The sequence below is a fragment of the Salipiger pentaromativorans genome (assembly GCF_024721115.1).
In the GTDB taxonomy this organism is placed as follows: Bacteria; Pseudomonadota; Alphaproteobacteria; order Rhodobacterales; family Rhodobacteraceae; genus Salipiger; species Salipiger pentaromativorans.
Window position 1 is genome coordinate 78,274 of record NZ_JAMDHK010000008.1, and the last position, 42,642, is coordinate 120,915.

Annotated in this window: 36 protein-coding genes; 9 read left to right on the forward strand and 27 right to left on the reverse strand. The window is 66.2% G+C overall.

Going from position 1 to position 42,642, the window contains the following annotated elements:
• Both M4578_RS13805 and M4578_RS13810 read right to left on the reverse strand, forming a co-directional pair.
• Positions 1-300: hypothetical protein (locus M4578_RS13805; protein ID WP_258093866.1), on the reverse strand; the 300-nt coding region annotated here is incomplete at its 3' end.
• 167 nt (positions 301-467) lie between these two features.
• The gene (locus M4578_RS13810) at positions 468-791 is read right to left on the reverse strand and encodes a PepSY domain-containing protein (RefSeq protein WP_258093867.1); all 324 of its coding nucleotides are present in this window, start codon (positions 789-791) and stop codon (positions 468-470) included.
• Positions 792-941: 150 nt separating this feature from the next.
• On the opposite strand from M4578_RS13810, the gene M4578_RS13815 reads away from it, so the two are divergent.
• Both M4578_RS13815 and M4578_RS13820 read left to right on the forward strand, forming a co-directional pair.
• A complete protein-coding gene (locus M4578_RS13815) occupies positions 942-1,601 on the forward strand; it encodes a response regulator transcription factor (protein WP_258093868.1) in 660 nt (219 codons plus the stop codon).
• A complete protein-coding gene (locus M4578_RS13820) occupies positions 1,598-2,959 on the forward strand; it encodes an ATP-binding protein (protein ID WP_258093869.1) in 1,362 nt (453 codons plus the stop codon). The genes M4578_RS13815 and M4578_RS13820 overlap by 4 nt, the downstream gene beginning before the upstream one ends.
• Here the strand turns inward: M4578_RS13820 and M4578_RS13825 are convergent.
• Positions 2,956-3,357 (reverse strand): ArsR/SmtB family transcription factor, encoded by a 402-nt coding sequence (locus M4578_RS13825; protein WP_258093870.1) that lies wholly within the window; start codon positions 3,355-3,357, stop codon positions 2,956-2,958. The genes M4578_RS13820 and M4578_RS13825 overlap by 4 nt on opposite strands.
• Here M4578_RS13825 and M4578_RS13830 point away from each other — a divergent pair.
• Together M4578_RS13830 and M4578_RS13835 are read left to right on the forward strand one after the other, a co-directional pair.
• Positions 3,329-4,144, forward strand: a complete 816-nt coding sequence (locus tag M4578_RS13830) for an alpha/beta fold hydrolase (RefSeq protein ID WP_258093871.1) — start codon at positions 3,329-3,331, stop codon at positions 4,142-4,144. The two genes, M4578_RS13825 and M4578_RS13830, sit on opposite strands and share 29 nt — an antisense overlap.
• Positions 4,145-4,357: 213 nt before the next feature.
• Positions 4,358-5,704: a ferredoxin reductase family protein gene (locus M4578_RS13835; protein ID WP_258093872.1), complete on the forward strand. Its 1,347-nt coding sequence runs from the start codon at positions 4,358-4,360 to the stop codon at positions 5,702-5,704.
• A gap of 63 nt (positions 5,705-5,767) precedes the next feature.
• Here M4578_RS13835 and M4578_RS13840 read toward each other — a convergent pair whose 3' ends face one another.
• From M4578_RS13840 to M4578_RS13900, 13 genes are all read right to left on the reverse strand, one after another.
• Positions 5,768-6,811: a heme-dependent oxidative N-demethylase family protein gene (locus M4578_RS13840; protein WP_258093873.1), complete on the reverse strand. Its 1,044-nt coding sequence runs from the start codon at positions 6,809-6,811 to the stop codon at positions 5,768-5,770.
• Positions 6,812-6,822: 11 nt separating this feature from the next.
• On the reverse strand, positions 6,823-7,770 hold the full coding sequence (locus M4578_RS13845; RefSeq protein WP_258093874.1) for a PDR/VanB family oxidoreductase: 948 nt from the start codon (positions 7,768-7,770) through the stop codon (positions 6,823-6,825).
• Positions 7,767-8,369: a dimethylamine monooxygenase subunit DmmA family protein gene (locus tag M4578_RS13850; RefSeq protein WP_258093875.1), complete on the reverse strand. Its 603-nt coding sequence runs from the start codon at positions 8,367-8,369 to the stop codon at positions 7,767-7,769. Before M4578_RS13850 ends, M4578_RS13845 begins: the two co-directional genes overlap by 4 nt.
• Positions 8,370-8,459: 90 nt before the next feature.
• A complete protein-coding gene (locus M4578_RS13855) occupies positions 8,460-9,593 on the reverse strand; it encodes an aminomethyl transferase family protein (protein ID WP_258093876.1) in 1,134 nt (377 codons plus the stop codon).
• Between the two features lie 82 nt (positions 9,594-9,675).
• Positions 9,676-9,849: a hypothetical protein gene (locus tag M4578_RS13860; protein ID WP_258093877.1), complete on the reverse strand. Its 174-nt coding sequence runs from the start codon at positions 9,847-9,849 to the stop codon at positions 9,676-9,678.
• A gap of 24 nt (positions 9,850-9,873) precedes the next feature.
• Positions 9,874-11,253: an ammonium transporter gene (locus tag M4578_RS13865; protein WP_258093878.1), complete on the reverse strand. Its 1,380-nt coding sequence runs from the start codon at positions 11,251-11,253 to the stop codon at positions 9,874-9,876.
• Positions 11,254-11,617: 364 nt separating this feature from the next.
• Positions 11,618-12,331, reverse strand: coding sequence for a FadR/GntR family transcriptional regulator (locus tag M4578_RS13870; RefSeq protein WP_258093879.1), 714 nt, complete (start codon positions 12,329-12,331; stop codon positions 11,618-11,620).
• Positions 12,332-12,690: 359 nt separating this feature from the next.
• Positions 12,691-13,575: a formyltetrahydrofolate deformylase gene (gene purU / locus M4578_RS13875; protein WP_258093880.1), complete on the reverse strand. Its 885-nt coding sequence runs from the start codon at positions 13,573-13,575 to the stop codon at positions 12,691-12,693.
• A gap of 86 nt (positions 13,576-13,661) precedes the next feature.
• A complete protein-coding gene (gene folD, locus M4578_RS13880; RefSeq protein WP_258093881.1) occupies positions 13,662-14,564 on the reverse strand; it encodes a bifunctional methylenetetrahydrofolate dehydrogenase/methenyltetrahydrofolate cyclohydrolase FolD in 903 nt (300 codons plus the stop codon).
• 2 nt (positions 14,565-14,566) lie between these two features.
• Positions 14,567-15,124: a sarcosine oxidase subunit gamma gene (locus M4578_RS13885; protein WP_258093882.1), complete on the reverse strand. Its 558-nt coding sequence runs from the start codon at positions 15,122-15,124 to the stop codon at positions 14,567-14,569.
• On the reverse strand, positions 15,117-18,062 hold the full coding sequence (locus M4578_RS13890) for a sarcosine oxidase subunit alpha family protein (RefSeq protein WP_258093883.1): 2,946 nt from the start codon (positions 18,060-18,062) through the stop codon (positions 15,117-15,119). Before M4578_RS13890 ends, M4578_RS13885 begins: the two co-directional genes overlap by 8 nt.
• Complete coding sequence (locus M4578_RS13895; protein ID WP_258093884.1) at positions 18,059-18,340, reverse strand: sarcosine oxidase subunit delta; 282 nt, start codon at positions 18,338-18,340, stop codon at positions 18,059-18,061. The genes M4578_RS13890 and M4578_RS13895 overlap by 4 nt, the downstream gene beginning before the upstream one ends.
• 10 nt (positions 18,341-18,350) lie before the next feature.
• On the reverse strand, positions 18,351-19,601 hold the full coding sequence (locus tag M4578_RS13900) for a sarcosine oxidase subunit beta family protein (RefSeq protein WP_258093885.1): 1,251 nt from the start codon (positions 19,599-19,601) through the stop codon (positions 18,351-18,353).
• 118 nt (positions 19,602-19,719) lie between these two features.
• On the opposite strand from M4578_RS13900, the gene M4578_RS13905 reads away from it, so the two are divergent.
• The gene (locus M4578_RS13905; protein WP_258093886.1) at positions 19,720-20,676 is read left to right on the forward strand and encodes a GlxA family transcriptional regulator; all 957 of its coding nucleotides are present in this window, start codon (positions 19,720-19,722) and stop codon (positions 20,674-20,676) included.
• 113 nt (positions 20,677-20,789) lie between these two features.
• Here M4578_RS13905 and glnT read toward each other — a convergent pair whose 3' ends face one another.
• The 6 genes from glnT to M4578_RS13935 form a co-directional block, all read right to left on the reverse strand.
• Entirely contained in the window at positions 20,790-22,106 is a 1,317-nt protein-coding gene (gene glnT / locus M4578_RS13910) for a type III glutamate--ammonia ligase (protein ID WP_258093887.1), read from the reverse strand.
• Positions 22,107-22,172: 66 nt separating this feature from the next.
• Positions 22,173-23,498, reverse strand: coding sequence for an FMN-binding glutamate synthase family protein (locus M4578_RS13915; RefSeq protein WP_258093888.1), 1,326 nt, complete (start codon positions 23,496-23,498; stop codon positions 22,173-22,175).
• Positions 23,499-23,508: 10 nt separating this feature from the next.
• Complete coding sequence (locus M4578_RS13920) at positions 23,509-24,195, reverse strand: GltB/FmdC/FwdC-like GXGXG domain-containing protein (RefSeq protein WP_258093889.1); 687 nt, start codon at positions 24,193-24,195, stop codon at positions 23,509-23,511.
• Positions 24,196-24,198: 3 nt separating this feature from the next.
• Entirely contained in the window at positions 24,199-25,089 is an 891-nt protein-coding gene (locus M4578_RS13925) for a class II glutamine amidotransferase (RefSeq protein ID WP_258093890.1), read from the reverse strand.
• 196 nt (positions 25,090-25,285) lie between these two features.
• A complete protein-coding gene (locus tag M4578_RS13930; protein WP_258093891.1) occupies positions 25,286-25,957 on the reverse strand; it encodes a helix-turn-helix domain-containing protein in 672 nt (223 codons plus the stop codon).
• Entirely contained in the window at positions 25,932-27,224 is a 1,293-nt protein-coding gene (locus M4578_RS13935; protein ID WP_258093892.1) for an ABC transporter substrate-binding protein, read from the reverse strand. Before M4578_RS13935 ends, M4578_RS13930 begins: the two co-directional genes overlap by 26 nt.
• Before the next feature lie 176 nt (positions 27,225-27,400).
• Between M4578_RS13935 and M4578_RS13940 the strand changes: the two genes are divergently transcribed.
• Both M4578_RS13940 and M4578_RS13945 read left to right on the forward strand, forming a co-directional pair.
• Positions 27,401-28,744: an NAD(P)-binding domain-containing protein gene (locus M4578_RS13940; RefSeq protein ID WP_258093893.1), complete on the forward strand. Its 1,344-nt coding sequence runs from the start codon at positions 27,401-27,403 to the stop codon at positions 28,742-28,744.
• 74 nt (positions 28,745-28,818) lie between these two features.
• Entirely contained in the window at positions 28,819-31,185 is a 2,367-nt protein-coding gene (locus M4578_RS13945; protein WP_274705632.1) for a trimethylamine N-oxide demethylase, read from the forward strand.
• Between the two features lie 69 nt (positions 31,186-31,254).
• Here M4578_RS13945 and M4578_RS13950 read toward each other — a convergent pair whose 3' ends face one another.
• The 5 genes from M4578_RS13950 to M4578_RS13970 all read right to left on the reverse strand — a co-directional run bounded on the left by M4578_RS13950 (position 31,255) and on the right by M4578_RS13970 (position 37,863).
• Positions 31,255-32,724, reverse strand: coding sequence for an aminotransferase-like domain-containing protein (locus M4578_RS13950; RefSeq protein ID WP_258093894.1), 1,470 nt, complete (start codon positions 32,722-32,724; stop codon positions 31,255-31,257).
• Between the two features lie 165 nt (positions 32,725-32,889).
• Positions 32,890-33,918 (reverse strand): ABC transporter permease, encoded by a 1,029-nt coding sequence (locus M4578_RS13955; protein ID WP_258093895.1) that lies wholly within the window; start codon positions 33,916-33,918, stop codon positions 32,890-32,892.
• Entirely contained in the window at positions 33,918-35,567 is a 1,650-nt protein-coding gene (locus tag M4578_RS13960; protein ID WP_258093896.1) for a sugar ABC transporter ATP-binding protein, read from the reverse strand. Before M4578_RS13960 ends, M4578_RS13955 begins: the two co-directional genes overlap by 1 nt.
• 2 nt (positions 35,568-35,569) lie before the next feature.
• On the reverse strand, positions 35,570-36,751 hold the full coding sequence (gene torT, locus M4578_RS13965; RefSeq protein ID WP_258093897.1) for a TMAO reductase system periplasmic protein TorT: 1,182 nt from the start codon (positions 36,749-36,751) through the stop codon (positions 35,570-35,572).
• A complete protein-coding gene (locus tag M4578_RS13970; RefSeq protein ID WP_258093898.1) occupies positions 36,748-37,863 on the reverse strand; it encodes a glycine cleavage T C-terminal barrel domain-containing protein in 1,116 nt (371 codons plus the stop codon). Before M4578_RS13970 ends, torT begins: the two co-directional genes overlap by 4 nt.
• 822 nt (positions 37,864-38,685) lie before the next feature.
• On the opposite strand from M4578_RS13970, the gene M4578_RS13975 reads away from it, so the two are divergent.
• Both M4578_RS13975 and M4578_RS13980 read left to right on the forward strand, forming a co-directional pair.
• Positions 38,686-39,081 carry a cupin domain-containing protein gene (locus M4578_RS13975; protein ID WP_258093899.1) on the forward strand — a complete coding sequence of 132 codons (396 nt, stop codon included), beginning with the start codon at positions 38,686-38,688 and terminating at the stop codon, positions 39,079-39,081.
• Between the two features lie 114 nt (positions 39,082-39,195).
• A complete protein-coding gene (locus tag M4578_RS13980) occupies positions 39,196-42,603 on the forward strand; it encodes a molybdopterin-dependent oxidoreductase (RefSeq protein ID WP_258093900.1) in 3,408 nt (1,135 codons plus the stop codon).
• Positions 42,604-42,642: the final 39 nt, after the last annotated feature.

Here is a 42,642-nt window from a genome sequence, read left to right on the forward strand (position 1 = left end):
GGGGGCCGGGTTCATCTGGTCGCCGCGCCGGCCGTAATCGTCATCGTCGTCGTCATCATCGTCGTCGTCGTAATCATCATCGTCATCATCGTGCTCCCCGCGATACTTGCGGGCGTATTTGCCGTGATCGTCGTCATCGTCATCGACGAACCACAGCCGCATCGGGCTGCGCTCGGGCTTGAACTCGGCCGAGAACACGGTGTCTCCGGTCCGGTCGTCTTGCATCGCGCTCCAGGCGGGCAGACCGATGGCAAGCCCCAGCGCGGTGGAGGCGGTCAGCAGGGCGAGGGTCTTTTTCATGGGGATCTCCTTGTCATCCGATGCCCCAGATCTGGACCCCGAGGCTGAGGCTTTCCTGACAGGCAGCAAGTTTGTGCTTCAGCTTGACGTCAGGAAGCGGCACGGCCCCGCAGCACATGAAAAAGCCCCGCCATCCGGCGGGGCTGGGGCAGCGCGCGGGGCAAGGCTCAATCGTCGCTGCGATGCGTTCGGTCGCGCTCGTAAAGCGGGTGGTCGTCGTCTTCGTATTCGACCTCGAGCACCGCCAGCGTGGCCGGATGTACCTTCACCTCGATCCGGCGTCCTTCGGCATCCTGGCCGCGAATCTCGTAGCAGCCGTCGTCGATCTTGATGCGACGCACCGTCCAGCCGTTTTCCTCGGCCAGCTTTGCGACCTCTGCGCGCGGCTGCCAGTCCGCCATGGGCACATAACAATCGTCATCATCGGCCAGCGCGGTGCCCGCCATCAGCGTGGTTGCGGCAAAAGCCAGAATTGCCAGCGTTTTCGTCATGGGCCAAACTCCGTCCTGCGGGGATCTCTGACCACCCTATGCGGCACGAAGCTGACGGTATCCTGAAGACGGCCCGCCGTCCGCGTCAGCCTTGTGTCAGGCGGCGGCGGAATAAGGAGCGCAGGACATGACACAGACGCCGGGGGACAGATGCGCATTCTGCTGATCGAGGACGACACCGTTCTGGGCGCCGCCGTGCGCGACCAGATCGCCAGCGACGGCCAGTCGGTGGACTGGGTGACGCGGCTCGACGCCGCCGGCGACGCGCTGCGCGGCGCGGGGTACGACCTGATCCTGCTCGACCTGATGCTGCCCGACGGGCGCGGCATTCCCTTTCTGAAAGCGCTGCGCACAAAGGGCGATGTCACCCCGGTGATCATCCTCACCGCGCTCGACCAGATCTCCGACCGGATCGAGGGGCTGAACGCCGGGGCTGACGATTATCTGGTCAAACCCTTCGATCTGGCCGAGCTGTCGGCGCGCATCGGCTCGGTGGCGCGGCGCTATGCCGGCAACCCCAACCCGCTCATCAGCCACGGCGCGCTCGAGGTCGATCTGGCGGCACGCTCGGTGCTGCGCGACGGTCGGCCGGTGGCGCTCACCGCGCGGGAATGGGCGCTGTTCGAGGCGTTCCTGCAACGGCCCGGGCAACTGCTCTCCAAGGCGCAGCTCGAGGACAAGCTCTATGCCTTCGGTGCCGAGGTCGAAAGCAACACCATCGAGGTGCATGTCAGCCGGCTGCGCAAAAAGCTGGGCGCCGGGGTGATCGAGACAGAGCGCGGGCTGGGCTACCGGCTGGGCGCGGGATGAGGGCGCCGCGCAGTCTTCAGGCGCGGCTGGCGCTTGGCATCGGCCTGCTGCTCACGCTGTTCTGGATCGCGGCGGCCTCGGTCACGGCGCTGGCGCTGCGCAGCGAGATCGGCGAGGTGTTCGATTCCACGCTGGAGGAAACCGCGCAGCGGCTGCTGCCGCTGGCGGTCTCCGAGATCGTCGCGCGCGAGGACGAGGGCGTGACCCAGCGCCTGGGCGCGATCCGGACGCATGAGGAGTTCTTCACCTATCTCGTCCGTGACGATCAGGGCCGGATCCTGCTGCAATCGCATACCGCCGACCCGGCGGTTTTTCCCGACTATGACGGGACGGGCTTTCGCCAGACCGCAAGTCACCGATTCTACAATGCCGATGCGCTGCAAGGCACGATCCGCATCACCGTGGCCGAACCGCTGGATCACCGGGCAGACGTGGCCTGGGATCTGATGATGGGGCTGGGGCTGCCGCTGCTGATTGCCATTCCCGCGGCGCTGCTTGCGGTCGCGGTGGCCGTGCGCGCCAGCCTCGGTCCGCTGCGGCGGTTCCGCGACACGCTGGCCTCGCGCGGGGCGCGCGATCTTTCGCCGGTGCCCGCGCCGGGGCTGCCGGCCGAGATCGCGCCGGTGGCCGAAACCCTGAACGAGCTGCTGATGCGCCTGAAGGCGGCCTTCGAGGCCGAACGCAGCTTTGCCTCGAACGCGGCGCATGAGCTGCGCACGCCGCTGGCGGGTGCCATCGCGCAGGCGCAGCGGCTGAAGGCGGAAACGGCCGATCCCGAGGCCCGCACCCGCGCCGGTGACATCGAGGCGACGCTGAAGCGACTGACCCGTGTCTCGGAACGGCTGATGCAGATGGCCCGCGCCGAGGGCGGCCGGCTGCGCGGCGACAGCGCGACGGATCTGCGCCCGCTTCTCGAGATCATCGTGCAGGATCTGGCCCGGCAGGCGCCCGAGGGGGCGCTGGCCCTGGACCTGCCGGAACGGCCGGTCCTCTCCGACCTCGACCCCGACGCGCTCGCCATCGTTCTGCGCAACCTCACCGACAATGCCCTGCGCCACGGGAGCCCCGGCACGCCGGTACGCATCGCGCTCGATGCCGCAGGCCGCCTGAGCGTCACCAACGACTCGCCGCTTGTGCCGCCCACCGTGCTCGCCCGTCTGACCCACCGCTTCGAGCGCGGCGCGGCGCATGCCGAAGGCAGCGGGCTGGGGCTCGCCATCGTGACGACCATCGCCGAGCGAACCGGGGGCAAGCTCGACCTTTGCTCGCCGGTGCCGGGCAGGCAAGACGGCTTCTGCGCCGGGCTGCAACTGCCAGTGGCGCCCGGGCCGGGCGCCGCGAAGGACGATGCGGTCTAGCCGGCGGCCCTGTTTGCGGAAAGCTCGCGGGCCAGCCAGTCGAGATACTCCGCGATGGCGGTTTCATCGCGTCTGCAATAGGACCATTTCAGGTGCCGCTGTACCGTGATGAAACCGGCCTGCCGCAGAATATCCAGATGCCGGCTCACCGTGGGCTGAGAGACCCCCAACGCCTCCGCGATCAACGTCATACACACACCGAAATCCGCCGGATCGGCAGACCATTGGTCGGCAAAATGCTTTTCCGGCTCTGCCAGCAGCTTGAGAACCTTCAGCCGCGGCGCGCTTGCCATCGCCTTGATTTGTGTTGATCGGTCCATGGTTCGATCATATCGTTGATTAGCTAAATGACAATATGGATTCGACATCATGCTGGAGCTGCCAAACACCTCGATCATCGACGGCAACGCGATCCGCTGGGGCAGGATCGGCAGCGGGCCGCCGCTTGTCGCGATCCACGGCACCCCTTTCTCCTCCCAGGTCTGGCGCAGGATCGTGCCGGAATTCGCCGACCGGCGAACGGTCTATTACTTCGATCTTGTCGGCTACGGCCTGTCCGAGATGCGCGAGGGGCAGGATGTGTCTCTTGCCGTGCAGAACACCGTTCTTGCCGCGTTGTTCGCGGAATGGGACCTCGAACGCCCCGACGTGCTGGCCCATGATTTCGGCGGAGCGACAGCGCTGCGGGCTTATTATCTCAACGGTCTTCGCTATGGTTCTCTGACGATCTTCGACGCGGTGGCCCTTGCGCCCTGGGGGTCGCCCTTCGTCCGCCATGTGCGCGAACATCAGGCGGCCTTTGCCGGGATGCCGGCATATATGCATGAGGCGCTGTTGCACGCCTATCTGCAAACGGCAGCTCACAAGCCGCTGTCGGATGACGTGCTCGAGATCTATGCCGCGCCCTGGACCGGGCCGGTCGGTCAGGCCGCGTTTTACCGGCAGATCGCCCAGATGGATCAGCGCTTTACCGACGAGATCGAGGGGCGCTACGCGCGGATGGACTGCCCCGTCACCGTTCTCTGGGGATTGAAGGACGACTGGATTCCCTATGCGAAAGGCGAGACGCTTGCCGCGCTGATCTCGGATCGCCCCGTTGTTCCGGTTGCCGATGCCGGACATCTGGTTCAGGAGGACCGCCCCGAAGCTCTGGTCGCAGCCGTTCTGAAAAGCCTTGCCGGCTGAGCCGTCGCGCCCCTGGGCCCGGGCTGCGGCAGAGGCCAACATCCTGCCGGAAGCCCGGTCGGCCCGCGCGTCGGCAGGGCGGAAAAAACCCGATGCGGCCCGACGGAATCCCCCAGCCCGCGCGTTTAGTGGGAAACGTCACACTGCAAGACCCCTTCTCGTGTGAAGCCATCGCCACACGAGCCCATAGGGCAATCGGGAAAGGAAAAGACCATGGCGCGCACAAATCTACGATTGTTTTGGGGATTCTGGATCGGGGCCGCCGCGCTCTGGCTGGTTCTGAACCTCGATCTCTTCTCCGCCACAAGCGTCTTCGCCCTGCGGGAATTCATGATGCAATGGTCCGGCACCCTGGCCATCGCGGCGATGAGCGTGGCGATGATCCTGTCGCTGCGCCCGCGCTGGCCCGAGGGGCGGCTGGACGGGCTCGACAAGATGTATCGTCTGCACAAATGGCTTGGCATCGGCGCGCTGGGGCTGGCGGTGTTCCACTGGCTCTGGTCCGAAGCGCCGAAATGGGCAATCGGCGCCGGGCTGCTGCCGCGTCCCGAACGCGGCCCGCGCCCCGAGATCACCGATCCGGTGCAATCCTATCTCATGTCCTTCCGCGGCACTGCCGAGAGCCTGGGCGAACTGGCCTTCTATGCCTCGGTCCTCCTCCTTGTCATTGCGCTGGTCAAGCTCGTCCCCTACCGCATCTTCCGCTACACCCACCGCATTCTGCCGTTGGCCTATCTGGCACTGGTGTTTCACTCGGTCATCCTGCTCGACTACGACATGTGGCTCACCCCGCTCGGCCCGGTTCTGGCGCTGCTGATGCTGGCGGGCAGCTATGCCGCCGTCGTCTCGCTGCTGGGCATGATCGGGCGTCGTCGGCGCGTCGCGGGCGAGATCACCGCCCTGCGCAGCTATCCCGGCGTCCGCTCGCTGGAAACCGAGATCAGGCTGGGCGACGGCTGGCCGGGACACGAGGCAGGACAATTCGCCTTTGTCACCTCGAACAAGATCGAGGGCGCGCATCCCTATACCATCGCCTCGGCCTGGAAGCCCGAGGATCCGACAATCGCCTTCGTGACCAAGGAACTGGGCGATCACACCTCGACCCTCGCCGAGAAGCTGAAAGTGGGCCAGCAGGTGACGGTCGAGGGCCCTTATGGCCGCTTCACCTTCGACGACGGGCGGCCGCGCCAGATCTGGATCGGCGCGGGCATCGGGATCACCCCGTTCCTCGCACGGCTGAAAGAGATGGCGCGCAGCGCGCCCGACACGCAGCGCCCCGAGATCGACCTCTTCCATTCGACGCGCGAAGTGGACGACGCTGCGCTCGAACGGATCGCGGCGGATGCCCAGGCCGCGAATGTCCGCCTGCATGTGCTCATCGACGAACGCGACGGGTTCCTCGGCGGCGAACGCATCCGCGAGCTGGTGCCCGGGTGGCGCGACGCCAGCCTGTGGTTCTGCGGGCCGAGCGGCTTCGGCAAGAGCCTGCGCGCCGATTTCGCCGCGCAGGGGCTGGATGTCGAAGAGCGCTTCCATCAGGAACTCTTCGAGATGAGATAAAAGAAGGCCCGGCCACCATCGCGGTGGCCGGGCCGTGTTCCTGCCGATACGCCGGGCGCGGCGTCAGTCTTCGGGGAAGATCCCCGGTGAGGTCGGGGCGCCATCGTCATACTGCGACAGGTACTCGACGATCATCTTCTGGTTCACCGCAAAGCCCTTGTACTCCGCCAGATCCGGGTCGATGTCGCGCAGCACCCGGTGCAGGCGGCGGCCCCATTTCGGCTGGGTCGCGATGTCTTCGAGATTGCACAGGTAGCAGCGGATCGGGAAGGCCAGCGCGTTGGAGCGCGGCAGCCGCCAGAAGGTTTGCAGCTCGACCCGCAGGAACTGTTTCGCGCCGACGTTCTCGGGCGTGATGGTGCGCTTTTCCGGGCCCCATTTGTGGTAGTTCTCGGGGCTGGTGTCGAGGCGCGGGTTCACCGTCATCGTCCAGTTGAGGCGGCGGTAGGATTGCTCCTGCGTGACCGCCAGCAGGAATTTCAGCGCCTTGTCGAAAACGCCCATCTTGCGCGCCTTGGGCACCGGGGCGTGCCATTCGAAGAAGTTCATGCCGACATCGAAATCGAGCGACCAGTCGGCCTGCGAGGTCACCATGCCCGCGTCGAGCCAGAGATTGCCCTCGCGCTCGTGCAGCAGCGCGAAATCGCCCTGTGCCTGACGGGTGATGTATTCCATCGGCCCGCAGGGCAACGTGGTGGGGTCGAGGAAGGTGAACTTCTTGTCGATGCCCAGCGGCTTGTTGATCCAGTGCCAGGCGTTGCCGTCGCGGGTCAGTTTGAAGAGCTCGGGATAGTCCCGCGCCTTCGACACCATGATCAGTTCCAGCAGATCCCAGCCCGCCAGTTCCATATGCGGCAGCGACTGGCAGCGCATCGGATCTTCGGCCAGCGTGATCTCGCGGTCCTTCATCTCGGCGACGTAATGCTCGTCCACGTCGAAGGCGAATTCGAAGGGGCTGCCCTTGGGCCCGCCGGGATGCTGTTCGATATTGACCGAATAGGCATAGCTGTCACGGTCGAAGGGGAAGGGAAAGCGGCGGACCGCGGCGGGTGAGTTGCGGAAGGTATAGTCGCCGCGAAAGGTCTCTTCGTTGAATTGCATGGTCATGGGTCTGCTCCTCAGAGGTCCAGTTCCAGCCGCGCGCCCTTGAAGCGCGACATGCAGGGCATGATGGTTTTCTGCTCGGCGCGCTCGGCCTCGCTCAGCCAGTGATCGTTGTGCAGGATGCGCCCATCGCAGGCGGTGACATGGGTCTGGCAACGGCCACAGGCGCCGCCCCGGCAGGAATAGTCGATCTCGACCTTCGCCGCCTCGAGCGCTTCGAGAAGGCTCTGGTCGGCTTTCACGGTCACGGTCTTGCCCGAGGATTTCACCACCACCTCGAAGGGCTCGCCCGGCGGCGGCGCGGTGAAGGCTTCGGAATGCACGGCGGTCCTGGGCCAGCCCAGCCGCGACGCCTGATCCGCCACCGCCTTGATCAGCCCGTCCGGCCCGCAGGTATAGACATGCGTGCCCAGCGGCTGGCCGTCGAGGATGGCGCCCAGATCCATGCGCGCGCCTTCTTCGGAGATGTGGATATGGATATGCGCCGCTTCCGGCAGCAGCTTCAGCCCCGCCGCCTCCTCGCGCGAGCGCGCGGCGTAATGCAGCTCATAGGGTTTCTGCTCCATGCCGAGCTGCCGCAGCTGCGACAGGAAGGGGGTGATGCCGATGCCGCCCGCGAGCAGCACATGTTTCCGCGCCCGCAGGTCGAGCTGGAACAGGTTCGCGGGCGAGGACACGGTGATCTCGTCGCCTTCGCGCACCTGCGTGTGCATGAAACGCGAGCCGCCCCGGCCGCGATCCTCGCGCCGCACCGCGATCTCGTAGCCCGACCCGTCATAGGGATCGGAAATCAGCGAATAGGAGTTGCGCCGGATCGTCTCGCCCTCGGGCATCTCGACGGTGATATGGGCGCCGCCCGAAAACACCGGCAGAGCGCCGCCCTTCGGATCCTCGAAACGGAAGCGTTTGACCAGCGGCGACAGGGTCTCGATCTCGGTGACCTTGAGTGCAAGTTTTCTCATGCCCGGATCTCCACGGTCTCGGGCACCTCGCCCGGCGTTTCGGCATCGACGCAGACGCCCTGGAACACCCCCAGACGGCGCGAGAAATGATCCCGCACGAACAGCGTCAGCCCGCAATGGGAACAGGTGAAGGGATCGGTCGTCACATCTTCGGTGATGCCCTTGCAATGCACGCATTGCATGCGCCGCGCGATGGAGCCGCGATGCTCCATCTGGATCGCCTCCAGCGGCAGCCCGGCGCCGGTGGCCAGCGCGCTGACATGGCCCATCAGCCCTTCGGACCCCGCCAGATAAAGCGCCGTGCCCATGCGCGCCTCGGAGAGCAGACGGTGGATGAGCGGCGTCGCGGCGGCGAGATCCGGCGCGCCATGCAGCCCCCTGGGGTTCAGCGTCTCGATGCGCCCGAAGGTCTCGGCGGCGGCGCCGACCAGCAGCACATGGGCGTGGTCCATCACCGAGGCATCGGAGCTGGCGAGATCGCAAAGTGCCTCGGCGCCGGCATCGTCGGCGACCATGATCCCGTGCGCGGCCCCTTGCGAGACCAGCCCGGCATAGGTCGGGCGCGAGTCGATCGACGGAGAGAATTCTGTATTGGGCATGGGTTTACCTGGGCTTCCTGTTGGCTCTCAGTAGGCGGGGGCCGGTCTGCCCCCGCCTCGCAAGGTTTCGGTGTGAGGAGATCGGGCCGCTTACCCCTTGGCGGTGCGGCGCTTCTTGTCCACGTCATAGAAGGGCATGGACTGCGCCACGGCGGGCACCTCCTTGTCCTCGAACTGAACGGTGAGTGCGGTGCCATCCACGGCGCAATCCACCGGCATCCGGGCGATGCCGACATTGTGGCCGTTCAGCTCGGAATACATGCCGATGGTGACCACACCGACCGGCGTGCCGTCCTTCAGCAGCGGCGCGCCCTCGGGGGCGGGCTCGGTGCCCTCCAGCTTCACGCCGTAGATCTTGAAGCGCTCCTTGCCCTTCAGGCGGTAATGCTCCTCGGCGCCGCGGAACCCGGTCTTGCCCGGCGAGACGGTGAAATCGAGCCCCAGCTCCCACAGCGTGTCGCCGTTGGCCTCGTCCTCGAACGGGTACATCTCGGAATTGTCATAAGGGAAGAACAGCAGATAGCTTTCCGCCCGCAGCCAGTCGAGCGTGGTGAAGCGGGTCGGGATGATGCCCATTCCGGCACCCTCGGCGACGATGGTGTCCCAGATCTCCACCGCGTCCTGACGGCGGCAGAAGATCTCGTAGCCGCGCTCGCCGGTGTAGCCGGTGCGCGAGATCATCACCGGCTTGCCGAACAGCGTGGTCTGGATATGGCTGAAATAGACCACGTCGCGGATGCCCGGCACGTGCTTTTCCAGATAATCCACCGCCAGCGGCCCCTGCAGCGAGATGTCGTGCAGGTCGTCGTCGAAGGTCATCACGACATTGCGGCCCGCCGCATACATCGCAAGCTGCTCATGCCCCGCGCCGGAGCCATGCACCACCATGAAGCTGTGCGGCCCCATGCGGTAGATCACGCAGTCGTCGACGAATTTGCCCGCGTCGTTCAGCATGGTCGCATAGGTCGAGCGGCCGGGCTTGAGTTTCTCGATATTGCGGGTCGTGGCCTTGTCGATCACGTATTGCGCGTGCGGCCCGCTGAGGTGAACCTTCTTCAGACCGGAGACATCCATCACGCCCGCCTTGGTGCGGATGGCCTCGTATTCCTCTTTCTGGTCCTTGTCATAGGTCCAGGCGGTGCCCATGCCGCTCCAGTCTTCGAGATTGGAGCCCATGGCGCGGTGCCGGTCCGCCAGTGCGGAAAATCTCCACGATGCGATCATGCCGTTTGTCCTTCCGGTCGGTCGTGTTCGTTGCAATGGGAACCCGGCGGCCCTTGCGCCGCCGGGTCATGGCCTTGTCGGCTTATTTTTTCCGGGTCGCCTTGTAGGCGTGTTCCTCGTGGCGCCAGCCAAAGACGATGGCGACGACGATCATCAGCAGGCAGAGCGCCAGCCAGAGCCCTTCGACGGTGCCGTAGCCCGCGTAGATGGCGCCGGTGATCCCGTCCCAGGAGGTTGCTTCAAAAGGGGCTTCCATGGATCTGTCCTTTCCTTGTCAGGATCATTCTGCGGGGCTGACCGAGGCGTGCAGCCCCTCGGGATAGGCGTTCGCGGGCACCTTGACCTTGTCGAGACCCATGATTTCCGCCTCTGCGGGCACCCGCAGCTGGCCGGTCACTTTCAGCAGGAACGACACGAGGTAACCGGGGACAAAACCCATCAGGCCCATGACAAGCGCGCCGACAAGCTGGCCGGTGAAGGAGATCGTGACCACGTCCTCGCCGAACAGCGCCGGATAGCCCTGTGCCGCGATGCCGACCGAGATGACGCCCCAGAGGCCTAGGAAACCGTGCACCGCAAAGGCCCCCACCGCGTCGTCGATGCCGCGCTTCTCGATGAAGCTGGCGACGAAGGGCATGGCACAGGCGCCCATGAAGCCGATCACGAAGGCCATCGGCGGATACCAGACATCAAGACCGGCGGCGCAGGAGATGATGCCGCCAAGCGCGCCGGACATCATCCAGAACGGATCGCGGGTGATCATCCAGGCCCCGATGATGCCACCGGCAAAGCCCATCAGCGTGTTGAAGGTCATGCCCGACAGGGTCATCGGCGTGCCGTAGATCGTCGCCTCGATGGCGTTGCCCCAGGACCAGGATTCACCCGGCACGATGACGCAGCCCATGAGGAAGCCCCAGAAGCCCGCGATGATCAGCATCAGACCGATCAGCGTCAGCGGCATGGAATGCCCGGCAATGTGGTTGGCGCTGCCATCGGCGTTGAACTTGCCGATGCGCGGCCCGAGGTTGATCAGCACGCCCAGCGTGAAGAAACCCGCGATCATGTGCACGACACCCGCGGCGCCGAAATCGTGATAGCCGAACTTGGTGACCAGCCAGCCGTCCGCGTGCCAGCCCCAGGCGGCAGCGAGGATCCACAGGAAGGCGCCCAGCACGATGGCCAGCACCACAAAGCCGGTGAGCTTGATCCGCTCGATCACGCCGCCCGACAGGATCGACGCGGTGGTCGCGGCAAAAAGCACGAAGGCCCCCCAGAACACGCCCGAGGCGCGGTCGTCGAGGTTCGGCCCCATGTATTCCTTCCAGGGCAGCGCCACGTCATTGGCGTAGGCGAGGCCGGAGATGCCCATGGCGCCTTCGCTCATCGAAAGACCCGTGGGGAAGGCCCAGTAGATCCACCAGCCGACGAAGTAGAAGAAGGGCACGATCATCGCGAAGGCGAGGATGTTCTTGATGCCCGAGGCCAGCGCGTTCTTGGAGCGCGACGCGCCCATCTCATAGGCAAGGAACCCGACATGGATCAGCACCATGAGAAGGATCGTCAGATAATAGAAAGTCTCGGAAAGCGTGCCGTTCGTCGCTGCGGCGTTTGCCTTCAGCTCCGCCACCGTGGCCGCCAAGGATGCCAGATCTTGTTCCAAGCCGTTCTCCCTGTTGTGAGGTTGACTCTCAACCCAGCCGCCATGGTTTGCTTCGTTTGGTTTGAACCAATTACGGCAACTGGATCATTCAGTGGCAACAGCTCATCGCAAATGCTCACCCTTGGTCAAACTTTTTTCCTCTCAAGAATTTTCTTGACGCTTAATTCCTGAACAAAATGCCCATGATTCCGATTGGGAGATGAAATTCTATGCGCCAGGAGAAGACAGACAGGCGTCGCAACGCCTGTGTCTTATGGGTTGGAGCGAGGTGCAGGGGTGATTCAGAAAAAGGATTCGCTGGCGGCGACGGACCGGAAGGTCAGCCGCAGAACACCCTCAGGTTGCGAAAAATTGGTTGGGCCAATTAGTCTTCCTGAAGCAGAATCCGCTGATCCTCGATCAGCGACAGCTTCATGAACTCGCTGGCCTCTTCAATGTCGCGCGCGGCGATGGCGTTGAAGAGCCCGTTATAGCCGCGCTGATAGATGGCGATGCGCGCGGGTGTCAGATGACGGCGGTACATGGCCGTGCGGAAAGACTGCCGCCGCGCGTCCAGCACGAGATTGTAACAGGCCAGCAGCAGCGGATTGCCTGTGCCCTCGGCGATCAGCCGGTGGAATTCCTCCTCCAGCCGCACAAAGGCGGTGGCATCGGCCTGCACCGCCTCCATCTTGGACAGCACCACCGAAAGTGCCTCGATCTGCCTCGGCGTCATGTTGATCACCGCCAGCCGCATCATCTCGGGCTCCAGAATGCCGCGCATCACCTGAAGCTGAAGCGGCCCGACATCGGCGGCCACCGGCGAGGTGGCACTGCTTTCGCCATCGGGATCGTAGGTCACGAAGGAGCCCGACCCGGCGCGGCGGCGGATCATGCCGCGCGCCTCCAACTGGTCTAGCGCCTCGCGCACGGTGTTGCGGGCAACGCCCAGATCCTGCGCTAGCTGGCGCTCCGAGGGCAGCCGTTCCTCGCTGGCATATTCCTGCGTGACGATCCGCGTCGAGAGCGTTTCGATCACATATTTGACGGTGGCGCCCGGAAGATAGGCGCCGGAGGACGGCAGGGAGGAATTGGCCAAGGCATGGTCCTTTGGAAACTATGCCAGTTAGACCAATTTCCGCGCTCTGGTCCAGTGCCCGAGCCCGGATGCAAAAAGAGGCGCGGGGGCGCGCCTCTTTTCCGAAGGTCTCGCGGGGTTGCGGACAAGGCCCGGACTGGCTGCCCTGGGCTCCGCCCGTTCGGCGCTGAGAAACCTCCACTGGAGGTTTCTCCGGGCAAAGCCCGGACCGGCTGCCCCGGCGCTCCGCGCGTGATCGCCTCAAACCCTCCCCCGGAGGGTTTGCCGGGCAAAGCCCGGACCGACTGCCCCGGCGCTCCGCGCGTGATCGCCTCAAACCCTCCCCCGGAGGGTTTGCCGGGCAGAGCCCGGACCGGCGATCACCCCATTTTTTCCGAGCTGTAGCTGCCGGGCGAGGCCTGGAAGACCACAGTCTTGTTGCCGTTCAGGAACACCCGATGGTTGGCATGGGCGTGGATCGCGCGGGCCAGCACCTGGCTTTCCACATCGCGGCCCAGCGAGACGTAATCGTCCGGCGACTGTGCGTGGGTGATGCGCACCGTGTCCTGCTCGATGATCGGGCCTTCGTCGAGATCGGCGGTCACGTAATGCGAGGTCGCGCCGATCAGCTTCACGCCACGGGCAAAGGCCTGCTTGTAGGGGTTGGCGCCCTTGAAGCTCGGCAGGAACGAGTGGTGGATGTTGATGATCCGGCCCGACATCTTTGTGCACATCTCGTCGGAGAGGATCTGCATGTAACGCGCCAGAACGATCAGCTCGGCACCGGATTCCTCGACCACCTTCATGATCGCGGCCTCGGCCTGCGGCTTGTTCTCCTTGGTCACGCGGATGCAGTGGAAGGGAATGTCGCTGTTCACCACGACCTTCTGGTAATCCATATGGTTCGAGATCACCGCGACAATCTCCACCGGCAGCGCGCCGATGCGCACACGATAAAGCAGGTCGTTCAGGCAGTGGCCGAAGCGCGAAACCATGATGACCACCTTCATCTTCACGCTTTCGTCGTGGAAGGCGAACTGCATCGCGAAATCCTCGGCGATCTTGGCGAAATCCGCCTCGAGCGCCTCAAGTTCGGCACCCTCCTGCGAGTCGAAACTCACCCGCATGAAGAACTGGCCGGTTTCGGCATCGTCGAACTGCGAGCTGTCGGTGATGTTGCAGCCGTGATCGGCCAGGAAGGTGGCGATGGCCGCAACGATCCCGCGTGTGGTGGCGCAGGTCACGGTCAGACAGTATTTCGTCATGGTCTTGGTCTCCAGAGGCCGGGCGCCCCCCTGACAGGCGCCGGTACAGTGTTGGTTTTGCGTTTGTTATGGATCGTTGAGCCGCCTCAGGCGGTGAGCCCTTCGGGCTCGGGAAGGCCGTTGGCGCGGCAGCAGGCCGTCACCGTATTGGCGAGCAGGCAGGCGATGGTCATCGGGCCGACCCCACCGGGAACGGGCGTGATGGCCCCCGCCACCTCGGCGCAGCTCTCGTAGTCGCAATCCCCGACAAGCCGGGTCTTGCCGTCGCCCTTCTCGGGCGCGTCGATGCGGTTGATGCCTACGTCGATCACCGTGGCACCGGGCTTCACCCAGTCGCCCTTGATCATCTGCGGACGCCCCACGGCAGCGACGAGAATATCCGCGCGGCGGCAGACCTCCTCGATGTCGCGGGTGCGCGAATGCGCGATGGTCACCGTGCAGCTTTCGCCCAGCAGAAGCTGCGCCATCGGCTTGCCGACGATATTGCTGCGGCCCACCACCACGGCGTTCAGCCCCGAGAGGTTGCCGAGATGGTCGCGCAGCATCATCAGACAGCCGAGCGGGGTACAGGGCACCATGCTTTTCTGCCCGGTCCCCAGCAGACCCACGTTCGAGATGTGGAACCCGTCCACATCCTTGGCCGGATCAATGGCATTGATCACCGCATCGGCGTTCATGTGCCCCGGCAGCGGCAGCTGCACGAGGATGCCATGCACCGCGGGGTCGGCATTCAGCCGGTCGATCAGCGCCAGAAGATCGGCCTCGGGCGTCTCGGCGGGCAGCTTGTGCTCAAAGCTCTGCATGCCGCATTCCACGGTCTGCTTGCCCTTGTTGCGCACATAGACCTGAGACGCGGGATCCTCGCCCACCAGCACCACGGCCAGACCGGGGGTGATGCCGCGATCGGCTTTCAGCCGCACCACATGGGAGGCCACCTTTTCGCGGACAGTCGCGGCAAAGGCTTTGCCGTCGATGATCTTTGCAGACATGGTCAGTTCTCCAATCGGCGAGCCGCTTGCGACAGGGCATGCCACAGCGATCCCGCAAGGCTGCGCATTCCGATCACCGCCAGCCGGGTTTCGGACCGGCGGACCAGGAACACGGTCATATGCTCAAGCCCCGTCCGGGTACAGCATCCGGGGCCCAGCGTTTTCGGGTCGATATTCACGAGTTTGGACATCAGCGCCTCCAGCCGGGCGGCACCTGCCTCCGAGACCACCTCGAAGGCGACAAACCCGTCGGTCTGTTCGGTGACCGAGCAGCCCGGCGCCTCGGCCTCGAGCGCGGCGGCGAAATCGCTTTCGGCCTTGCCCCCAGCCTCGATCATCCACTGGCCGCGCCCGGTCCAGAAAGCACCCAGCGCGCCCGAGGTGACGGCCCGCGCCACATCCGGCAGCGCCAGCCCGAAGGGCGCAGGCGCCGCCTGCCCCCGGCGCAGCGCCAGCGAGGCCAGCGCCAGACCGGCATTCTCGGACAGGCTCAGCGGGCCAAAGGTTTCGCTGCGCGGCGCGCTGTCGCCCAGAGCGGTGACGGGAAGCAAATCAGTCACGGAGACGTCCTCCTTCGGGATCCACGAAATGCGCCGAGACCACTTCGGCGCGCAGCTCGCGGCCCTCCAGCGGGTTGGCGGCAGTGACGATCTCGCCCAGGCGTTTGTCGCCGTCTTCGAGATAGGCCAGCGCGATATAGCTTTGCAGATGCGGCGACCAGCAGGAGGAGGTGACCCAGCCCTGATCGGTCGACATGTTTTGCGCCGCGCCTTGCGTGAAAAGATGCGACCCGGCGGCCACCTGTTCCTGTGGCGAGACGGATTTCAGCCCGACAAGGCGGCGGCGCTCGGCGGCCAGCCCCTCGCGACGCGACATCACCGCGCCGATGCTGTCTTTCTTCTGCGAGACCATTCGGCCCAGCCCCAGCATCTGCGCCGTGGTCTGGCCGTTCAGCTCGGCCCCGGCGGCATGGCCCTTTTCGATGCGCAGCACACCCAGCGTTTCGGTGCCATAGGGTGTCACACCCAGATCCTTGCCCTGCTCCATCAGCCGCGCCATCAGCGCATGACCGTAGCGCGCGGGCACCGCGATCTCATAAGCCAGCTCGCCCGAGAACGAGATGCGGAAGAGCCGCGCCCTCAGCCCGTTGCAGATGGTGAGCGGCGCGCAGGCCATGAAGGGAAACGCCTCGTTCGACAGGTCGAACCCGTCGACGATCCGGCTCAGCAGCGCGCGCGACTTCGGCCCCGCCACGGCGATCTGCGCCCAGGCGTCGGTGGTCGAGATCAGTTGCACATCCAGCTCGGGCCAGAGGCATTGCCGCGCGAATTCCATGCGCTGATAGACCAGCCCGGCATTGGCGGTGGTGGTTGTGACCACATAGTGGTCCTCCGCCAGCCGCGCGCAGGTGCCGTCGTCATAGGCATGCCCGTCCTCGCGCAGCATCAGCCCGTAGCGCACCATGCCGACCTTCAGCGTGCCCATCATATTGGCGTAGAGCCGGTTGAGGAATTCGCCCGCATCGGCACCCTGCACATCGACCTTGCCCAGCGTGGTCACATCGCAAAGCCCCACGCCCGACCGCACCGCCAGCGCCTCGCGATCGACACTTTGCCGCCAATGGGTCTCACCCGGCTGCGGGAAGTATTGCGCCCGCATCCACTGGCCGACCTCGACGAATTCCGCCCCCTGCGCCCTGGCCCAGTCATGGGTCGGGGTCAGCCGGAACGGGCGGAAATGTTTGCCGGTATCGCCGCCGCCCAGCACGCCGAGCGACACGGGCGTATAGGGCGGGCGAAAGATCGTGGTGCCGGTTTCGGGGATCGTCTTGCCGGTCAGCTCGGCCATGACCGCCAGCGCCGAGACGTTCGAGGTCTTGCCCTGATCGGTCGCCATGCCCAGCGTGGTCCAGCGCTTGAGATGCTCGACCGGGCGCATGTTCTCCTGATGCGCCAGCTTGACGTCCTTGACGGTCACGTCGTTCTGGAAATCCACCCAGGCGCGTTTCTTGCCGGGCACATGCCGGAAGGCCTCCTGTGCCGCAGCGGCATCCCTAGCCTCCGGCAGCAGGATCTCGGGCGCGGCAATCTCCAGATCGCTCAGCGCCGCCTGTGCCGCGCGTTTGCCATCTGCCAGCGCCTGCGCCGTGCCGCCCTTGCCCGCAGCGGCCCCCGCCGCGATCAGCCCTTGCGGCCCGCCCTGCCCCGGCACGAAGGCCAGCAGGGACTCGTCCCAATGCGGGCGGCCGCGATGATGCGAGGCCAGATGCAGGTTCGGGTTCCAGCCGCCCGCAACACCCAGCGCGCCCACCGCATGCCAGGAGGAGTGCCCCCCTTGCGTGATCTCGATCTGCGTCAGGCCCAGACGGCCCTTGCTGCCGGTGACCTGCGCCCCGGCGAACACCCGGTAATCGCCCTGCGCCACCGCGTCGGCGCGGGTGTCGATGACGCCCAAAACCTTCGCCCCCTTGGCCAGCAGATCGCAGGCGGTGCGGTGGCCGTCATCGCCATTGGTGAAGACCGCGATGGCATCGCCCGCAGCCGCCACCGGCGCCGCTGCCCAGCGGTTGGCATAGGCGCGCAGCGCCCCCGCGAGCATGATGCCGGGCCGGTCGTTGTCGGCAAAGGGGATGTGCCGCTCGGTCGCCCCCGCCGCCAGAACGGCGCGTTTCGCGGTGATCCGCCACAGCGTCTGGCGCACCTTGTCGCCGGGGGAAGCGAGATGATCCGCCACCCGCTCAACCGCGCCGTAGATGCCGTGATCGAAGACGCCGAACACCGTGGTGCGGGTCATGATCCGCACATTCGGCAGGCTGTCCAGCTCGGCCCGCACCGTCTCCACCCAGTCATGCGCCGGGGCGCCGTTCAGCAGGTCGCTTTCCATCAGCAGCCGCCCGCCAAGGCGGAAATCCTCATCCGCCAGCACCACCTGCGCCCCCGCACGTCCCGCCGTCAGCGCGGCGGCAAGCCCCGCCGCGCCGCCGCCGATCACCAGCAGGTCGCAATGCAGATAGCCCCGGTCATAGGCATCGGGATCGGGCAGCATCGACAGGCTCCCGAGCCCCGCCGCCTTGCGGATGGCCGGTTCGTAGAGCTTTTCCCAAAAGGCGCGCGGCCACATGAAGGTCTTGTAATAGAACCCCGCCGCAAAGAACGGCGACAGCAGATCGTTCACCGCCATAAAATCGCGATGCAGCGGGCCGACATGGTTCTGCGAGCGCGCGCTCAGCCCGTCGTAAAGTTCAGCCACCGTGGCACGGGTGTTGGGCTCGGCCCGCGCGCCCTCGCGCAGTTCCACCAGCGCGTTGGGCTCTTCGCTGCCCGCCGCGATCACCCCGCGCGGGCGGTGGTATTTGAAGCTGCGGCCCATGAGGCGCACGCCATTGGCCAGCAGCGCAGAGGCAAGCGTGTCTCCTTCGAACCCCTGATAGGCTTTGCTGTTGAAGGTGAAATTCAGCGGGCGGGTGCGGTCGATCAGACCGCCATTGAGACGGGTCATTGCGCGGCCCCCGCTTTCACGTCGGACGCCAGCTCGGCGCTCAGGATTTCATGGGTGAGGGTATTGCGGGTGACCACCAGCCACGAGCGGTCGCCCTGTTCGTGGAACCACAGCTCGCGATGCACGCCCGCCGGGTTGTCGCGCAGGAAAACGTAGTCGCAAAAGGCGGCCTCGGCGCCGGGGGTAGCCGGGTCGGGCCGGTTCAGCAGGGAGGCATCGCCCAGATAGGTGAATTCCTGCGCGTCGCGAAGGCCGAGAAGGGGATGAGGGATCAGCATGTCGTGGGCCTCAGTGCAGGTTGGGTTGGGCGCCGACGCCCTTTTCGTCGATGACGTAGCCCCGGTTGAACCGGTCGAAGCGGAAGGCGGTCGCGGTCTCGTGCGGGGTGTCGGTGGCCAGCAGATGCGCGAATGTCAGCCCGGCGGCGGGCGTCGCCTTGAACCCACCGTAGTTCCAGGCGCCGTTGAAATAGAGCCCTGCGATATCGGTGCGGTCGATGATCGGCGAGCCGTCCATCGACATATCGACCAGCCCGCCCCAGGCGCGCAGCAGCCGCGCCCGCCCGATCATCGGCATCAGCGCCATGCCGCCTTCGAGCACGTCCTCGATCACCGGCAGCCCGCCACGCTGCGCATAGGAGTTGTAGCCGTCGATGTCGCCGCCGAAGACCAGCCCGCCCTTGTCGGACTGGCTGACATAGAAATGCCCCGCGCCAAAGGTGATCACCCCCGGAATGACGGGCTTCAGCCCCTCGGAGACAAAGGCCTGAAGCGCGTGGCTTTCGATGGGCAGGCGGCGGCCCGCATAGCCCATCACGCGGCCCGAGCTGCCCGCGACCGACACGCCGACCTTGCCCGCGCCGATAAACCCGCGCGTCGTCTCGACCCCTTGCACCGCACCGTTCTCGATGCGGAAGCCGGTGACCTCGCAATTCTGGATAATATCGACGCCGCGCCGGTCGGCGCCGCGCGCATAGCCCCAGACGACGCCGTCGTGGCGGGCCGTGCCCGCGCGTTCCTGCATCAGCCCGCCCTTGATCGGGAAGCGCGCATTGTCGAAATTCAGGAAGGGCACCATCTGGCGCAGCTCGTCGCGGCCCAAAAGCCGCGCCCCGGCGCCCGAGATCATCATGGAATTGCCGCGCCGGCGATAGGCATCGCGCTGACCGTCGGAATGGATCAGGTTGATGATCCCGCGCTGGCTGACCATCGAGTTGAAATTGGTGTCCTGTTCGAGAGTTTCCCAGAGCTTCATCGACAGCTCATAGAACGGCTGGTTGCCCGGCAGCAGATAGTTGGAGCGGATGATTGTGGTGTTGCGCCCGGCATTGCCCGAGCCGATCCAGCCCTTTTCAAGCACCGCGACATTGGCTTGCCCATAGCGCTTGGCCAGGTAATAGGCGGTGGCCAGACCGTGCCCGCCGCCGCCGATGATCACGATGTCATATGAGGGTTTCGGAACCGGATTGCGCCACAGCGGGCCCCAGCCCTTGTAGCCGGTCAGGGCCTCTTTGATGACTTTGAAACCTGAGAATGTCATGCGGGTCGCTCCTTCGGTCTTTCCCTTCTAACGGTGAAATTTTCCCGTTTCCTCTTGTTTCAGGACAAATACTGTCTGATTAAGGACGTGATGTCGGATTTTCGGGGAAGGGCCACCCATGCGCAGAATCGCGTTCCTGCTGGTCGATGGATACGCGCTGCTCTCGACGGCGGCGGCGCTGGAACCGCTGCGCGCGGCCAACCAGTTCTCGCCCGATCTGGCCTATGACATCACCCTGCTCTCGACCACGGGAACCGGGGCGCTGTCCTCGGTCGGGGCGAAATTCGACGCGCGGTTCTACCGCGACGCCATCCCGCTTTACGACCTGATTTTTGTCGTCGCGGGGGGCGATCCGGCGCGCGTCACCGACCCGGCGGTGCTGGGCTGGCTGCGCCAGGCCGACCGCAACGGCGCGGCGCTTGGCGGCATCTCGGGCGGGGCGGTCATTCTGGCGCGCGCGGGGCTGCTGAAAGACCGCCGCTTTACCGTGCACTGGCATCATTATGACGATTTCGACAGGATGCCCGGCGACTGGCTGCTGGAACGGCGGCTCTTTGTCATCGACCGCGACCGCTATACCTGCGCGGGCGGTTCGGCGCCGCTCGACATGATGCATGCGATCATCGCGCGGGATTTCGGCAATCGCTTTGCACAGCGGATTTCCGACTGGTTCATCCAGACCGAGATCCGGGGCGCCGAGGCGCCGCAACGGCTGTCGATCGCCGCCCGCTACGGCGCGCTGCCGCAAGCTGTCGAGGGCGCGCTGGAGCTGATGGAAAGCCACATCGCCGACCCGCTCGATCAGGAGCAGATCGCCTCTCTTTCGGGACTGTCCTCGCGGCAGTTGCAGCGCCAGTTCCGCGCCGCGCTTGGGCGCTCGGTGATGGAGGAATACCGGCGGATTCGACTCGAGACCGGGCGCGAGCTGATCACCTCGACCCGGCTGTCGCTGTCGGAGATCGCGCAGATGACCGGGTTTTCCACGCCCTCGCATTTCTCCGACGCATTCCGGCGGCTCTACGGGCACGAACCATCGAAGCTGCGGCGGACGGAGACGCAAACGCCCCGGAGCTGATCCGGGGCGCGGGCAGTCTTGCGGCGCGGGCAAAAATTCTTCGTTCGAAGAATTTTGGCGCCGGAATGGATGGGGCGGACATGAAAAGTCTTCGGACGAAGACTTTTCGCCCCTCAGATGTCCAGCGTGTGCTGTTTTTCCCAGTTGGAGAAATGCGACACGAAGGAATTCCATTCCTGATGCTTCATCTTGATGTAGGAGGCCGAGAAATCGCTGCCCAGCATCGCCTTCAGCTCTTCGTCCGCGTCATAGGCGCGAATGGCATCCAGCATGTTGAGCGGCAGTTTCGGCGCATCCGTCACGGTGTGGCCTTCAGCATACATGTCGATGTCGTAGCGCTTGCCCGGATCGGCCTTGCTGCGGATGCCCGAAAGCCCTGCCGCGATGATCACCGCCTGCAGCAGATAAGGGTTCACCGCCCCGTCGGGCAGGCGCAGCTCGAACCGGCCCGGCCCCGGTACGCGCACCATGTGGGTGCGGTTGTTGCCGGTCCAGGTCACCGTGTTGGGCGCCCAGGTCGCGCCCGACATGGTGCGCGGCGCGTTGATGCGCTTGTAGCTGTTCACCGTCGGGTTGGTGATCGCCGCCAGCGCCTCGGCGTGCTTCATGATGCCGCCGAGGAAATAGCCCCCCTGTTCCGACAGGCCCACCTCGCCGATCTGGCCGCCGGCCTTGCCCGCAAAGGCGTTGGTCTTGCCGTCCAGATCCCAGACCGAGATATGCGCGTGGCAGCCATTGCCGGTCAGCCCCTCGATGGGCTTGGGCATGAAGGTGGCGCGCAGCCCGTGCTTTTCGGCGACCGATTTCACCATGAACTTGAAGAAGGAATGGCGGTCGGCGGTCACAAGCGCGTCGTCGAAATCCCAGTTCATCTCGAACTGGCCGTTGGCGTCCTCGTGGTCGTTCTGGTAGGGGCCCCAGCCCAGCTCCAGCATGTAATCGCAGATCTCGGCGATCACGTCATAGCGGCGCATCACCGCCTGCTGGTCGTAGCAGGGCTTCTCCGCCGTGTCGTAAGGGTCGGAGATCTTGTCGCCCTCGGGCGTCAGGATGAAGAATTCGGCCTCGATCCCGGTCTTGACGCGCAGCCCCTCGGCGGCGGCCTCCTTGATCAGCTTCTTCAGAACGTTGCGCGGTGCCTGTTCGACGGCGGCACCTTCCATGATGCAATCCGCCGCGACCCAGGCCACCTCGGGTTTCCACGGCAGCTGGATGACAGCTTCCGCATCCGGCACCGCCAACATGTCGGGATGCGCGGGCGTCATGTCGAACCAGGTGGCGAAGCCCGCAAAGCCCGCGCCGTCCTCCTCCATATCCGCGATCGCGGCGGCGGGCACGAGCTTTGCCCGCTGGCCGCCGAACAGATCGGTGTAGGAGATCATGAAATATTTGACGCCTTTTTCCTCGGCGAATTTGGCAAGTTTGCTCATCTTGGTGTTCCCTGTTGTATGTCCCGATGGAGAGAGAGGGGCCAGCGGCCCCTCTTTCGATCCGGCTCAGAAGCCGGGCTTGCCGGGGTACCAGTTGGTCCCCGCGAGCGGCACCTGGGCCATCGCGGCGGCCTCCATGGTGAGCGCGCAGAGATCCTCGGGTTCGAGATTGTGGACGTGGTTGTGGCCGCAGGCCCGCGCCAGCGTCTGGCATTCCAGCGTCAGCACGTTGAGGTAGTTGCGCAGGCGGCGGCCCGCCGCCACCGGATCGAGCCGCTGCATCAGCTCGGGATCCTGGGTGGTGATGCCCGCCGGGTCGCGCCCTTCGTGCCAGTCGTCATAGGCGCCGGTGGTCGAGCCCAGCTTCTGATACTCGGCTTCCCATTTCGGATCGTTGTCGCCCAGAGCGATCAGCGCCGCCGTGCCGATGGCCACCGCGTCGGCGCCAAGCGCCAGCGCCTTGGCCACATCGGCGCCGGTGCGGATGCCGCCCGAGACCACAAGCTGCACCTCGCGGTGCATGCCCAGATCCTGAAGCGCCTGCACGGCGGGGCGGATACAGGCCAGCGTCGGCTGGCCGACATGTTCGATGAACACGTCCTGCGTCGCCGCCGTGCCGCCCTGCATGCCGTCCAGCACCACCACATCGGCCCCGGCCTTCACCGCCAGCGCGACGTCGTAATAGGGGCGCGCACCGCCGACCTTGATGTAGATCGGCTTTTCCCAGTTGGTGATCTCGCGGATCTCGAGGATCTTGATCTCCAGATCGTCCGGCCCGGTCCAGTCCGGGTGACGGCAGGCCGACCGCTGGTCGATGCCCACCGGCAGGTCGCGCATGCCCGCGACGCGCTCGGTGATCTTCTGGCCCAGCAGCATGCCGCCGCCGCCCGGCTTGGCGCCCTGCCCCACCACGATCTCGATGGCATCAGCCCGGCGCAGGTCGTCGGGGTTCATCCCGTAACGGCTCGGCAGATATTGATAGACCAGCTTTTCCGAATGGCCGCGCTCTTCCTCGGTCATGCCGCCGTCGCCGGTGGTGGTCGAGGTGCCGGCCAGGGTGGCGCCGCGTCCCAGCGCCTCCTTGGCGTGGCCGGACAGCGCGCCAAAGGACATGCCCGCGATGGTGACCGGGATCTTCAGCTCGATGGGCTTCTTGGCGAAGCGCGTGCCGAGGGTCACCGAGGTCTCGCATTTCTCGCGGTAGCCTTCGAGCGGGTAACGCGACATCGACGCGCCAAGGAACAGCAGGTCGTCGAAATGCGGCACCCGGCGCTTCGCCCCGCCGCCGCGAATGTCGTAGATGCCCGTCGCCGCCGCCCGGCGGATTTCCGAGTTGATCGAGTTGGAGAAGGTCCAGCTCTGGCGCGGATCGGTTTGCGGTGTCTTTTCCATGTCGCGCTCCTCAGTATTCGTCGGCGTGGTCGATGTTGAAATTGTAGAGCTTGCGGGCCGAGCCGTAGCGCTTGAACTCTTCGGGCTTGGCATCGGCGCCCGCCTTCTCAAGCAGCACCTTCAGCGTCTCGATATGTTCGGGCCGCATCTCTTTTTCGATGCAGTCGGCGCCCAGCGATTTCACGCTGCCGCGCACAAAGAGCCGCGCCTCATAAAGCGAGTCTCCCAGCGCGTCGCCTGCGTCGCCCAGCACCACGAGGTTGCCCTTCTGCGCCATGAAGGCGGACATATGGCCGATATTGCCGTGCACGACGATGTCGATGCCCTTCATCGAGATGCCGCAGCGGCTCGATGCGTTGCCCTTGATGTTGAGCAGACCGCCATGGCCGGTGGCACCCGCATATTGCGAGGCATCGCCCTCGATGGTGACGATACCGGACATCATGTTCTCGGCCACGCCCGGCCCGGCAGAACCTTCGACGGTGACGGTGGCTTCCTTGTTCATGCCGGCGCAGTAATAGCCGGTCGACCCCTTGATGGTGACATTCAGCGGGCCGTCGAGCCCGCAGGCCATGGCATGGCTGCCGCGCGGGTTGGTGATGACATAGGCCTCGTTGGCCTGCGCCTTTGCGGCGGCTTGCAGCGTGGTGTTGACGGCGCGCAAATCGGTGGCGGTCATGTCGAGCGTGGTGGTCATGGCTCAGCGCTCCCAGAAATAGACGGTGGCGGGTTCGGGTTCCCAGACCTTGGCGGTCTCGATACCCGGAAGATCGGCAAAGGCGCGGTATTCGCTGGCGAAAGCCACGTAATCCTCGGTCTCGGCCATCACGGCGGGTTTGCAGGCAATGGGGTCGCGGACGACGCCAAAGCCGTTCTTGGTGCCGGTCACGAAGGTGAAGAACCCGTCGAGATCGTCGATCGTGCCTTCCAGAGCCTCGCCCAGCGTTGCGCCGTCGGCGATGCGCGAGGAGATATAGGCGGCGCCCACCTCGGTGTCGTTTTCCGACCGGGTGAAGACGCCCTTCTTCGCCAGCTTGCGGCGCATCTGGTTGTGGTTCGACAGCGAGCCGTTGTGCACCAGGCACTGATCCTCGGCGGTCGAGAACGGATGTGCGCCCATGGTGGTCACGGCGGATTCGGTCGCCATGCGGGTGTGGCCGATACCGTGGCTGCCGCCCATGGCGCGCAGGTTGAACCGCGCGGCCACGTCCTTGGGCAGACCCACTTCCTTGTAGATCTCCATCGAGGCGCCCGAGCCCATGATGCGCAGGCCCTTGTCTTCGAGAACGGCAATCGCCTCGGCGGCCTTGTCCTCGGGTACGACCAGCACCGCATGGGTATCGACAACCGTCACGGTCACCGGCGCGTCCAGCGCCGCGCTCAGCGCGGCCTCAAGCCCGTCGAACTCGGTTTCGGGTGCCTTCGACTGCACCGTGATCTTGGTGCTGCCCTCGGCCGCATCGCCATAGATCGCGATCCCGGCACTGTCCGGGCCGCGGTCGGTCATGGTGATGAGCATATCGGTCAGCATATCGCCCAGCTTGGGGCGCAGGTCATCCTTCTTCAGGAACAGCCCAACGATGCCACACATGGTGTTCTCCGCAATGAATCTATCCGGGGCGCGATTGCGCCGCTGTAACATCACTAAGGGGAAATCTATTTTCTCTTCAAGAAAGTTTTTGACCTCGGAGGAAGATTTCCAAGGTCAGCCGGAATTTGCCTGTTTCTTGGTCATATTCGTGGGATTTTCAGCATTTCCGCTCACAGCGTGAGCAAAATGCGCAATCTCAGCCCGCCTGCGGGTAGGTGATGACCGACAGATAGCGCAGCGGGAGGGCGAGAATTTCCTCCGGGCCGTGCGGTGCATCCGAATCGAAGAGCAGCGCGTCGCCGGGCTCCAGAAGATAGCTCTGGTCGCCGTGGCGATAGCTGACGCGGCCCTCCAGGATATAGAGGAACTCGATCCCCTCGTGCTGGAAGGTGGGAAACCGCTCCGACTCGTCGGTCAGCGTCAGCAGGTAGGGCTCCACCACGACACCGGAGTTGTTCGACCCGATATGGCCCAGAAGGTTATACTGATGCCCGGCCCGCGTACCGGCGCGCTCGATCTCGGCGCCCTGCCCCGCCTTCACATGCATCGCGCCGCGCGGCTCCTCGAAGCCGGAGAAAAGCTGCACCAGCGGCACGCCAAGCGCATTGGCCAGTGCCGACATGGTGTTCAGAGAGGGCGAGATGACCCCGTTCTCGATCTTCGACAGCATGCCCACGGACAGGCCGGTCTTGCCCGCCAGATCGCCGCCGGTCATGCGCTGGCGCTTGCGCAGTTCGCGCACCTGCCGGCCGATGGCCACTTCGAGGTTCTTTTCCCGCGCCTCCCCCACCGCATGGGGGTTCTGCGACAGCGGCGTGCTGCGTTTCTTCAAGGCCACACTCTCAATCTTCCTTGTCCGACATGGCATGTGCCAGGTCCGGTTTCACCCGCTGGTGCCAAAGCTGACCCTTGGCGCGCAGCTCTTCGATCAGCGTCGCGCCATGCGCCTCCAGCCAGTCGAGCACCGAGCCGAACTCCTGAATCCGCGCCTTGCCGTCGCGGATCGCCACCACCGGCCAGTCGCCCACCAGCGCATTGTCGATGCCATAGACCTCGGTGCCCCACCAGCGCGCCATGCCGAAGGTGTGCGGCATGCTGCGCCCGCGCTTGAGCGCGGCCAGCACCGACGGGCTGGCAAGGCTGTCGGCCATCTCCACCGCGTCGTGCCAGCGATCAAGAATCGCGGCATATTCCCAGCTCACCGCCGTCCACTCATCGGGGAAACGCTCGTTGAACGTGTCGAAGAAGGTCTTGGGACGGCGAAAGAAGAACTCCGCCCGCTCCAGCGCCGGATCGTCGAAATCCGGGAACTGGAAGGTAAAGCGCTCCATGAAGACGGGCGAGGTTTGCGCCACCAGCCGGTCGTAATGATCGCAGGTACAGGCGAGGATCTCGCCCTGAAACCCCGCCTTATAGGCGGCAATTGTCAGCGCCTCGATCATCGGCGGCGCCGAGGAACACCAGCAGAGCACATCCGGCTCCGCCGCGAGCATCGTCTTTAGAATGGCGCCGGCATCGCCGGTCTCGGCATCATACTGCACCTCTTCCACGATCTCGCGCCCCGCCACGCGGCAGGCGGCGCGGTAGGTGGCAAGCGAGGGCAACCCCATCTCGTCGGCCTGCGAACACAGCGCCACGCGCCGTGCCTCGGGCCGGTGCCGCGCCAGCCATTCGACGCCGGTCACATTGAAGAATGGGTGCACCTCGGCGGGGGCGATCAGGGTCGGGTGATCCGGCGACAGGTCCGAGGGCAGCAGCGTCGCGGTCAGCACCCGCCGGTCCATCAGATAGGCCAGCGCCAGCCCCATGTCGCGCCCGCCAAGCGTCAGCATCAGCCGCACCTTGCGGGTCTCGACCATCTGCCGCGCGGCCTCCAGCGCCGCCTCGGCGCCCTGTGCGCTGTCCGCCTCGACCAGCTCCACCAGATGCCGCCGCCCGCCGACCATCATGCCGCCGTGCTCGTTGATCCAGTCCACCCAGATCCGGCAGCCGTCGAGGCCCGGCCGCCCCCAGAATTCTTCCGAGCCGGTCAGCGGCACCAATGCGCCGATGCGGATGGGTGCGCGTTCCTGCACGCTGAGTCGGGGCAGACTCCCCGAAACGGCGAGGCGTTGGGCCAGTGACACTGCGCTCATATGGTCCCCTGTCGCTCAAAAAGAGGGCAAATCCTCACATTTCCCCTCCCCCGGATATTCCCCTAAAGAAAATTCATTGACCAGAGGAAAACTTTTGGACCAAACCAGAGTCAACCAATGGAACCAATTTATATGATTGGTTCATACCACAACAGAAGCCCAACGGGAGATCACGAATGACCAAACGAGTAGCCATCATCGGCGCCGGCCCCTCCGGCCTTGCCCAGCTTCGCGCCTTCCAGTCCGCCGCCGCCCAGGGGGCCGAGATCCCGGAAGTCGTCTGCTTCGAGAAACAGTCGAACTGGGGCGGGCTGTGGAACTACACCTGGCGCACCGGCGTGGACGAGAACGGCGAGCCGGTGCATTGCTCGATGTATCGCTACCTCTGGTCCAACGGCCCCAAGGAGGGCCTGGAATTCGCCGACTATTCCTTTGAGGAGCATTTCGGCAAACAGATCGCCTCCTACCCGCCGCGCGCCGTGCTTTTCGACTATATCGAAGGCCGCGTGATCAAGGCCGATGTGCGCAAGTGGATCCGCTTTTCCTCGGTCATCCGCTGGGTCGAATACGACGCCGCGTCCGGCATGTTCGATGTCACCGTGCACGACATGACCGAAGACCGCGTCTACAAGGAACGGTTCGATTACGTCATTTGCGCCTCGGGCCATTTCTCCTCGCCCAACGTGCCCGAATACCCCGGCTTCGACCAGTTCAACGGCCGCATCGTGCACGCCCACGATTTCCGCGACGCGCGCGAATTCGAAGGCAAGGACGTGCTGGTGATGGGCTCGTCCTACTCCGCCGAGGACATCGGCTCGCAATGCTGGAAATACGGCGCCAGGTCGATCACAAGCTGCTACCGCTCGGCGCCCATGGGCTTCAACTGGCCGGACAACTGGGAAGAAAAGCCCGCCATGGAGCGTGTCGAGGGCAAGACCGTCTATTTCAAGGACGGCAGCTCCAAGGATGTGGACGCGATCATCCTCTGCACCGGCTACAAGCACTATTTCCCGTTCCTGCCCGACGATCTGCGCCTGAAGACCGCCAACCGCCTCGCCACCGCCGATCTCTACAAGGGCGTGGTCTATGTGCATAACCCCAAGATGTTCTATCTGGGCATGCAGGACCAGTGGTTCACCTTCAACATGTTCGACGCCCAGGCCTGGTATGTCCGCGACATCATCATGGACCGCATCGCGGTGCCCGAGGACAAGGCGGTTCTGGAAGCCGACGTGAAAGAACGGGTGGAGCGCGAAGAGGCCTCCGACGATGTGAAATACGCCATCGAGTATCAGGCGGATTACATCAAGGAGCTGATCGCCGACACGGATTATCCGAGCTTCAACGTCGACGGCGCCACCGAAGCCTTCATGCAGTGGAAAAAGCACAAGGCCAAGGACATCATGGCCTTCCGCAACAACTGCTATGAATCGGTGATCACCGGCACCATGGCGCCCGTGCACCACACGCCGTGGAAAGACGCGCTCGACGACAGCATGGAAGCCTATCTTCAGAACTGAAGGCGGGCCTTCCCCCTCCCCCTGATCCGGGGGCCTTGCGTGCCCCCGGTCTTTTTCTTCGATGGAGACCGACCTTGCTCGACAAAATCGGCCAGCCCTTCCGACCCGGCGCGCCCAAAGCCTCCTGGCCCCGGCGCGCCGCGGCCTACACGCTCGCCCCGCGCGAGGAGCGCCACACCGTTCCCGGCGGCGGGGCGCTGCTGGTCGAGCTGCGGCAGGGCGACCGGATCTCCGTCACCAACACCGAGGGCGGCCAGCCCTGCGAGCTGCTGGCCGCCCGTTCCGACGGGCGCGTGGATGCGGGCCTGCTGGGCCTGAGCGCCGATGCCGCGGGCGACGGTCTGCGCGCGGTGCTGGAGAGCGGCGCGCCGGGCATCGTGCGGCTGCGGCAGGGTCTGGAAAAACGCGGCATCGACGCAAGCGCCCGGACCGTGGGCCTCTTCTCCGCCACCAGCCCCGCTGGCGACAGCGCCGAGGCCATTGCCCAGGCATCCGGCTGGCTGGTCATCGCCGCCCCCGCGCCTGCGCCCGATTTCGAAGCGCAGACCACCGCGACGCCTCTCACCGTCACCATCATCCGCGCCGAAGCGCGGCAGGCGGGGCAGTTCGCGCTGCCCGATCCGCTCGCCGATCCGGTGCTGGACCTGCGCGTCGCTTCGGCCACGGCGCGCGCCTATCGCGTCGCCAAGGGCGAATACATCCAGATCATGGATGTGGACGGGCGCCAGTGCACCGATTTCCAGTGTTTCGACGCGCGCAAGGTGGACAAGGGCATCTTTCACCCGCTCGACGTGACCACCACCCGCACCATTCAGGGCCACGATTACCCGATGCCCGGCCTGCACGGGAAATATTTCGACCACGACCTGACCCCGCTGGTCGAGGTGGTGCAGGACACCTGCGGGCGCCACGACGCCTTTGCCCTGGCCTGCAACGCGAAATATTACGATGACATCGGCTATCCCGGCCACGCCAACTGCTCGGACAATTTCAACGCCGAACTCTCCGCCTATGACATCCCCGGCCGCCCCGGCTGGATGGCGGCGAATTTCTTCTTCAACACCGCCATCGACGCCCATGGCGTGATGGTCGCCGACGAGCCGTGGAGCCGCCCCGGCGATTACGTGCTGCTGCGCGCGCTGACCGATCTGGTCTGCGTCTCCTCGGCCTGCCCCGACGACACTTCGGCGGCCAATGGCTGGCACCTGACCGACATCCATGTGCGCACCTATGGCGCCGAGGAACGCTTTTCCCGCGCCACCGCCTGGCGCCCGACCCCCGACGAGGACCCGATCATGACGCGTCAAAGCGCCTTTTACGACAGTTTCGCCGCGATGACGCGCGACTTTGCCGATTACAACGGGTTCTGGCTGCCGAACACGTTCCCGGACTGCGACACGGTGGAAAGCTACTGGGCCTGCCGCAACGACGTGGTGGTCACCGACCTCTCGGCGCTGCGCAAGTTCGAGGTCACCGGCCCCGACGCCGAGGCGCTGATGAACTGGGTGCTGACCCGCAACGTGGAAAAGCTGGGGATCGGCCAGGTGGTCTATTCCGCCATGTGCTACCCCCATGGCGGCATGATCGACGACGGCACGCTGTTCCGGTTGGGCGAGCATAATTTCCGCTGGATCGGCGGATCGGACGAGGGCGGCGTCTGGATGCGCGAGGAGGCGGCGCGGCTGGGTCTGAACGTGATGATCCGCTCCTCCACCGACCAGATGCACAATCTGGCCGTTCAGGGCCCGAAATCGCGCGAGCTGATTTCCGCGCTGTTCTGGACCGCCCCGCATCAGCCCGAACTGACCGGGATGGGCTGGTTCCGCTTCACGCCCGCGCGCCTCGGCGGCCCCGAAGGCGTGCCGGTGGTCGTCTCGCGCACCGGCTATACCGGCGAGCTGGGCTATGAGGTGTTCTGCCATCCCAAGCACGGCGCCGAGATTTTCAACGCGATCTGGGAGGCGGGCCAGCCGCTGGGGATGAAACCCATGGGGCTTGCCGCGCTGGATCTGGTGCGCATCGAGGCCGGGCTGGTGTTCGCCGGCTACGATTTCTCGGACCAGACCGACCCGTTCGAGGCGGGCGTCGGCTTTACCGTGCCGCTGAAATCCAAGACCGCCGATTTCGTCGGACGCGAGGCGCTGCTGCGGCGCAAGGAAACGCCGTCCCGCAAATTCGTCGGGCTGGAGATCGAGGGCCAGAACGCCGTGGCGCATGGCGACTGCATCCGCATCGGCCGCGCCCAGGTGGGCGAGGTCTGCTCGGCCATGCGCTCGCCCCGCACCGGGCAGTGGATCGCGCTGGCGCGGATCGACGTGGCCCATGCCGAAACCGGCACCGAGGTCGAGGTCGGCCAGCTTGACGGCCACCTCAAGCGCTATGCCGCGAAGGTCGCCGATTTCCCGCATTACGACCCGCAAAAGACCCGGCCCCGCAGCTAGGCTCTCCGCGTCCGGACCCTGCGGCGCGCCCTTGCCCAAGGGCGCGCGTTTGCATTTCCGCCCCGGCGCTCAGCCCCGCCAGACACCCGCCAGCGCCGCGACCCCGGCGCGGGCGCTTTCATCGTCCAGCCGCGCGTAGCCCAGCAGCAAGGTGGCATCGGGATCGCACAGCGCCGCGCCCGCGCCAAAGCTCGAATACCCGTCGTGCAGCGTCGGGATGCACAGCCCCGCAGCCCGCGCCCGTTCGTGCAGCGCGCGGGCGCCCGGGCCGCCGGGCGGCAGGTGCCAGACCAGATGACGCCCGGCCTGGGCCCCGGTGATCCGCTGCTCCGGGAACTGCTCGTCGAGACAGGCGCGCAGCGTGTCGCGCACCTGCCGGAAATGCTGCTGCACCCGGCGCAGGTGGCTGAACAGGCTGTCGCTGGCCATGAACTCGGCGGCGGCGCGCTGTTCCAGCCAGTCGGGCTCGGGGTTGAGAAACGGCTTGATGATCAGGAACTGCTCGATCAGCCCCGGCGGCAGCGCCACGCAGCAAAGCTGCACCCCCGCGCCGATCCAGGACGAGAAGCCGTTGATATAAACCACCCGGTCCAGCCGGTCGAGCGAGAACAGCGAGGGGATCGGCGAGTGATCGTAGCTGAACTCTCCGAACGTGTCCCACTCCACCACATGCGCCCCGGTCTCCGCCGCCCAGTCGAGCAGCGCGCCGCGCCGCGCAAGGCTCATGGTGACCCCGGTCGGCTGCTGGTGCGAGGGCGTGACGAAAACCGCCGCAACCTCGTGACGCGCCAGATCCTCGACGCAGAGCCCCTGCGCATCCACCCGCACCGGCACCACCTCCAGCCCCTGGCTGCGCAGAAGATAGTGCAACCCGGCCTCGCAAGGGTCCTCGACCGCGACGCGGCGGATGCGATGGGTCAGAACCCGCGCCACCGTGTCCAGCGCCCGGTAATCGTCGAGAACGATGGCGCAGCGCGCCGGATCGACCGAGATGCCGCGCAGCGGGCAGACCGACCCCGCCACCGCCTCGCGCAGCGCGGTCAGCCCGGCGGGATCGGTCTGACCCGCATTGCGCGCCTGAAACGGCAGATGCTTGATCAGCAGCCGCCGCCAGGTGCGTTCCGGCGCGATGGCCGGGTTGCTGCCCTTGAGCCCGAAATCGAACTGGCCCCCGCGCGGCGGCGGACCGGGCTCGGGGCCGGGCAGCGGGCCCGCCTCCGGCAGCGGCGGGCTCTCCGGCGCGGGCCGCTCGGCCAGGGCCGAGAACTGCCGGTCGGGCAGCCGCTCGCTCACATAGGTGCCGCTGGTTCCGAAGGACGACAGATAGCCCTGGCTGATGAGATTGGCATAGGCGTTCTTGACGGTGTTGCGCGATACAGAAAGCTGCTGGCTGAGCGCGCGCGAGGCCGGAAGCCGCATCTTCGGCCCGATCACCCCGCGCGCGATCAGATCGCGGATCGCGACAAAAAGCTGGTCCTGGATCGGCACGTCCGAGCCGCGGTTGATCTTGACCGGAAGCTGCACCAGGGCGCCGCTCATGCGCTGTTCTCCATTCTGTCCGTCCCGGTGCCTGCGGCACCCGCCCGGCGGCCGGACCGACAGGAGGATCCCGCCTGCCCGCGCCGTCAAGGCCCCGGCGCCGCGCCCTTGCCCGGCGCCGGAAATTCACCGGGGCGCGCCCAATTTCGGGACGCCCCGACCCGCTTAATCCGCCATCCGCGCCAGCAGTTTCAGCCGGTAGTTGTCGGCCACGATGGCAAGGATCAGCAGCAGCCCGATCACCACCATCTGGAGGTACGAATTGAGTTGCAGCAGGTTCATGCCGTTCTGCACGAAGATGATGAACACCGCGCCCAGCACCACGTTCCCCAGCTTGCCGATGCCACCGAACAGGCTCACCCCGCCGATGGCGCAGGCGGCAATGGACATCAGCGGATATTCCACGCCGATATTGCTTTCCCCGCTTTCCAGCCGCGCGGTCAGCAGCAGCGCCGAAATCCCGGTGATCCCCGAGGAGACGACATAGGTCATGAAGAGATTGAACTTGGTGTCGATCCCCGAGAGCTCGGAGGCCTTGGGGTTGCCGCCGATGGCATAGAGATAACGCCCCGCCCGCGTCCAGCTCACGTAGAGATGCACCAGAACCAGCACGGCGGCGGTGACGATCACCGGCACGGCGATGCCGAAGAGCTTGCCGTAGCCGAAGATCTCGGAAAATTCATAGGGCAGCCCGTATACCGGCGTGCCGCCGGTCGAGTAGAAGGCCAGGCCCGAGACGATGGAGGACATGGCCAGCGTCATCACAAAGGGCGGCACGTTGAAATAGGCGACCCCGATGCCGTTGGCGGCGCCGATCACGAGGCAGGTCGCCATGCCCGCGCCCATGCCCAGGGCGATGGCGGCGGCGGGGCCCATGGGGGATGTGGCGACCATGGCCATCGAGGTGACCACCGAGCCCATGGCGAACATCGTTCCGATGGACAGGTCGAGCCCGCGCGTCAGCAGCACCAGCATCTGCGCCACCGCCGCGAGGATCAGATAGGTGGCCTGCCGCGCCACGGTCGAGATATTGCTGCCGGTCAGAAAGCTGTCGGTCGTGAGCGTCAGCAGCAGTACGCAGGAGATCAGGAACCACGGCAGGATCCCCGCGCGAACAAAGACGCGGGTCACGAGGGTCTTGAGTTTCAAGGGGGCGGCGGCAAGCGGCACGCCGGGGGCGGTATTGGCAGACATCAGTCGGTCTCCGGATCAAAGAAATGGCTCAGGACGGTCTCTTCGGTGGTCTCGCAGGCGGGCAGGTCCGCGCGCAGCCGGGCGCGGTGCATGACATAGCTGCGATGGGCGAGATGCAGGATTTCCGGCAGGTCGGACGAGATCAGCACCACCCCGGCCCCGGCTTCGCAAAGGTCGCGCATGGCGCGGTAGATCAGCATACGCGCACCGATATCGACACCCACCGTCGGCTCGTCGAAAATCACCACCCGGCCCCGCGCGTCTTCGGGCTGCGCACCGATCCGCAGCAGCGCCTTTCCGATCAGCACCTTCTGCTGGTTGCCGCCGGAAAAATGCTCGGCCCGGCGCTCGATATTCATCGGGCTCAGCGCCAGCCGCTTGGCCACCGCCGAGACATCGCGTTTCTCGGCGCTTCGGCGCAGCAGACCGCCGCGCGAGAACCCCGGCAGGTCGAGCGCGGCAAGCGACATGTTCTCGCGCGCGGGCAGCACCATGGCGAGCCCCTCTTCCCGCCGGTCCGGCGGCACATAGATCAACCCCCGGTCCAGCATGGCGCGTGGGCCCAGCCGGTCGATCCCGGCATCGGCATCGAACACCGTCTCGCCGCGCAACTGGATGCTGCCGCGATCCGGACGCAGGATGCCAAAGGCCGCGCGGCCGATCTCGGACTTGCCCGAGCCCACGAGCCCGGCAATGCCCACCACCTCGCCCGCGCGCACGCGGATCGAGACATCCTCGAGCACCGTCTCGCTGCCCGAGGACGCGCAGATGCCGTCGAGCCGCAGCAGCTCCTCGCCGGGATCGGAGCGGATCTGCGGAAAGATCTGGTCCACCACCCGGCCCGTCATCAGCGCGACCAGCCGTTCCTGCGTCGTGCCCGCGACCGGCAGCGTCTCGATATAGCGCCCGTCGCGCAGCACAGTGATGCGGTCGCCGATGCGCTGGATCTCGCTCATCCGGTGGGTGATGTAGACGATCCCGATGCCTTCGGACTTGAGCTGTTCGATCAGCTCGAACAGCCGTTCGGTCTCGCGCTCGGTCAGCGAGGCGGTCGGTTCGTCGAGAATGACCACCGAGGGGCGGGTGCAGAACGCCTTGGCGATCTCGACCATCTGCTGTTCGGCGCGCGACAGATACAGCGCGTGCTGGCCGGGCCGCAGCTCGAAGCCCAGACGATCCAGCACCTCGGTCGCCATGCGCCGCACCGCGCGCTTGTCGAGCATGCCGCCGCGCCGGGGCTCGTCGCCGAGAAAGAGATTTTCCTCTACCGTCATCTGCGGCACGATGGAGAATTCCTGGAACACCGCGCTGATGCCCAGCGTCCGGGCATGGCGCACCGATTCCAGCGTCACCTCGCGCCCGCGCAAGAAGATCCGCCCCGAGCTGGGCCGGTGCACCCCCGCGATGGTCTGGATCAGGGTCGATTTCCCGGCGCCGTTCTCGCCGAAAAGCACATGCACCTCGCCGGGCCGCACGTCGAAATCCACGCTATCCAGCGCCAGCGTGCCGGGGTAGCGCTTGGTGATCCCCTCAAGCCGCAGCAGCGGCGCGCCCGCATGGGCCGGATCGACCGGCCCATGGGGTTCGAGGGAGCTGGGAGGACGCGGCGCCGCGCGCGCCGTGTCTCCGGGTTCCACGATCTGCGCCATGCTCAGTCCACGCTGAACTCGGGCGTCCAGCCCGCCGGCGCCAGCGTCGAGCCGGAGTCGAACTCGGCATAGCTGTCGCGGGTGACCACAAGGGGCAGAGGCTGCACATGTTCGGTGATCCGCTCGGTATTGCCGTATTCCGGCGCGCCGCCGGTGGCCATCTCCTTCTTCTCCAGCAGACGCACCGCCTGGTCGATGGCGATCCGGCCCTGCAACACCATCTGATCGCTGGGCGCCATGGCCATGCGGCCCTGTTTCATCAGCAGATCGACGCCGGTGTTGTAGTAATAGGAGACAAGCTGCGTGCTGTCCGAAATGCCCCGGTCGCGCACCACGCCCACGGCGGCCTCGATGGTCGGGGTCGAGCCGATGATATATTGCAGATCCACCTCGCTGCCCGAGCTGCGCGAGGCCACCACATCCTCGACCAGCTTGAGCTGGATCGACTTGCCGGTATCGCCCCATTTCGTGGCAATCAGCTCGACATCGCTGCCCTCGACCCCGGCCATGCAGCCCTGATCGCCGGCCACCGACCAGGCCGCGCCCGGCGGTCCGGGGAACCAGGCCGCGCTGACCTTGCCGCTGCCTTCGGGATGTTTCTGCGCCACCCAGTTGCAGGCGAGATAGCCCAGCAGATACCAGCTTTCGAGGATCTTGGCATCGACCTGCGTGCCGACCCCGTTCACCAGGTCGATGACCGGAATGCCCTGCGCGCGGATCTCGTCCACCTGGTTGGCGTTGCCCTTGCCCGAGATCGCCGACAGCACCACCGCGTCGGCCCCGGCGTTCACGCAATCCTCGACCTGGCGGAGCTGGCGTTCCAGATTGGTATAGCCGCCCGCCTCGAACAGCGAGATCTTCTGCCCCAGGCGCTTGCCTTCCGAGATCACCCCATAGCCGATGCCGACCCAGTAGGAATCCTTGAGATGCGGAAAGGCGACGCAGATGTTCCATTTCTTCGTCACCTCGTCGGGCGACAGCGGCACATACTCGGCGACGGGCAGCGCGGCGGGGTTGTTCGCAGGATCCGCCCAGCAGGCATCCGACCCGTCGGTGCAGGACAGGCTGTAGGGGTTCACCTCGGCCGGCCACCAGGGCTCTTCGGCCCAGAGGCTCCCGGCGAAAAGGGCGGTGCTTGCGGCGGCGGTCAGCCCGCGTGCGAAGGGGGATAGGCGCAATGTCATGTGGTTTGTCTCCTGTTGGGAAGCCCGGTTTTGTCCCGGGCGGTTTGGCGCCCCTCCAGCACGGAGAAGACGCGGGATGGCGATGAGTGCGGATCGCTGCGTGCGGCGACCGTGGCCGTCACACCTGCCCCGCCGTGGATCAGCAGCGGCGTGCCCTCGGCGGCGGCGAAGCGGTAGAGCCAGGCGAAGCCGATGGCGCGGCCCCGCCGGGGCGAGACCCGTCCGCTGGTCACCAGCCCCGCCTCGCGGCCGAAGGCATAGACCTGCGCGCCCGCGACAAGCGGCGCGGCGCCGGGGCCAGTCTCGATCGGGCAGAGATGAAATCTTTCGTTGCCGCGCCGCCGCAGCAGCCCGGCCCGGCCCTGAAACGCGGGCTTGCCCGGCGCGACAGCCCAGCCCAAGCCGGCCTCCCATGGGGTGGCGCCGGGGCCCAGATCCTGCGGAAACGCCGGCTGGCCGCGCTCGGCGCGCAGCGCCCGCAGGTCGTCGGGCGTGCAGGGCAGCAGCCCGCCCCGCTCCAGCAACGCGGCGCGGATGGCGGCCGTTGCAGGCGCCTCCGCCAGAATGTCGAAGCCGGTGATGGGCCCAAGCCCGGTCTGGGCCAGCAGCCCCTCCTCTCCGAAAAGCCGCCCCCGCAGCGCCTGGCACCGCGCCAGATCCGCCACATCGCAGCCCAGATGCCCGGCCAGCAGCGCCGCCGCCCGGGGACCGTAAAGCGACAGCCGCCGCAACGACGTCTCTCGGGTGCACCGTATCCGCCGCTGCTTTGCCAGCCCGCTCAGCAACGGCGCGGCGGCGCCGGTTCCCAGGATCAGCAGAACCGCGTCGTCTTCCAGCCAGTGAATCCGCGCGTCGTCGAGAATGCCGCCGTCTTCCGCAAGGATCAGCGTGTAAGCCCCCTGCCCTGCGGCAATGCCCGTCAGATCCCTCGGGCTGATGAAATCGACAAGGCCGCGCGCGCCGGGGCCGGAAAGCCGCAGCATATGTTCGCTTTCCCGGTCGCAGAGCGCCACCCCGTCCAGCAGCGCCGCCAGCGCCGGGGACTCCTCCGGCCCGGGCAGAGGCCCGTCCGGGGTGGAGGGAATGCTGTGAAGACGGCCGGGTTGCGGCAAGACACGCTCCTTGCGCCCGCGCCGAGGCGGGCGTCACCTTTGGGATCCAAGCGGCCGGCCGGGTGTGTCCGGCGGATGGCCATTTCCAGAATGAGATGCCGCGTTTGCCGGAGGATCGGCCGGCGGCATGGCAGCCGGACCCACCTGGCCCGGACTGATGACCCAATCTTGGGCTCGGGTCCGCGGATCGAGAAAGGCCCAAGCAAAGACTAGTTCATGGACCCAAGGCCCGCCGCACGGTCCCAGCCCCGGCCAGGGCGGCCCCACGCCGGGCGCCGGGCCCGCGATCGGGCCGGAACATTCGAATTAAATACATGTTTTGATTGCCAAAACTCTGCGATTCGCTTGCACGGCCCCGCAGCGCCCAACCGTCTCGGCCCCGGCGCCTAAATTTTGCTCACATTCACCTTATCTAATTGATTAAAGGATATTTTATTCCTTTCCCTCCCGATCAACGCCACAGCACCCACCTTCCGGCGCTCTCCCGACAACGGCCCTCTGTCGCCGTTTCGCCCCCCAAAACAGGCACGCCTTTCGCCCAAAAGGCATCGCACATGCCGCGCCACGCGACTCCCGGGCAGACCCGAAATTGGGCCCACGAAGATTATGGGTCTTGGGCCTTTCAAAGCCGCTGTTTTCACCCAGACTGATGCTCATGGCCACCGACAGCGCCTTTTGCACGAGGCATCACGCGGCGGCCCCTTCAACCGGACCCTCGACCGGACACACGTCTGCCCACGCGACACCCGGCACCGGGCCGCGTTCCCGCACCGCGTGCCCCCGGCCCGAAAGTCCCGATTTTGCAAGAGATGGAAGAGGACCATGACCAAAGACCTGACGACTGCGGAGACCCAAGTGTTGGTGTCTCTCGACCCCGCCGGCAGCAAAAGCGGCAAGGAAGTGCGTGGCCCCGCCACTCTGGGCGAAATCGTGGACGGCACCTGCGAACAGGTGCTCGACGTGTTCATGACCAGCGAGAACGGCAATTTCTTCGCCGGTGTCTGGACCTGCACCACCGGCACCATGAAGCTGACCGATTATCCCTTCAACGAAATGGCGGTGCTGATCGAAGGCAAGATCGTCATCACCGACGCCGACAGCGGCACCGTTTCCACCTTCGGTCCCGGCGACGGGTTCGCGATCCGCAAGGGCTTTCGCGGGACCTGGGAAATGTCGGAACCGGTACTCAAGCGCTTTGCCGGCGAAATCCCGGCCTGATCGCGACGCGCGCGGTCCTGCGGCAGCTTCCCCGGGTCGCGGGACCGCAACGCAACTGCCCGGCGGATCGGCCGGATCCGCCGGGCAGAAGACCAACCCCACAGGGAGACGACCATGGCTGTGACGGAAAAAAAGGGTTACTGCGCGCTCTGCACCTCGACCTGCGGCGCGGTCTATTCGGTGGAGAACGACCGCATCGTCTCGGTGCGCAGCGATCCCGAACATCCGACCGGGCAGTCCATGTGCCTCAAGGGGAAATCCGCGCCCGAGCTGCTCGACAACCCCGACCGGCTGACCACGCCCCTGCGCCGGACCCGCCCCAAGGGCGATGCCGATCCCGGCTGGGAGCCGATCTCCTGGGATATGGCGCTGGATCTGGTGGCCGAGCGGCTGGGCGCCATCCGTGCCGAAAGCGGCGCCGAGGCGGTGGGCTTTGGCATCACCACCCCGTCGGGCACCCCGATGGCCGACAGCGCGCCCTGGGTCGAGCGGTTCGTCTTCCGCTTCGGCAGCCCCAACATCGTCTACGCCTCCGAGCTTTGTAACTGGCACAAGGAAGGCGCCCACAGCTTCACTTTCGGGCGCGGCATGCCGCTGCCCGATTACGCGCGCACCGATCTCATCATCCTCTGGGGCTTCAACCCGTCCAGCACCTGGCTGTCGCAGGCCCATGCCATCGGCGAGGCCCGCAAGCGCGGTGCAAAGCTGATCGTCATCGACCCACGCGAAACGGCACTGGCGCGCGAGGCGGATCTCTGGCTACGTGTGCGGCCCGGCGGCGATGCCGCCCTGGCCATGGCGCTGACCCACGAGCTGATCGCCCACGACGGTCACGATGCTGCCTTTGCCACACAGTGGAGCAACGCACCGCTGCTGGTGCGCGAGAGCGACGGCGCGCTGCTGCGTGGCGCCGATCTGGGCCTGTCGCCCGCCGATGCCCCGGTGTTCTGGGACGAAGCCACCGGCGCGCCGGCGGTGCTGCCCCCCGCCACGCCCGGCACCGCACGCCCCCTGCCCGAAAGCGCCGCCCTGCACGGCCGCTTCGACCTTCGCAGCATCGACGGTACCGCCCTGCCCTGCCGAACGGTCCTCGATCTTTATACCGAGACCTGCGCCGCGATGACCGGCGACGCGCTGGCCGAGGCCGCCTGGGTCGATCCCGGCGAGATCCGCAAGGCCGCCGCGATGATCGCCGAGGCGGGCGCGGTCTCAATGCATAGCTGGACCGGGGTCGAGCAGCACGCCAACGCCACGCAGACCATGCGCGCCATGAGCTGCCTCTACGCACTCACCGGCAGCTTCGACGCCGAGGGCGGCAACCGCATCTTCGGCAGCCAGCCCGCCGCGGCCGTGAACGACATCGCCCAGCTTCCCGAAGGCCAGCTCGACAAGGCGCTTGGCCGTGAAGACCGGCCCATCGGCCCCGCCGCCGCCGGCTGGATCCGCACCCGCAGCCTTTACGACGCGATCCTGACGGGCACGCCCTACAAGCTGCGCGCCTATGTCGGCTTTGGCGGCAACCCGTTGCTGTCGCAGGCCGACACGAGACTGGCGCAGGACGCCTTCCGCGCGCTGGAGTTCCATGTCCATTGCGACATGTTCATGACCCCCACCGCCGCGATGGCCGACATCGTGCTGCCGGTCAACACGCTCTGGGAACGCGAGGCGCTGCGCATCGGTTTCGACATCTCGCCCGACGCGGCGGACTGGGTGCAGTTGCGCCAGCCCATGGTGTCGCGGCGGGGCGATACCCGCTCGGATGCGGAAATCGTCTTTGCGCTGGCCGGGCGGCTGAACATGGGCGAGGCGTTTTTCGGCGGCTCGCTCGAACGCGGATACGAGGCGATGCTGGCCCCGCTGGGCCTCGACCTCGCCACCCTGCGCGCCAATCCCGGCGGCATCCGTCTGCCGCTCGATCACCCCACCCGGACCTACCGGCACGAAGGGTTTGCCACCCCCTCGGGCCTGGTCGAGCTCTATTCCGAAACCCTGCGCGAACAGGGCCAGCCACCGCTGCCCGATGCCGCCTCGGCCCGGCCCCCGGCGCCGGGCAAGAGATGGCCCTATCTGCTGACCACCGCGAAAAGCGGCTATTACTGCCACAGCCAGCAGCGCAGCCTGGCAAGCCTGCGCCGCAAGGACGGCGCCCCCACCGCGCGGATCTCGCCCGAGCTGGCGATGGCCAAGGGCCTGCAAACCGGCGACTGGGCCGAGATCCGCACCCGCAACGGCAGCGCCCGGTTCCGCACCGAGATCGCCGCCGGGCTGCATCCCGGCGTCATCCTCGCCGATTTCGGCTGGTGGCAAAGCTGCGCTCCGCTCGGTCAGGGCGAAACCCCGGTTTCCGGCAAGGGCAGCAGCAATTTCAACAGCCTCATCGACACCAGCCACGTCGATCCGGTCAGCGGCGGGGTGCCCATGCGCTCCTTCCCCTGCGACATCCGGCGCGAAAAGCGGCGCGGCGCGCAGCCGAAACGCTGGGATGGAGAGCGCCCGCTGATCCTGCGCAAAAGCGTGCAAGAGGCGCCGGGTGTCCGGCGTCTGCATCTGGCGGCCCCGGACGGTGCCCGCCTGCCCGGTTTCGCGCCGGGCCAGAGCCTGACGCTGGCCTGGGATCTCGGCGACGGGCGGCGCGAAACCCGCTCCTATTCGCTGATCGGGCGCGGCGGCACCACCTCGGTCGCCGAATACCGCATCTGCGTGCGCAACCTCTGGACCGAGACCCCGCCCCCAGCCGGGGCCTTTGCCGCCTCCGACCATCTCACCGCCAGGCTGCACCTCGGCGAGACCGTCGAGGCGCAGGCGCCCACGGGCAAGTTCCTTTTGCCGGTCCAGTCCTCGCGCCCGGTCGTCTTCTATGCGGCGGGCATCGGCATCACCCCGTTCCTCTCGGCGCTCGAAACCGCCGCCGCCGAACGCGCGGAGACCGATTTCACGCTGATCTACAACAGCCGCAACCGCGACTCCCATGTCTTTGCCCGGCGTCTGCGGGCGCTGCAAAAGCGTCTGCCCCGCTTGTCGGTCATCGACATCTACAGCCGCCCCCGGCCCCACGAGCAGGCGGGGCGCGACTTCGCCCATGAAGGCCACATGAACCTATCCCATCTCGACCCCGCGCTGATCGAGGCGCGCGCGCTGCACTACCTCTGTGGCGGCACCGAGATGATGGACAACATGACCGCCGCGCTGATCGCGGCGGGCGTCCCCCGCTTCGACATCTTCCGCGAAGCCTTTCAGGCGCCGCCCCGGATCCTGCCCCCCAGCGACGCGCGGTTCGAGATCACCTTCGCCCGCAGCGGCCGCAGCCTGATCTGGGACGGCACGCAGGACTCGCTGCTGCGGCTGGCGGAGAACGCCGGGCTGGCCCTGCCCAGCGGCTGCCGGGTCGGGCAATGCGAGAATTGCACCATCGGCGTGCTACACGGCCAGGCGGTACATGCGGATGGCAGCGCCCCCGAGGAAGACAACCGTTGCCTGTCCTGCCAGGCGGTTCCGGTGTCGGATATGGTGATTGATGCCTGACACCGCCACAAGCGCCGCCGCGCGTGTCCACGAACGGCG

What these genes read in the sequence shown, in the direction of transcription:
- M4578_RS13810 (WP_258093867.1), bottom strand. Translation starts at nt 791, where the DNA reads ATGACGAAAACGCTGGCAATTCTGGCTTTTGCCGCAACCACGCTGATG.
- M4578_RS13815 (WP_258093868.1), top strand. Translation starts at nt 942, where the DNA reads ATGCGCATTCTGCTGATCGAGGACGACACCGTTCTGGGCGCCGCCGTG.
- M4578_RS13820 (WP_258093869.1), top strand. Translation starts at nt 1,598, where the DNA reads ATGAGGGCGCCGCGCAGTCTTCAGGCGCGGCTGGCGCTTGGCATCGGC.
- M4578_RS13830 (WP_258093871.1), top strand. Translation starts at nt 3,329, where the DNA reads ATGCTGGAGCTGCCAAACACCTCGATCATCGACGGCAACGCGATCCGC.
- M4578_RS13825 (WP_258093870.1), bottom strand. Translation starts at nt 3,357, where the DNA reads ATGATCGAGGTGTTTGGCAGCTCCAGCATGATGTCGAATCCATATTGT.
- M4578_RS13835 (WP_258093872.1), top strand. Translation starts at nt 4,358, where the DNA reads ATGGCGCGCACAAATCTACGATTGTTTTGGGGATTCTGGATCGGGGCC.
- M4578_RS13840 (WP_258093873.1), bottom strand. Translation starts at nt 6,811, where the DNA reads ATGACCATGCAATTCAACGAAGAGACCTTTCGCGGCGACTATACCTTC.
- M4578_RS13845 (WP_258093874.1), bottom strand. Translation starts at nt 7,770, where the DNA reads ATGAGAAAACTTGCACTCAAGGTCACCGAGATCGAGACCCTGTCGCCG.
- M4578_RS13850 (WP_258093875.1), bottom strand. Translation starts at nt 8,369, where the DNA reads ATGCCCAATACAGAATTCTCTCCGTCGATCGACTCGCGCCCGACCTAT.
- M4578_RS13855 (WP_258093876.1), bottom strand. Translation starts at nt 9,593, where the DNA reads ATGATCGCATCGTGGAGATTTTCCGCACTGGCGGACCGGCACCGCGCC.
- M4578_RS13860 (WP_258093877.1), bottom strand. Translation starts at nt 9,849, where the DNA reads ATGGAAGCCCCTTTTGAAGCAACCTCCTGGGACGGGATCACCGGCGCC.
- purU (WP_258093880.1), bottom strand. Translation starts at nt 13,575, where the DNA reads ATGACGAAATACTGTCTGACCGTGACCTGCGCCACCACACGCGGGATC.
- folD (WP_258093881.1), bottom strand. Translation starts at nt 14,564, where the DNA reads ATGTCTGCAAAGATCATCGACGGCAAAGCCTTTGCCGCGACTGTCCGC.
- M4578_RS13890 (WP_258093883.1), bottom strand. Translation starts at nt 18,062, where the DNA reads ATGACCCGTCTCAATGGCGGTCTGATCGACCGCACCCGCCCGCTGAAT.
- M4578_RS13895 (WP_258093884.1), bottom strand. Translation starts at nt 18,340, where the DNA reads ATGCTGATCCCTCATCCCCTTCTCGGCCTTCGCGACGCGCAGGAATTC.
- M4578_RS13900 (WP_258093885.1), bottom strand. Translation starts at nt 19,601, where the DNA reads ATGACATTCTCAGGTTTCAAAGTCATCAAAGAGGCCCTGACCGGCTAC.
- M4578_RS13905 (WP_258093886.1), top strand. Translation starts at nt 19,720, where the DNA reads ATGCGCAGAATCGCGTTCCTGCTGGTCGATGGATACGCGCTGCTCTCG.
- glnT (WP_258093887.1), bottom strand. Translation starts at nt 22,106, where the DNA reads ATGAGCAAACTTGCCAAATTCGCCGAGGAAAAAGGCGTCAAATATTTC.
- M4578_RS13915 (WP_258093888.1), bottom strand. Translation starts at nt 23,498, where the DNA reads ATGGAAAAGACACCGCAAACCGATCCGCGCCAGAGCTGGACCTTCTCC.
- M4578_RS13920 (WP_258093889.1), bottom strand. Translation starts at nt 24,195, where the DNA reads ATGACCACCACGCTCGACATGACCGCCACCGATTTGCGCGCCGTCAAC.
- M4578_RS13925 (WP_258093890.1), bottom strand. Translation starts at nt 25,089, where the DNA reads ATGTGTGGCATCGTTGGGCTGTTCCTGAAGAAGGATGACCTGCGCCCC.
- M4578_RS13930 (WP_258093891.1), bottom strand. Translation starts at nt 25,957, where the DNA reads ATGCCATGTCGGACAAGGAAGATTGAGAGTGTGGCCTTGAAGAAACGC.
- M4578_RS13935 (WP_258093892.1), bottom strand. Translation starts at nt 27,224, where the DNA reads ATGAGCGCAGTGTCACTGGCCCAACGCCTCGCCGTTTCGGGGAGTCTG.
- M4578_RS13940 (WP_258093893.1), top strand. Translation starts at nt 27,401, where the DNA reads ATGACCAAACGAGTAGCCATCATCGGCGCCGGCCCCTCCGGCCTTGCC.
- M4578_RS13950 (WP_258093894.1), bottom strand. Translation starts at nt 32,724, where the DNA reads ATGAGCGGCGCCCTGGTGCAGCTTCCGGTCAAGATCAACCGCGGCTCG.
- M4578_RS13955 (WP_258093895.1), bottom strand. Translation starts at nt 33,918, where the DNA reads ATGTCTGCCAATACCGCCCCCGGCGTGCCGCTTGCCGCCGCCCCCTTG.
- M4578_RS13960 (WP_258093896.1), bottom strand. Translation starts at nt 35,567, where the DNA reads ATGGCGCAGATCGTGGAACCCGGAGACACGGCGCGCGCGGCGCCGCGT.
- torT (WP_258093897.1), bottom strand. Translation starts at nt 36,751, where the DNA reads ATGACATTGCGCCTATCCCCCTTCGCACGCGGGCTGACCGCCGCCGCA.
- M4578_RS13975 (WP_258093899.1), top strand. Translation starts at nt 38,686, where the DNA reads ATGACCAAAGACCTGACGACTGCGGAGACCCAAGTGTTGGTGTCTCTC.
- M4578_RS13980 (WP_258093900.1), top strand. Translation starts at nt 39,196, where the DNA reads ATGGCTGTGACGGAAAAAAAGGGTTACTGCGCGCTCTGCACCTCGACC.